General features: G+C 67.4%; 48 protein-coding genes, 2 tRNA genes and 3 rRNA genes (2 of these 53 running past the window's edge). 20 read left to right on the top strand and 33 right to left on the bottom strand.

Features of this window, described 5'->3' with window-relative positions:
• The 4 genes in view from EGT29_RS08500 to EGT29_RS08485 are tightly spaced (at most 33 nt apart) and all read right to left on the bottom strand, a layout consistent with a single transcriptional unit that may run on beyond the window.
• Positions 1-375 carry the 5' portion of an alpha-hydroxy acid oxidase gene (locus tag EGT29_RS08500; protein ID WP_124688611.1) on the bottom strand. Its footprint begins 801 nt before the window's first position, so 375 of the gene's 1,176 nt are visible here — the first part of the coding sequence; it begins with the start codon at positions 373-375; its stop codon lies off the left edge, out of view.
• 10 nt (positions 376-385) lie between these two features.
• Positions 386-1,354: a tripartite tricarboxylate transporter substrate binding protein gene (locus tag EGT29_RS08495; RefSeq protein WP_124688610.1), complete on the bottom strand. Its 969-nt coding sequence runs from the start codon at positions 1,352-1,354 to the stop codon at positions 386-388.
• Positions 1,355-1,382: 28 nt separating this feature from the next.
• Positions 1,383-2,261 carry a TauD/TfdA family dioxygenase gene (locus tag EGT29_RS08490; RefSeq protein WP_124688609.1) on the bottom strand — a complete coding sequence of 293 codons (879 nt, stop codon included), beginning with the start codon at positions 2,259-2,261 and terminating at the stop codon, positions 1,383-1,385.
• Between the two features lie 33 nt (positions 2,262-2,294).
• Positions 2,295-3,422, bottom strand: coding sequence for an iron-containing alcohol dehydrogenase family protein (locus EGT29_RS08485; RefSeq protein ID WP_161567747.1), 1,128 nt, complete (start codon positions 3,420-3,422; stop codon positions 2,295-2,297).
• A gap of 175 nt (positions 3,423-3,597) precedes the next feature.
• On the opposite strand from EGT29_RS08485, the gene EGT29_RS08480 reads away from it, so the two are divergent.
• The 4 genes from EGT29_RS08480 to EGT29_RS08465 all read left to right on the top strand — a co-directional run bounded on the left by EGT29_RS08480 (position 3,598) and on the right by EGT29_RS08465 (position 8,382).
• Positions 3,598-4,509, top strand: coding sequence for a LysR family transcriptional regulator (locus tag EGT29_RS08480; RefSeq protein WP_124688607.1), 912 nt, complete (start codon positions 3,598-3,600; stop codon positions 4,507-4,509).
• Positions 4,510-4,651: 142 nt separating this feature from the next.
• Positions 4,652-5,617 carry a tripartite tricarboxylate transporter substrate binding protein gene (locus tag EGT29_RS08475; protein ID WP_124688606.1) on the top strand — a complete coding sequence of 322 codons (966 nt, stop codon included), beginning with the start codon at positions 4,652-4,654 and terminating at the stop codon, positions 5,615-5,617.
• A 23-nt stretch (positions 5,618-5,640) separates the two neighbouring features.
• On the top strand, positions 5,641-6,723 hold the full coding sequence (locus EGT29_RS08470; protein WP_124688605.1) for an NADH:flavin oxidoreductase/NADH oxidase: 1,083 nt from the start codon (positions 5,641-5,643) through the stop codon (positions 6,721-6,723).
• 90 nt (positions 6,724-6,813) lie between these two features.
• Complete coding sequence (locus EGT29_RS08465; protein ID WP_124692269.1) at positions 6,814-8,382, top strand: phospholipase D family protein; 1,569 nt, start codon at positions 6,814-6,816, stop codon at positions 8,380-8,382.
• 18 nt (positions 8,383-8,400) lie between these two features.
• Here the strand turns inward: EGT29_RS08465 and EGT29_RS08460 are convergent, their stop codons facing one another.
• On the bottom strand, positions 8,401-8,949 hold the full coding sequence (locus EGT29_RS08460) for a Dps family protein (RefSeq protein ID WP_124688604.1): 549 nt from the start codon (positions 8,947-8,949) through the stop codon (positions 8,401-8,403).
• 224 nt (positions 8,950-9,173) lie between these two features.
• Between EGT29_RS08460 and EGT29_RS08455 the strand changes: the two genes are divergently transcribed.
• The 3 genes from EGT29_RS08455 (at position 9,174) to EGT29_RS08445 (ending at position 14,447) form a co-directional block, all read left to right on the top strand.
• Positions 9,174-10,403, top strand: coding sequence for an MFS transporter (locus EGT29_RS08455; protein ID WP_124688603.1), 1,230 nt, complete (start codon positions 9,174-9,176; stop codon positions 10,401-10,403).
• Positions 10,404-10,559: 156 nt separating this feature from the next.
• Complete coding sequence (locus EGT29_RS08450) at positions 10,560-12,155, top strand: glucan biosynthesis protein (RefSeq protein WP_124688602.1); 1,596 nt, start codon at positions 10,560-10,562, stop codon at positions 12,153-12,155.
• A gap of 72 nt (positions 12,156-12,227) precedes the next feature.
• On the top strand, positions 12,228-14,447 hold the full coding sequence (locus tag EGT29_RS08445) for an FUSC family protein (protein WP_124688601.1): 2,220 nt from the start codon (positions 12,228-12,230) through the stop codon (positions 14,445-14,447).
• 15 nt (positions 14,448-14,462) lie between these two features.
• On the opposite strand, the gene cadR is transcribed toward EGT29_RS08445, so the two are convergent.
• Positions 14,463-14,915 (bottom strand): Cd(II)/Pb(II)-responsive transcriptional regulator, encoded by a 453-nt coding sequence (cadR, locus tag EGT29_RS08440; RefSeq protein WP_124688600.1) that lies wholly within the window; start codon positions 14,913-14,915, stop codon positions 14,463-14,465.
• Positions 14,916-15,026: 111 nt separating this feature from the next.
• Between cadR and EGT29_RS08435 the strand changes: the two genes are divergently transcribed.
• Entirely contained in the window at positions 15,027-17,291 is a 2,265-nt protein-coding gene (locus EGT29_RS08435) for a cation-translocating P-type ATPase (protein WP_124688599.1), read from the top strand.
• On the opposite strand, the gene yaaA is transcribed toward EGT29_RS08435, so the two are convergent.
• Positions 17,234-18,007, bottom strand: coding sequence for a peroxide stress protein YaaA (yaaA, locus tag EGT29_RS08430; protein ID WP_124688598.1), 774 nt, complete (start codon positions 18,005-18,007; stop codon positions 17,234-17,236). The two genes, EGT29_RS08435 and yaaA, sit on opposite strands and share 58 nt — an antisense overlap.
• A gap of 17 nt (positions 18,008-18,024) precedes the next feature.
• Here yaaA and EGT29_RS08425 point away from each other — a divergent pair, with 17 nt between their 5' ends.
• The 4 genes from EGT29_RS08425 to EGT29_RS08410 all read left to right on the top strand — a co-directional run bounded on the left by EGT29_RS08425 (position 18,025) and on the right by EGT29_RS08410 (position 21,208).
• Complete coding sequence (locus tag EGT29_RS08425) at positions 18,025-18,426, top strand: YchJ family protein (protein WP_124688597.1); 402 nt, start codon at positions 18,025-18,027, stop codon at positions 18,424-18,426.
• Positions 18,427-18,502: 76 nt separating this feature from the next.
• On the top strand, positions 18,503-19,372 hold the full coding sequence (locus tag EGT29_RS08420) for an alpha/beta hydrolase (RefSeq protein ID WP_124688596.1): 870 nt from the start codon (positions 18,503-18,505) through the stop codon (positions 19,370-19,372).
• A gap of 113 nt (positions 19,373-19,485) precedes the next feature.
• Positions 19,486-20,217 (top strand): enoyl-CoA hydratase/isomerase family protein, encoded by a 732-nt coding sequence (locus tag EGT29_RS08415; protein ID WP_124688595.1) that lies wholly within the window; start codon positions 19,486-19,488, stop codon positions 20,215-20,217.
• Between the two features lie 37 nt (positions 20,218-20,254).
• Positions 20,255-21,208 carry a nitronate monooxygenase family protein gene (locus EGT29_RS08410; RefSeq protein ID WP_124688594.1) on the top strand — a complete coding sequence of 318 codons (954 nt, stop codon included), beginning with the start codon at positions 20,255-20,257 and terminating at the stop codon, positions 21,206-21,208.
• A 1-nt stretch (position 21,209) separates the two neighbouring features.
• Here EGT29_RS08410 and EGT29_RS08405 read toward each other — a convergent pair whose 3' ends face one another.
• From EGT29_RS08405 to EGT29_RS08340, 14 genes are all read right to left on the bottom strand, one after another.
• Positions 21,210-22,325, bottom strand: a complete 1,116-nt coding sequence (locus EGT29_RS08405; protein ID WP_161567746.1) for a mandelate racemase/muconate lactonizing enzyme family protein — start codon at positions 22,323-22,325, stop codon at positions 21,210-21,212.
• Positions 22,326-22,327: 2 nt separating this feature from the next.
• Positions 22,328-23,293, bottom strand: coding sequence for a tripartite tricarboxylate transporter substrate binding protein (locus EGT29_RS08400; RefSeq protein WP_124688592.1), 966 nt, complete (start codon positions 23,291-23,293; stop codon positions 22,328-22,330).
• A gap of 77 nt (positions 23,294-23,370) precedes the next feature.
• The gene (locus tag EGT29_RS08395) at positions 23,371-24,570 is read right to left on the bottom strand and encodes a CaiB/BaiF CoA-transferase family protein (protein ID WP_124688591.1); all 1,200 of its coding nucleotides are present in this window, start codon (positions 24,568-24,570) and stop codon (positions 23,371-23,373) included.
• Positions 24,567-25,298, bottom strand: a complete 732-nt coding sequence (locus tag EGT29_RS08390) for an enoyl-CoA hydratase/isomerase family protein (protein WP_124688590.1) — start codon at positions 25,296-25,298, stop codon at positions 24,567-24,569. Before EGT29_RS08390 ends, EGT29_RS08395 begins: the two co-directional genes overlap by 4 nt.
• 182 nt (positions 25,299-25,480) lie before the next feature.
• Positions 25,481-25,957 (bottom strand): MarR family winged helix-turn-helix transcriptional regulator, encoded by a 477-nt coding sequence (locus EGT29_RS08385; protein WP_124688589.1) that lies wholly within the window; start codon positions 25,955-25,957, stop codon positions 25,481-25,483.
• A gap of 35 nt (positions 25,958-25,992) precedes the next feature.
• Complete coding sequence (locus tag EGT29_RS08380; protein ID WP_124688588.1) at positions 25,993-26,457, bottom strand: PaaI family thioesterase; 465 nt, start codon at positions 26,455-26,457, stop codon at positions 25,993-25,995.
• Complete coding sequence (locus EGT29_RS08375) at positions 26,450-27,388, bottom strand: hydroxymethylglutaryl-CoA lyase (protein ID WP_124688587.1); 939 nt, start codon at positions 27,386-27,388, stop codon at positions 26,450-26,452. Before EGT29_RS08375 ends, EGT29_RS08380 begins: the two co-directional genes overlap by 8 nt.
• Positions 27,389-27,392: 4 nt before the next feature.
• Positions 27,393-29,036 (bottom strand): AMP-binding protein, encoded by a 1,644-nt coding sequence (locus tag EGT29_RS08370; protein WP_124688586.1) that lies wholly within the window; start codon positions 29,034-29,036, stop codon positions 27,393-27,395.
• Positions 29,029-29,796 carry an enoyl-CoA hydratase/isomerase family protein gene (locus EGT29_RS08365; RefSeq protein WP_124688585.1) on the bottom strand — a complete coding sequence of 256 codons (768 nt, stop codon included), beginning with the start codon at positions 29,794-29,796 and terminating at the stop codon, positions 29,029-29,031. Before EGT29_RS08365 ends, EGT29_RS08370 begins: the two co-directional genes overlap by 8 nt.
• A 114-nt stretch (positions 29,797-29,910) precedes the next feature.
• Positions 29,911-30,579: an ABC transporter ATP-binding protein gene (locus EGT29_RS08360; protein WP_124688584.1), complete on the bottom strand. Its 669-nt coding sequence runs from the start codon at positions 30,577-30,579 to the stop codon at positions 29,911-29,913.
• Positions 30,576-31,331, bottom strand: coding sequence for an ABC transporter ATP-binding protein (locus EGT29_RS08355; RefSeq protein WP_124688583.1), 756 nt, complete (start codon positions 31,329-31,331; stop codon positions 30,576-30,578). Before EGT29_RS08355 ends, EGT29_RS08360 begins: the two co-directional genes overlap by 4 nt.
• A complete protein-coding gene (locus EGT29_RS08350; RefSeq protein WP_124688582.1) occupies positions 31,328-33,271 on the bottom strand; it encodes an ABC transporter permease in 1,944 nt (647 codons plus the stop codon). Before EGT29_RS08350 ends, EGT29_RS08355 begins: the two co-directional genes overlap by 4 nt.
• 3 nt (positions 33,272-33,274) lie before the next feature.
• The gene (locus EGT29_RS08345) at positions 33,275-34,486 is read right to left on the bottom strand and encodes an ABC transporter substrate-binding protein (RefSeq protein ID WP_124688581.1); all 1,212 of its coding nucleotides are present in this window, start codon (positions 34,484-34,486) and stop codon (positions 33,275-33,277) included.
• A 120-nt stretch (positions 34,487-34,606) separates the two neighbouring features.
• Positions 34,607-35,581, bottom strand: coding sequence for a hypothetical protein (locus tag EGT29_RS08340; RefSeq protein WP_124688580.1), 975 nt, complete (start codon positions 35,579-35,581; stop codon positions 34,607-34,609).
• Between the two features lie 562 nt (positions 35,582-36,143).
• On the opposite strand from EGT29_RS08340, the gene EGT29_RS08335 reads away from it, so the two are divergent.
• The 3 genes from EGT29_RS08335 (at position 36,144) to EGT29_RS08325 (ending at position 38,890) form a co-directional block, all read left to right on the top strand.
• Entirely contained in the window at positions 36,144-37,142 is a 999-nt protein-coding gene (locus EGT29_RS08335; RefSeq protein WP_124688579.1) for an ABC transporter substrate-binding protein, read from the top strand.
• A gap of 26 nt (positions 37,143-37,168) precedes the next feature.
• A complete protein-coding gene (locus EGT29_RS08330) occupies positions 37,169-38,203 on the top strand; it encodes an ABC transporter substrate-binding protein (RefSeq protein WP_124688578.1) in 1,035 nt (344 codons plus the stop codon).
• A 78-nt stretch (positions 38,204-38,281) separates the two neighbouring features.
• Positions 38,282-38,890, top strand: a complete 609-nt coding sequence (locus tag EGT29_RS08325; RefSeq protein ID WP_161567745.1) for a toxin-antitoxin system YwqK family antitoxin — start codon at positions 38,282-38,284, stop codon at positions 38,888-38,890.
• Positions 38,891-38,956: 66 nt separating this feature from the next.
• Here the strand turns inward: EGT29_RS08325 and rrf are convergent.
• The 12 genes from rrf to EGT29_RS08265 form a co-directional block, all read right to left on the bottom strand.
• A 5S ribosomal RNA gene (gene rrf, locus EGT29_RS08320) occupies positions 38,957-39,069 on the bottom strand.
• Between the two features lie 148 nt (positions 39,070-39,217).
• Positions 39,218-42,096, bottom strand: a 23S ribosomal RNA gene (locus tag EGT29_RS08315).
• 274 nt (positions 42,097-42,370) lie between these two features.
• Positions 42,371-42,446: transfer RNA gene (locus tag EGT29_RS08310), tRNA-Ala, on the bottom strand.
• 24 nt (positions 42,447-42,470) lie between these two features.
• Positions 42,471-42,547: transfer RNA gene (locus tag EGT29_RS08305), tRNA-Ile, on the bottom strand.
• A 128-nt stretch (positions 42,548-42,675) separates the two neighbouring features.
• A 16S ribosomal RNA gene (locus tag EGT29_RS08300) occupies positions 42,676-44,206 on the bottom strand.
• The 16S, 23S and 5S rRNA genes sit together here with 2 tRNA genes alongside, the layout of an rRNA operon.
• A gap of 609 nt (positions 44,207-44,815) precedes the next feature.
• Positions 44,816-45,718, bottom strand: coding sequence for a carboxylating nicotinate-nucleotide diphosphorylase (nadC, locus tag EGT29_RS08295; RefSeq protein WP_124688576.1), 903 nt, complete (start codon positions 45,716-45,718; stop codon positions 44,816-44,818).
• 149 nt (positions 45,719-45,867) lie between these two features.
• Positions 45,868-46,797, bottom strand: coding sequence for a hypothetical protein (locus EGT29_RS08290; RefSeq protein WP_124688575.1), 930 nt, complete (start codon positions 46,795-46,797; stop codon positions 45,868-45,870).
• A gap of 7 nt (positions 46,798-46,804) precedes the next feature.
• Positions 46,805-47,026: a hypothetical protein gene (locus tag EGT29_RS08285; RefSeq protein ID WP_087836870.1), complete on the bottom strand. Its 222-nt coding sequence runs from the start codon at positions 47,024-47,026 to the stop codon at positions 46,805-46,807.
• A gap of 81 nt (positions 47,027-47,107) precedes the next feature.
• Positions 47,108-48,622 carry a 3-hydroxyacyl-CoA dehydrogenase gene (locus EGT29_RS08280; protein ID WP_124688574.1) on the bottom strand — a complete coding sequence of 505 codons (1,515 nt, stop codon included), beginning with the start codon at positions 48,620-48,622 and terminating at the stop codon, positions 47,108-47,110.
• Positions 48,623-48,647: 25 nt separating this feature from the next.
• Positions 48,648-49,799 carry an acyl-CoA dehydrogenase family protein gene (locus EGT29_RS08275; protein ID WP_124688573.1) on the bottom strand — a complete coding sequence of 384 codons (1,152 nt, stop codon included), beginning with the start codon at positions 49,797-49,799 and terminating at the stop codon, positions 48,648-48,650.
• Positions 49,800-49,810: 11 nt separating this feature from the next.
• Complete coding sequence (locus EGT29_RS08270) at positions 49,811-50,452, bottom strand: TetR/AcrR family transcriptional regulator (RefSeq protein WP_124688572.1); 642 nt, start codon at positions 50,450-50,452, stop codon at positions 49,811-49,813.
• Positions 50,453-50,550: 98 nt separating this feature from the next.
• A complete protein-coding gene (locus tag EGT29_RS08265; protein WP_124688571.1) occupies positions 50,551-51,255 on the bottom strand; it encodes a riboflavin synthase subunit alpha in 705 nt (234 codons plus the stop codon).
• Between the two features lie 309 nt (positions 51,256-51,564).
• Here EGT29_RS08265 and kdpF point away from each other — a divergent pair, with 309 nt between their 5' ends.
• The 5 genes in view from kdpF to EGT29_RS08240 are tightly spaced (at most 27 nt apart) and all read left to right on the top strand, a layout consistent with a single transcriptional unit that may run on beyond the window.
• Positions 51,565-51,654: a K(+)-transporting ATPase subunit F gene (gene kdpF / locus EGT29_RS08260; protein ID WP_124688570.1), complete on the top strand. Its 90-nt coding sequence runs from the start codon at positions 51,565-51,567 to the stop codon at positions 51,652-51,654.
• Positions 51,654-53,363, top strand: a complete 1,710-nt coding sequence (kdpA, locus tag EGT29_RS08255) for a potassium-transporting ATPase subunit KdpA (protein WP_124688569.1) — start codon at positions 51,654-51,656, stop codon at positions 53,361-53,363. The genes kdpF and kdpA overlap by 1 nt, the downstream gene beginning before the upstream one ends.
• 20 nt (positions 53,364-53,383) lie before the next feature.
• Positions 53,384-55,510, top strand: coding sequence for a potassium-transporting ATPase subunit KdpB (kdpB, locus tag EGT29_RS08250; protein WP_124688568.1), 2,127 nt, complete (start codon positions 53,384-53,386; stop codon positions 55,508-55,510).
• A gap of 24 nt (positions 55,511-55,534) precedes the next feature.
• Entirely contained in the window at positions 55,535-56,137 is a 603-nt protein-coding gene (kdpC, locus tag EGT29_RS08245) for a potassium-transporting ATPase subunit KdpC (RefSeq protein ID WP_124688567.1), read from the top strand.
• A gap of 27 nt (positions 56,138-56,164) precedes the next feature.
• On the top strand, positions 56,165-57,108 hold the beginning of the coding sequence (locus EGT29_RS08240) for a sensor histidine kinase KdpD (RefSeq protein ID WP_124688566.1). 1,846 nt of this gene lie beyond the right edge of the window; the window shows 944 of its 2,790 coding nt (coding positions 1-944); its start codon is at positions 56,165-56,167; its stop codon lies off the right edge, out of view.

The raw sequence follows: 57,108 nt of genomic DNA, 5'->3' as shown, positions 1-57,108 counted from the left end.
CGGCGCGGCATCGGCGATCTGCTCGATCGAGGCGGTGGCCGAGGTCGACAGCGTATAGGGCACGCCCGCCCGGGCGGCGGCGCGGGCGATGGCGATGTCGCCGCCGCGGCGGCCGAACCCCACCGCGCCGGTGGGCGCGACGGCCAGCGGCAGGCTGGACGGGGCGCCCAGTACCCGCGCGCCGGGGTCCACCGCCGATACGTCGACCAACGCGCGCGGTGCCAGCCGTACCCGGCGGAAGGCCGCGCAATTATCGGCCAGCGTCTGTTCGTCTTCGGCGCCGCCGTCGAAGAAATCGAAAATGGCGCGGGGCAGGCGGCGCCGCGATGCGCGGCGCAGGTCTTCGATGCTGCAGGCACGTGACAGTCCGGTCATGGCCCCGCGCCTATTCCGCCGTGATGCCGGCGGCCTTGATCACCTCGGCCCAGCGCTTCTGGTCCTGGACCAGGAACTTGCCGAACGCCTCGGGCGTATCGCCGATGACCTCCGCCCCCAGTTCCTTCAGGCGCTTCCCCACGTCGGGCTGCCGCAGCGCCTCGACCATGGACTGGTTCAGCTTCTGCACCACCGGCTGCGGCGTGCCGGCCGGCGCCAGCAGTCCCACCCACGGCGCAGTGTCCTGGAAGTCGGGGAAGCCGACGTCGGCCATCGTGGGCACGCCGGGAAACTCGGCGCCGGCCTGCGGCGTCCCCACCGCCAGCACTTTCAGGCGCTTCTCCTGGACGTTGGCGGCCACGCCTATGATGGGATAGAACATGAACGAGACGCGCCCCGCCATGACCTCGGTCAACGCCGGACCGTTGCCGCGAAACGGCACGTGGATCATGCGCGCCTTGGCCATGGTCGACAGCATCGCGCCCGCCAGGTGGGCCGACCCGCCGTTGCCCGCGGAACCATAGCTGATGGTGTCCGGCCTGGCGCGCGCCTGCTCGATCAACTGCTTCATGGACTGGATGGGCGACTGATAGGCGGTGACCGCGACCATGGGCAGCGATGCCCCGTTGGAAATCGGCGTGAAGTCCTTCAGCGGGTCGTAACCGGCCTTGGCGCCCAGCAGCAGCCAGTTGACGTTGTGCGACAGCGAGGCGAACAGCACGGTGTATCCGTCCGCCCCGGCCGCCGCCACCTCGCGCGTGGCGATCAGCGAATTGGCGCCCGCCTTGTTCTCCACCACCACGGGGTGCCCCAGCGAACGCGTCATTTCCTGCGCCAGCACCCGGGCGATCACGTCGGTGGGGCCGCCGGCCGCGAAGCCGACGATCATGCGTATGGGCCGGTCCGGATAGGCGCCGGCGGCCGATCCCGCGGCGGCGGCCAGCGTGGCGGCCAGCAACAGTGTCGATGTCTTTTTCATTGGGGTCTCCTCCTCGTGGTCTCCAGCGTCATGCCGCCGCAGCGAAATACCGGTCGGCCATGACCTGGCAGCGTTTGATCAGGCGGGACTCGTCCGGGCCATAGTCGGCCACGGCATTGTGGATGGTCCCCATGTTGTCCCACATCAATACGTCCTTCACCGCCCAGCGATGGCGATAGCGGAAGGCCGGCTGCAACTGATGGGCGAACAGGAAGGCCAGGATCTCGTCGCTTTCGTGCTCGGGCAGCTCGTTGATGCGCACCGCGTACCCGGGGTTGGCATACAGCACCTTGCGCCCGGTGATGGGATGGGTCAGGAAGACGGGATGCGAGACCGGAGGCTTGGCGCGGCGCTGCGCCTCGGTCAGCGGCGGACGCTGGCTGCCTTTTTCCCGCCGCATCATTTCCCAGAACTTGTTGAAGTCGTGCAGCACGGTCATGCCGTCCAGCCGCTGCCGCAGGCCCTCGGGCAACGCGTCGTAGGCGGCGTGCATGTTGCTGAATTCGGTGCAGCCCAGCGGTTCGCCGTCGCGCACGGGTATGCGGATGCCGTACAGGATGTTGGCGAAGGCGATCATCCTGCTGTAGGACATGTCGGTGTGCCAGTCCTGCCCGGCATCGGCCAGCCCCACGGGCTTGCCGTCCTCCACCATGTTGGACAGGATCATGACCTCGGGCATGCCCGGCTCCTGGTAGCTGTTGGCCACGTTGACCTCCAGCGTGCCGAAGCGCGCGGCGAAGGACCGCAAGTGCGCGGGGGTAAGGTCCTGCCCGGGAAAACTCAACACGCCATGACGTCCCAGCAACTGCTCGACCTGCCGGAACTGCGCGTCGTCCAGCGGACGGGACAGGTCCAGGTTCTCGATCCGCGCGCCCAGGCTCTGGCCGCTTTCCACCACCTTGATCATTCCTTTCTCCATGAGTGCGATCAACCCGTGCCGCTACCAGGCGGCCTGCAGCAACTGCCTCAATTCATCCTGGCCGGTCACCCGGCGCGGATTCAGTGCCAGCCCCCTTTCGCCCAGCGCGTGCCTTGCTACGCCGGGCAGCGCCTCGGCCGCCACGCCCAGGTCGCGCAGCCGCGACGGCGCGCCCACGGCTTGGCGCAAGGCTCGCAGGCTGCCCGCCACCGCTTCGGGCCGGGTCTCGCGCCCCGCGCTCAGCGCAGCCGCCGCCATGGCCAGTTCGGCGTTCGCGGCCGGCAGGTTGTAGTCCGCCACATGGGGCAGCATCACCGCGTTGGCCGCGCCGTGGGCAACGCCGCAGCGGCTGCCCAGCACATGGCACAGCGCGTGGTGCAGGCAGCTGCCCGCCGAGGCCAGCACCATGCCCCCCAGATTGGCGGCCACCAGCAGCTCGCCGCGCGCTCCGGCGTCGCGAGGCCGCCTGGCCACGGCCGGCAGCGCCGCCGCGAAGCGCGCCAGGCCTTCCAGCGCCAGCGCCGTCGCGTAGGGCGACCGCTGGCGGGAATACAGGCCCTCCAGGCAATGCGCGAGACCGTTCAGGCCGGAGTCGAGCACGATCCGCGCCGGTACTTCCGCATTCAGGGCCGGGTCCAGCAGCACCACGCGGCAGGCGCAGCGCTCGTCCCGGAACAAGAGCTTGCCGGGGCCATGCGCGATGCCGAACGACGGCGTCATCTCCGCCCCCGAGGCGGTCAGCGGCACGGCCAGGATGGGCAGCTTCGCGCGCCGCAGCGCGGGCACCCGCACCGTATCCGGAGGCGTGAAGCGCGTGGCGTGCCGCGCCAGCTCTCCCCCTTCGGCCGCCAGCAGCGCGGCTGCCTTGGCCGTGTCGATGACGCTGCCGCCGCCGAAGGCGACCAGGCAGTCAGCCTCGTGTTTCGCGATGTCGTGCGCCACGCGTTCGACGGTGTCGACCGAGGAATGCGGCGGCACGTCGACGCTTTGCGCGGCGCGGTCGCCCAGCGCATCCACCAGCCGGCCGTATTGCGGCATGGTTCGCGACCGGCGGCTGGCCAGCAGCAGCGGACGGCGCGCGCCCAAGCTCGCCAGCTCCGGCCCGGCCTCGTCCACCGCGCCCGGCCGGAACACCACGCGCGTCAGCAAGGAATGCGACTGGAAAGCTGCGGGAAACGCAAAGGGGCCTGGTGTCATGCTCGTGAACGATGGGCATCGGCGATGCGGTCGCAGTGTATCGACGCGACCCAGGTCGCGATAGAATCCAACCGGGAAATCATCGTTTCCAGAACGAAAACAGACTCATGCCCAATCGGGAGGCACGTTGGACAAGCTGCGCTGCATCGAGGTGTTCATCGAGGTCGCCCAGGGCCTGAGCTTTTCCGGCGCCGCCCAGCGGCTGGGCATGGCCAAGGGCAACGTCACCAAGCACATCGCCTGGCTCGAACGGGAACTGGGCGTGCAACTGCTCCAGCGCACCACCAAGAGCGTGAGCCTGACCGAGTCCGGCCTGGCGCTGCTGGAGAATGGCCGCGACCTGCTCGAGCACATGGAAGGCGTGGAGACCGCCGTGCGCCGCTCGGTCAAGGAACCCAAGGGCATGCTGCGCGTGGGTACGCCGCCTTCGTTCGGCGCCTTCCACCTGGTCCCGGTGATCACCGCGTTCTCGGCCGCGCACCCCGACATCCGCGTGGTGATGTACCTGGACGACGGCCGCACCGACCTGGTCGGCGAAGGGCTGGACATGTCGGTGCGCATCGCCTCGTCGCTCAAGGACACGAGCCAGGTCTCGCACCGGCTGGCCCGGGTGCCGCAGGTGCTGGTGGCCGCGCCCGCCTACCTGGCCCGGCGCGGCCGCCCGGCGTCGGTCGAGGATCTCGCGCGCCACGACTGCATGGTGCACGCGCTGAAGTCTCCCACCAACGTCTGGTCCTTCCAGGGCCCCGGCGGCAAGGTGACGGTCAGGGTGGGCGGCACCATACGCGCCAACTTCGGCGAGCCCCTGCGGCATGCCGCGCTGCTGGGCCACGGCATCTCCATGCACCCGACCTACATGGTGTCCGAGGACCTGCGCCAGGGCCGGCTCGAAGCCGTGCTGGCGGACTACCGGCCGACCGAACTGGAGATCCACGCGGTCTTTCCCAGCCGCCGCAACCTGCCGCTGCGCGTGCGCACCTTCCTGGATTTCCTGAAGGGCTGGTTCAGCCAGCCGCGCTGGGAAGACGTCGCCTCATAGTTACCAAAACGGAAACACTGTTTTCTCCCGACGCCGCTGGTCCGCGCGCCGGGGCGCTGCCTATACTGCCGCCTCGCGCCCCCCACCACCGCGCCCGCCACGAGGCGCGCCGCGCTCCGCCGCGGCCCAGAGGAGACCCACCATGCCGAAGTTGCCGCAAACACTGCTGGGCGGCCTGCTGCTGGCCGCGGCCCTGCCCGCCGCCGGCGCCTACCCAGAACGCGCCGTGCGCATCATCGTGCCGTTCGCGGCCGGGGCGACGCTGGACCTGATGACTCGCGCGGTGGCCGAGGAACTGGCCCACCAACTCGGCCAGCCCGTGGTGGTGGAAAACCGCGCCGGCGCCAGCGGCATCATCGGCGCCGACGCGGTGGCCAAGGCACCGGCCGACGGCTACACCCTGATGATGGCGCCGTTCAGCGTGCTGGCCGTCAATGCCAGCCTGCACAAGAACCTGCCCTACGACAACCTGCGCGACCTCGCGCCCGTGGCCCTGGTCGCGGTGGCGCCGCACGTGCTGCTGGCCAGCGCCCAACTGCCCTACCGGACGCTGGCCGAGCTGCTGGCGGCCGCCAAGGCCCGACCCGGGCAGATCGCCTATGCCTCGGCCGGCGCGGGCAGCTCCGCGCACCTGGCGACCGAGGTCCTGCTGTACAAGGCGGGCGTGAAAATGGCGCACGTGCCCTACAAGGGAACAGCGCCGGCGTACAACGACCTGATACCCGGCCGCGTGGCCGTGATGATAGACGGCGTGGGCGCGGCCCTGCCGCGCATCCAGTCCGGCCAGGTGCGCGCGCTGGGCGTGACCAGCCCCGAGCCGGTGGACGTGCTGCCCGGCGTGCCCACCCTGGCCCGGGCCGGCGTACCGGGCTACGACGTCACGCCGTGGTACGGCATGGTGGCGCCGCGCGGCACGCCGGAGGCGGTCGTCGCCACGCTCAATGGCGCCGTCAACCGCGCCCTGGCCACCGAGGGCCTGCGCCGCCGGTTCGCCGAAATGGGCCTGCAGCCCCGCGGCGGCAAATCCGCCGACTTCGGCGCCTACATGGCAAGCGAAACCGCCAAGTGGCGCGAGGTGGTACAAGAAGCGCACGTCAGCATCGAATGAAGGGCCGCATCAGCACACCCGCCATGAGTCATCGCCTGTTCTCCCCGCTGCCGCTGCGCGGCGTCACCCTGCCCAACCGCATCGGCGTCGCGCCCATGTGCCAGTATTCATGCGTGGACGGCCTGGCCAGCGCATGGCACATGGTGCACCTGGGCAGCCGTGCGGTGGGAGGCGCCGGCCTGGTGCTGCTGGAGGCGGCCGCGGTCACGGCCGACGGACGCATCAGCCCGGGCGACCTCGGCATCTGGAATGAAGCCCAGGCGCAGGCGCTGGCTCCCATCGCGCGCTTCATCGCCGAGCAGGGCGCGGTGCCGGGCATCCAGCTTGCGCACGCGGGCCGCAAGGGCTCGACCAGCCGCCCGTGGGAAGGCAAGGCCGGCATCCCGACGGAACGCGGCGGCTGGCCGGTCATGGCGCCCAGCGCCCTGCCCTTCGCCGACGGCTATCCGCTGCCGCGCGAGATGTCCGAGGCCGACATCGCCGGCGTCGTGGACGCGTTCGCCCACGCCGCGCGCCGCGCCGCCGCGATCGGCATGCGGGTGATCGAACTGCACATGGGCCACGGCTACCTCATGCACCAGTTCCTGTCGCCCCTGGCCAATCTGCGCCGCGACGCCTGCGGCGGCGACTTCGAAGGCCGCATCCGCGTGCCCTTGCGCGTCGCCGCCGCGGTCCGCGACAGCCTGCCGTCCGAGCTGCCCTTGTTCGTGCGGCTGTCCGCCACCGACTGGCTGGACGGCGGCTGGGACCTGCCCCAGTCCATCGCTCTCTCGCAGCGGCTCAAGGCGCTGGGCGTGGACCTGGTCGATTGCTCCAGCGGCTCCATCCGGCCCGGCTCGCAGGGCAGCGGCGAACCCGGCTTCCAGGTCCCCCTGGCTGCCGCGATACGGCGGGACGCGGGCATCGCCACGGCGGCGGTGGGCGGCATCACCGAGGCCCGTCAGGCCGAGGCCATCCTGCAACGCGGCGACGCCGACCTGATCCTGCTGGCACGCGCGCTGCTGCGCGATCCTTATTGGCCGCTGCGCGCCGCCACCGAACTCGAGGCCGCCGCGCCGGACTGGCCGGTGCAGTACCAGCGCGCAGTAACCCGCATGCGCGGCTAGCGCGCCCGCGCCGCCGGCGCGATTTGAGTTGCGCCCCGTCTTGCCCAACAATGCGGCATGGACAGACGGATCTCGAACCCCGGCGGCGGCATGCCGCGCACCACGCTCGGACTCGGCACGCGGGCCGCGAAGCTGGCGGCCTCGTCGCTGGCCGTGGCCTGGCTGGCCGGCTGCTCGCTGCCGCCGCTGGCCGACCGCTCCGTGTCGTCGGCCCTGGACCCGGACGCCTCGCGCCAGACCGCGCTGGGCCGGGTGATCGCGCCGCAGGCCGACGCTCATCCGGGCAGGACCGGCTTCCACCCGCTGGCCGACGCCCGCGACGCCTTCGCCGCGCGCATGCTGCTGGCCCATGCGGCCGAACGCACGCTGGACATCCAGTACTACATCTGGCGCGGCGACATGACCGGCACCATGATGCTGGAGGCGCTGCACGCCGCGGCCGACCGTGGTGTACGGGTGCGGCTGCTGCTGGACGACAACGGCATCGCCGGCCTGGACGAGACCCTGGCCGCGCTGGACGCCCACCCCAACATCGAGGTCCGGCTGTTCAACCCGTTCGCCATCCGGCGTCCCAAGATGGTGGGCTACCTGTTCGAGTTCTCGCGCCTGAACCGGCGCATGCACAACAAGTCGTTCACGGCCGACAATCAGGCGACCATCGTGGGCGGCCGCAACATCGGCGACGAATATTTCGGGGCCACCGACGGCGTGCTGTTCGCCGATCTCGACGTGCTGGCCGTGGGCGGTATCGTGAACGACGTCTCGGCCGACTTCGATCGTTACTGGGCCAGCGTCTCGGCCTACCCGGTCGACCAATTGCTGCCGGCCGTCCCGGCCGCCAGGCTGGACGAATTGGCCGCCGACTCCGCCTCGATCGAAGCCAATCCGTCCGCGGCCGCCTATGTCGGGGCCATGCGCGAGCAGCCCTTCGTGCGCGACCTGCTGGCGGGCACGCTGCCGCTGACCTGGGCCCCCGCGCGCATGGTCAGCGACGATCCGGCCAAGGCGCAAGGCCAGGCCGGGCCCGAAGGGCTGCTGGCCCACCAACTGGCCGCCATCATCGGCACGCCGGAAAAGGAACTGGGCCTGGTGTCGCCCTACTTCGTGCCAGGCGCACAGGGAACCGCCGCATTCGCGGCCATGGCGCGGCAGGGCGTGAAGCTGCGGGTACTGACCAATGCCCTCGAAGCCACCGACGTCCCCGTCGTGCATTCGGGCTATGCCCGGCGGCGTAAGGATCTGCTGGAAGCAGGCGTGCGCCTGTACGAAATGCGCAGCGCCTCGCACCACAGCGGCAAGCCCGAAGGCAAGCCGCTGTTCGGCAGCTCGGGCTCCAGCCTGCACGCCAAGACCTTCGGCGTGGACCGCACCCGGGCCTTCATCGGATCCTTCAATTTCGATCCGCGCTCGGCCAACCTGAACACGGAGCTGGGCTTCGTCATCGACAGCCCCGAACTGGCCCGCGGCATCTCGGAAGCGTTCGACACCACCGTCCCCGACAGCGCCTACGAGGTCCGCCTGGCTCCCGGGGGCAACCTGTACTGGCTGGAGCGCCGGGACGGCCGCACCATCCGGCACGACACCGAACCCGGCACCAGCCTGCTCAAGCGGCTGGCGATCCGGCTGATGTCGTGGCTGCCCATCGAGCCCCTGCTGTGACGCGGACCGGCTCCGCCGTCAATGCCCGGTGCCGTCGGAATTGCGGCTGGCCTCGAACAGGAACCACGTGCGCCGCTCGGTCTCGTCTATCCAGTTCTCGATCAGGCTGGCGGTGGCGATGTCGCGATGGGTGTCGCAGATGTCGTGCGCCTCGCGCAGGTGGCTGGCCAGGGTCTTGTTGTCCTCGCGCAGTTCGGCCAGCATGTCCAGCGGCTGGACGTAGTCCGCGTCGTTGTCCAGGATGCGCTGCAGCCTGGCGATATGGCCGATGGACTTGATGGTGGGTCCGCCTATCTTGCGCACGCGCTCGGCGATGACGTCGGTCATGGCGAAGATCTCGACTCCCTGCTCGTCCAGCAGCACGTGGTAGTCGCGGAAATGCGGACCGCTCATGTGCCAGTGGAAATTCTTGGTCTTCAGGTACAAGGCGAAAACGTCGGCCAGGATCCCGTTGAGCACGCCGCTGAGTTCCCGTGTCGCTTCCGCGCCCAGGTCGGTGGGGGTGGCCAGCGGGGCCGCGCGGCGCTTCTTCAACTTGCCTTGACGTTCGGTGTCCATTCGCTTCATGGCATGCTCCAAAGGAGAGGTGAGGCGGGCGGCGCGCAGGCGCAGGCTTGCGGTGGCCGTACCCGCCGTCCGATTATGGAAGGCGTGGACCGCCAGATCAACCGACGGTCAATCTAATGGTAAACCCGTAGCCCATCCATGAATGGGTGTAGACTAGTGCGCTCTCGTATTCCGGCCCGCGGCGAGGACTCCACCGCCGGCCGCCTCTTCCCGAGCCCTGCCGCTTGAACTCCGATTCCCCTTCGCTTCCGGCCTCGACGCGCCCGCTCTGGAAAGCCCGCGCGCTGGTGACGATCTCGCTCATGACCGGCGTCATGGGCAGCAGCGTCCCCACGCCGCTCTATCCCCTCTACCAGGCGCAACTGCACCTGCCCTCGTTCACCACCACGGCCATCTTCTTCGCCTATGTGGTCGGCGTGCTGAGCGCGCTGCTCGTCGGCGGCCGCCTGGCGGACCGGGTCGCGGACCGCCGCCGGCTGCTGCTGCCCGCGCTGGCCATGGTGGCCACCGGCGCGATCCTGCTGGCCCTCGCCCACAACCTGGGCATGATGCTGGCGGGCCGCCTGCTGGCGGGGCTGGGCACCGGCACGCTGACCGGCGCGGCCAACGCCGCGCTGCTCGACCTCGAGCCGCCGCAGCACAAGCAGCGCGCCGCGCTGTTCGGCACGGCGGCCTTCACGCTGGGCTCCATCCTGGGGCCGATCCTGAGCGGCGTGGCGTTGCAGGCCGGGTTCTATCCCACCGTCCTGCCCTTCCTGATCATCATCTTGATCGTCCTCGCCGTCGGCCAGGGATTGTGGCGCCTGCCGCTGCGCCGTGCCGCCACACCCGCCCCGGCCCCGCATTCGCCGCAGGCCGTGCATGCGTCCGCCCGCGCACTGCCGGCCCGGCGCGTCACCCAGCTGATGCTGCTCTGCTGCATCACGCTGTCCATCGTCTGGGGCGTCGGTTCGTCGCTGATGGCGATGGGGCCATCGCTGGGCGAAAAACTGCTGGGCATCCACGACTACGCGCTCAGCGGCTACGCCAGCTCGCTGCTGGCGGCCTGCGCCGGCACGGCGCAGTTCCTCAGCCAGCGTACGTCCAGCACGTCCGCCTTCCGCTACGGCAACGTGGTCTTCGCCAGCGGCCTGGCCTGTGCCATCGCCTCGCTGCTGGCCACCCAGGCCTGGCTGATGGGCGTGGCGGTGCTGATCACCGGCCTGGGGTTCGGCGCGGCATTCATCGGCGCCGCCGGCATCGTCAACCAGATCGCGCCGCCCCAGCGGCGCGGCCTGATGGTCTCGCTGTTCTACATCGCGGGCTACATCGGCAACGCGTGGCCCATGCTGCTGGGCTTCATCACCGATCACGCCGGCCCCATGACCGCGGCGATGACGCTGCTTCTTACCGCCATCGCCGCGTCGGCGGGTTTCGTCGTCCTGTCCCGCCGGCTGCTGCCCATCCGCTCCTGACGGATACCCGGTCCGCCCTCTCCAAGTTACCCACCCCCGGTGTGGACAACTTTGGGGACAGCCTTGGGACTACACAAAAAAACCTTTTTTCACCAACGACTTACCCGGCGTGATGAAAAAATGGGCACGCCGATGAAACCGGATGGTTCTCCCTCCATGACCGACCGACGTACCTTTCTCGCCACCACGAGCGCCCTGGCCCTGGCCGCGCTGGGCTACGCGCCGGCCGGCGCGGCGGCGCCGCTCAAGCTGGGCGCGCGCACGCCCTTCTCGTTCGACCGCCTGGTGCGCGAAGCGCGCGAGGCCGCCACGCGCCCGTTCCAGGCCACCCCCATGCCGAACTGGCCCATCCTGGAACGCCTGGACTACGCCGCCGTGGGAGAAATCCGCTTCAAGCCGGACCATGCCCTGTTCGCCGATGGTCCCGGCCGATTCCCGGTCACCTTCTTCCATCTGGGCCGCTTCTCGCCCACGCCGGTACGCATGTACGTCCTGGACGGCAACGGCGGCCAGGCGCGCGAGATCCTGTACGACGAAAGCTATTTCGACATGCCGGCCGACAGCCCCGCCCACGCGCTGCCGCCCGGCATCGGCTTCGCCGGCTTCCGCTTCCAGGAAAGTCGCGTGGCCGAACCGCCCGCGCCGGACTGGCGCACGAACGACTGGGTGGCCTTCCTGAGCGCCTCGTACTTCCGCGCGATCGGAGAACTCTATCAATACGGCCTGTCGGCACGCGGCATCGCGATCGACATCGCCGTGCCCGACCACGCCGAGGAATTCCCCGCCTTCACGCACATCTACTTCGTGCCGCCGGCGGCCGGCAGCGACACCGTCACGGTCTACGCCCGGCTGGACGGCCCCGGCATCACGGGTGCCTTCCGCTTCGACATGACGCGCGGCAAGGCCGTGCTGATGGACATCGAGGCAGCCCTGTTCCTGCGCCGGGACATCGAACGCCTGGGGATCGCCCCGCTGACCTCCATGTACTGGTTCTCGGAAGCCGCCAAGCCCGCCGCCGTCGACTGGCGGCCCGAAGTGCACGATTCGGACGGACTGGCGATGTGGACGCGCGGCGGCGAGTACATCTGGCGGCCCCTGAACAATCCGCCGCGCATCATGGCCTCGGCGTTCGGCGACGACAACCCGCGCGGCTTCGGCCTGCTCCAGCGGGACCGGAACTTCGACCACTACCTGGACGGCGTCCACTACGAACGCCGCCCGTCGCTGTGGGTCGAACCGCTGGGCGACTGGGGCCCGGGCGCCGTCCACCTGGTGGAGATACCCACCGACGACGAGATCCACGACAACATCGTCGCGATGTGGGTGCCCGCCGCCCCGGCAACGAAGGGCAGCGAGCACCGGTTGAAGTACCGCCTGCACTGGACCGACCGCGAGCCCTATCCGCCGGCCGCGGCCCGCTGCGTGGCCACCCGCCTGGGCAACGGCGGGCAGCCGGGCCAGCCGCGGCCCCAGGGGGTGCGCAAGTTCATGGTGGAATTCCTGGGCGGCCCGCTGGCCGGCCTGCCCTACGGCGTCACGCCGGAAGCCGTGCTGTGGGCCTCGCGCGGCAGCTTCTCCTATGTGTATGTCGAGGCGGTGCCCGACGACGTCCCCGGCCACTGGCGCGCGCAGTTCGACCTGACCGTGGACGGCGCCGATCCCGTGGAGATGCGCCTGTACCTGAAGAGCGGCGAGAAGACGCTGTCGGAGACGTGGCTGTACCAATACCATCCGCCGGGCGGCGGCGCCTGACCGCGCCGGGGGCCTCCCCCGGCCGCCGGGTTTTCCAATAGACTCGCAGAACACCGCCCGGAATCCGCTTCGATGGATTACTCCACCAAGAACATCAAGAAATTCATCTACAGCCAGTACTTCTACATGGGCATCCGGCAGGCGCTGGGCGTGCTCATGCCGGCGCTGGTGCTGCTGGGGCTGTTCCATCAAGCGGCCCTGGGCCTGGCGGCCACGTTCGGCGCCATGTGCGTGGCCATCGTCGACCAGCCCGGCCCCTTCCGGCACCGGCGCAACGAGATGCTGGGCTGCGCCCTGCTGGGCACGCTGGCGGCCGCCATCACCGCGCTCGCCTCGCCGTATCCGCTGGCGCTGTGGGTGGCCGTCATCGTGCAGTGCTTCGGGTTCTCGCTGCTGGCGGTATACGGCCGCAAGGGCGGGCTGATCGGTTTCGGCTGCCTGCTGCTGATGACGCTGACCATGCACGACGTCCTGGACGCGCGCGCCGCGGCCCTGCACACCGCCGCGGTCCTGGTCGGCGGCCTGTGGTACACGGCGTTCAGCCTGGCGGTCAACCGCCTGCTCTGGTATCGGCAGGCGCAGCAGGCGATCGCCGTCTGCATCTTCGCCTCGGCCGAATACCTGGAAGCCAAGGCGCGCTTCTACGATCCGGACATCGACATCGAGGACAACTACCGGCAACTGATCGCCCGCCAGGCGGCCGTGGCCGAACAGCAGGAAGCCGCGCGCGACGTGGTGCTGCGCGAGTTGCCGCGCCGTTCCGACCGCAAGCGCGACCAGTACCGCACCATGCTGTTCAACCTGTTCATCGACATCGTCGACCTGCACGAGACCATGGTCGCGGTCCATACCGACTACCTGCTGCTGCGCCGGATGTTCAAGGACTCCGACCTGCTGGTCTTCTTCCGCGACCTGCTGCACAAGCTCTCGCAGGATACCGAGGCCGTGGGGCTGGCCGTGACCCAGGGCATGCCCAGCAAGAGCAAATTCACCGTCAAGGCCGAGGTGCGCGCCATCGAATACGAAATCGAACTGCTCAAGCAGCGCGGCTTCCCCGAGGCCGAGCCGGAAGCCTACGCCGCGCTGATCTCGACCTTCCGCCGCGCCCGCAACGCCGCCTACATCGTCGACCGGCTGCACCGCCATACCGACGTCGCCCACCTGGACGAACCCAGTTCGCTCCAGGTCGACGCCTCGCTGCAGCGCTTCCTGTCCCGCCAGGACTTCAAGCTGGGCCGCCTGAGCAGCAACCTCAGATGGAGCTCGCCGTATTTCCGGCACGCACTGCGGGTCACCCTGGCGGCGGCGATAGGCATGACCATTTCCAGCGAGTGGCTGATGCCCCACCACGCCATCCACGGCTACTGGGTGGTGCTGACCATACTCGTCATCATGAAACCGGGCTTCGCCCTGTCCAAGCAGCGCAACCTGCAGCGCCTGGCCGGAACGCTGATCGGCTGCGCGCTGGTCCTGGCCCTGCTGTTCTTCGTGCACAACAAGTTCGTGCTGCTGGCGGCGATGTTCGTGGCGGTCGTCATGGCCAACAGCCTGGTGCTGCTGTACTACGTCGGCAGTTCGGCCTTCAATACCGCCTTCGTGCTGCTGAGCTTCCACTTCCTGGCGCCGGGCTCGCTCATGGTGGTGGGCGAACGGGCCATCGACACGCTGGTCGGCTCGGCCATCGCGCTGGCCTGCAGCTACGTCTTTCCCTATTGGGAATACCGGATGCTGCGGCCGCTGCTGCGGCGCGCGGTCGAGGCCAACCGCCATTACCTGACGGCCAGCCTGGGACTGGTCGGCACCTCGCTCGACAACGTCGAGATGCACCAGGAAAACGTCGACTACCGGCTGGCGCGCAAGAACGTGCACATCGCCTTCGGCAACTTCACCAACTCGTTCTACCGGATGATGCTCGAGCCCAAGTCCAAGCAGCGTTCGCCGGCGCAGTTGAACAGCCTGGTCATCCAGTTGCACGACATGGCCGCGCAGGTGGGCGCGGCGGCGCCGCTGATCGCCGCCCTGCCCGCGCTGCCGCCGCCCATGACCGAGACGGTCGAAACGGTGGACCGCCTGCTGCGCGACGCCAATGCCGGCAAGCCGGCCCAGCCGGACGAGGACGAGCGGCTCAGGCAGTTGATCCGGGACATGGACGGCGCCGTGGCGGCCGCCCAGGCGGGGACGGCGCCGGCCGACGCCGAGCGCGTGCTGGTCTTGCAGCAACTGGCCTACCAGGTCAAGCAGATGGCCAAGACCGCGCTGCTGATACGCGCCACGGTCCCCCAGGTGCATTAGCCTGGCTGGACCGCCTCAGCCGTGGGTCGGCCCCAGCAGCCCGTGCTTGTGCTCGGCGTCGCGGCGCGCCGGCTCCGGTCCCGCCGCCAACCCCTGCAGGATGCCGCAGTCGCGCGCGGCCCGTTCGTCGGAACATTGGCCGCGCAAGGCCTTCAGCGTCTTTTCCAAAGCCTTCAGTTCGGCGATGCGGGTGGCGACGTGGCCGATGTGTTCGTCCAGCAACGCGTTGATCTCGCCGCAGTTGTCCGCCGGATCGTCGCAGAACCGCAGCAGCCGCCGGATCTCGTCCAGCGTCATGTCCAGCGCGCGGCAGTTGCGCACCAGCAGCAGCCGCTCGACGTGCGGCTCGCCGTAGATGCGGTAGTTGGCGGCGGTGCGGGCCGGGGGCGGCAGCAGGCCCTCGCGCTCGTAGTAACGAATCGTTTCGACCGGCGTACCGGTGCGCGTGGACAGTTCGCCTATTTTCATAGCATTCCCCGCGGGGCTGTTTCCTCGTCCTAGGATACGCCTATGTCCCCGCTTGACTCTATACCCGCTACAGGGTTTCAAATGGATCCGTAACGCCTATGGAGCCGACGGATGTCCGATTCCTGCAAACACTGCCACTGCGACGGCCCCGAGGCCGCGCCTGAAACCACCCGCCCCCGCGACGCCTCGCCGGCCACGGACGAAGGACTGCGCACGTCCCTGTTCAAGATCGAACAGATGGACTGCCCGACCGAGGAACGGCTGCTGCGCAAGGCGCTCGAGTCCATGGACGGCGTGCGCACGCTGTCGTTCGACCTGATCGGCCGCACGCTGAAAGTCGGCCACGTGCTGGACGACACGCAGCCCATCATGGCGGCCATCGCCGGCCTGAACATGTCGCCAGTGCCGATCGATGCGTCCGCCGCGCCCGAAGACCAGCCGGCCGAGGCCGCGCCGCGCCAGCCGTGGGTCCGCATGGGCCTGGCCGGCGCCTTCGCGATCGGTTCGGAGGTGCTGGCCTACGCCACCGGCGCCGATACCTCGCTGCCTGTGGCGGTGCTGGCACTGGCGGCCATCCTGCTGGGCGGCCTCGGCACGCTGCGCAAGGGGTGGCTGGCGCTGCGCCATTTCACCCTCAACATCAACCTGCTGATGACCGTGGCGGTGATCGGCGCGGCCCTGATCGGGCAATGGCCCGAGGCCGCCATGGTGATCTGGCTGTTCGGCGTGGCCGAGATGATCGAGGCGCTCAGCCTGACGCGCGCCCGCAATGCCATACGCAGCCTGACGGCCCTGGCGCCCGAACGCGGCCTCGTCCGCCAGGGCGATGGCTCGTGGCAGGAACTGCCCGCGCGGCTGATCGGCGTGGACGCCGTGGTGCGCGTGCGGCCGGGCGAGCGCATCGTGCTGGACGGCATCGTGGTGGGCGGCGCGTCCAGCGTGGACCAGGCCCCCATCACCGGGGAAAGCATGCCGGTGGCCAAGCAGGAAGGCGACGCGCTGTATGCCGGCACCGTCAACCAGCAGGGCGTGCTCGAATACCGCGTCACGGCCACCGCGGGACACACCATGCTGGACCGCATCGCGCAGACCGTGCAGGACGCCCAGGGCAAGCGCGCGCCCACGCAGCGTTTCATCGACCGCTTCGCCCAGGTCTACACGCCCGCCGTGTTCGGGGTGGCGATCGTCGTCGCGCTGGCCGGACCGCTGGTCCTGGGCATGTCGTGGTTCGACTCGGTCTACCGCGCGCTGGTCCTGCTCGTCATCGCCTGCCCGTGCGCGCTGGTCATCTCGACGCCGGTCACCATCGTCAGCGGCCTGGCCTCGGCCGCGCGGCGCGGCATCCTGATCAAGGGCGGCCTGTACCTGGAACAGGGCCGCCGCCTGCGCCGCCTGGCCCTCGACAAGACGGGTACGCTCACCCACGGCAAGCCCACCCTGACCGACGTGGTCCCGCTGGGCGCTTCGCCCCTGCCCAGACCCCGCGCGCTGCAACTGGCCGCCAGCCTGGACGCGCTGTCGTCCCACCCGGTGGCGCATGCCATCGTGTCGGCCCACGACGGCGCCGCCCTGCCTGTCGAGGATTTCGCCTCGCTGGCCGGACGCGGCGTCACGGGCCGGATCGAGGGCAGAACCTATGCGCTGGGCAGCCTGCGCCTGGCGCGCGAGCTGGGCGCGGCGGACGACGCGCTGGAAACCGGGCTGGAGACGCTGGAGCGCCAGGGCAAGACGGCCGTCATCCTGTGCGAGGACAACGTGGCCGTGGCCATCCTGGCGGTGGCCGACACGATCCGGGATTCGAGCCGGACCGCCGTGGCCGATCTGCGCCGGCTGGGCGTGGAGCCGGTGATCCTGTCCGGCGACAACGCCGCCACGGTGCGCGCGGTGGCCGCCGAACTGGGTATCGAGGATGCGCGGGGCAACCTGCTGCCCGACGACAAGCTGGCCGCCGTGGAGGCGCTGGGCCAGACTGCGCCCGTGGGCATGGTGGGAGACGGCGTCAACGACGCCCCGGCGCTGGCCCGCGCCGACATCGGCTTCGCGATGGGCGCGGCGGGCACGGATACCGCGATCGAGACGGCCGACGTCGCGCTGATGCAGGACGACCTGCGCAAGCTGCCCGAGTTCATCCGGCTGTCGCAAGGGACCTCGCGGGTGCTGTGGCAGAACATCGTGTTCGCGCTGGCCATCAAGCTGGTGTTCTTCGTGCTGACCTTCGCCGGCGAGGCCACCCTGTGGATGGCGGTGTTCGCCGACGCCGGCGCCAGCCTGCTGGTGGTGTTCAACGGGCTGCGGCTGCTGCGCCAGCCGCGCCCCGATCAGGCCGCCTTGCGGCGGAACACCAGCCGGTCGGGGCTGGATGCCGAGGCGTCGTAGCCGTAGCCTTCGGCATCGAAGCCCTGCAGGCCCTCGGGCTTGGCGATGCGCTTCTCGATGGCGTGGCGGGCCATCAGGCCCCGCGCACGCTTGGCGTGGAAGCTGATCACCTTGTAGGCCCCGCCCTTCCAGTCCTCGAACACGCACTGGATCACGCGGGCCTTCAGCGCCTTGCGGTCGACCGCCTTGAAGTATTCCTCGGAAGCCAGGTTCACCACGACCGGATGCCTGTCGGCCTCCTGGCGCTGGTTCAGGTAGTCGGACAGCTCGCTGCCCCAGTATTCGTATAGGTTCTTGCCCTTGGGGGTCGCCAGCCGCGTTCCCATCTCCAGCCGGTACGGCTGCATCAGGTCCAGCGGCCGCAGGGCGCCGTACAGGCCGCTCAGGATGACCACGTGTTCCTGCGCCCAGTCCAGTTGCCGGCCCGTCAGGCTGCCGGCATCCAGCCCCTCGTAGACGTCGCCGTTGAAGGCCAGCACCGCCTGCTTGGCGTTTTCCGCCGTAAACTTCGGCGTCCACCTGGCGTAGCGGGCCACGTTCAGTTCGGCCAGCGCCGGGCTCAGGCTCATGAGGCCCGCGACGTCGTCGGCGGACTTGGTTTTCAGCACCGAGATGAGCTTCTTGGCGCGATCCACGAACAAGGGCTGGGTGGACGTCTCGACGTGCGCGGGCGTGTCGTAGTCCAGTTTCTTGGCGGGGGAAAGAAGAAACAGCATGGCGGATACCGGAGCAAATGAAGTCAGGCGTTAATGTAGACCAATTGTGTCCCTGCGGGCTGCCGCGCCCCTATGCGCAATGCTGCGGCCGGTGGCACCACGGGCCCGGCCACTTGCAGGCGCCCGACGCGCCGACGCTGATGCGGTCGCGCTACAGCGCCTACGTGCTGGGCCGGCACGACTATGTCCTGGCAACGTGGCATCCCTCCACCCGGCCGACCGCCCTGGAACCCGACCCGCCCGGCCTGAAGTGGCTGGGGCTGGAGGTGCGGGCCTCGGCGCAGTCCGACGCCGACCATGCCACGGTGGAATTCGTGGCCCGCAGCAGGCTGGCGGGGCGCGCGCAGCGGATGCACGAGAACAGCCGCTTCGTGCGCGAGAACGGCCGCTGGTACTACCTGGACGGGACCTTCCCCTGACGGAGTGGTTAAACTGGCGGGCGGCGCCCCAACGCGCCGCTTCCGGCCCACGCGGCCCCGACCCGACTGACACGCCATGCCCGTCCATCCCCTGCACGACCATCCGGCCTTCACGTCCGCATTCTGCGAACGCGAGTACAACAACCTCGCCCGCATCCCCGACCATCCCACCTATACCGCCCGCTGGGCCGCCGACGGCGCGCTGGCCCGGCGCACGCAAGGCGCGCAGCTGGGACTGCCCTACGGCGACGCGCCGGCCGAAACCCTGGACTACTTCCCGCCCCGCAAGCCGGGCGCGCCGCTGCTGGTCTTCATCCACGGCGGCTACTGGCGCGCGCTGAACAAGTCCGACTTTTCCTGGATCGCGCCCGCCTACGTGGCGCGCGGCGCCGCCGTGGCCATCGTGGACTACGGACTGGCGCCCGCCACGCCCATCGAGGAAATCGTGCGGCAGATGCTGCGCGCCCACGCCTGGCTGTACCGCCATGCCGCCGAACTGGGTTTCGATGCCCGCCGCATCGTGACCAGCGGACACTCCGCCGGCGGCCAGCTGACCGCGATGATGCTGGCCGCGCACTGGCAGGCCTGGTCCGCCGGCCTGCCGCCCGACCTGGTCAGCGGCGGACTGGCGCTAAGCGGTCTGTACGATCTCGAACCGGTCGCCAAGGCGCCGTTCCTTGCCAATCTCGAACTCACGCCGGCGCGCGTGGACGCGCTGTCGCCCGCCTATTTCGTGCCCGAGCGCCGCACACCGCTGATCGCCGCGGTCGGCGCATCGGAAACGGACGAATTCCGCCGCCAGAACCGGCTGATCGCCGCCTGCTGGCCGCGCAACGTCAAGCGCACGCTGGAAGTGCCCGACTGCCACCATCTGGACATCTGCGACCGGCTGGCCGACCCGGGACAGGCATTGTTCGCGGCGGCCTGCGAGCTGCTGGGCCTGTAGCCCCCCGGGGCGGTCTTGCGCCCCGTCCCGGCCAGAGTTGGCATCCCGCCATAAAGTTGACGAAATTAACTACATAGTTTACTTTCTCAACTATATTTCAAGGAAACGCCACCGTGGTCGAGGAAAACGAACTGCTGGCCGAACGACACGGCCATGTCCTGCTGCTGACGCTGAACCGCCATCCCAAGCGCAACGCGCTCGGCCTGGCTATGCTGCAAGGCCTGGTCGACGCCTTCAATGGCGCCGATGCCGATCCCGACACGCGATGCGTGGTCATCGCCGCCCGGGGCAGCTGTTTCTGCGCCGGCGCCGACCTGGAAGAAGCCCGCCGCCTGGCGCGCGAGCAACCGGAGTTGGCCAGCCGGCGCAGCGACCTGCTGGTCGACATCAATACCATCGTGGCGCGCCTGGGCACGCCCGTCATCGCCGCCGTCAACGGTCCGGCCATAGGCGCGGGCGCCGGCCTGGCGCTGGGCAGCGACCTGGTCCTGGCCGCGCCCGCCGCCCGCTTCGGCTATCCCGAGGTCAAGCACGGCATCTCGGCCGGCATGCTGATTCCCAACCTGATCCGGCAGGTGGGCCCCAAGGCGGCCTTCGAACTGGTGGCCACCGGCGACCCCATCGATGCCGAACGCGCCTACGCGCTGGGCATGATCAACCGCGTCGTGCCCGAGGCGGAACTGCTGCCCGCCGCGCTCGCGCTGGCCGAGCGCCTGGCCCAGTTCGCGCCGGCCGGCCTCGTGGCCTCCAAGCGCGCGTTCCAGCAGGCCTACGAGCTGACACTGGAAGACGCGGTGCGCGCCGCGCGCGACGTCAACGACCGGATCCGCGCCTCCGCCGGCTGAACGTCCCCACGAATCCTCCAACACGGTCCTCTTCATCATGCTTGCTACCCGACTGACCTCCCTCCTCGGCATCCGCCATCCCATCGTCCAGGGGGGCATGAGCTGGGCCTCGTCCAACGCGGAACTGGCCCTGGCCGTATCCGAGGCCGGCGGCCTGGGCGTGATCGCCGCCGGCCCCATGTATCCCGACGACCTGCGCGCCGCCATCGCCCGTGTGCGCGCCGGCACGCGCCAGCCCTTCGCGGTCAACGTGCCGCTGTACAACAAGCGCGCGGCGGAATTCCTGGACATCGTGCTGGAAACCGAAGTGCCGGTAATCATCGCCTCGCAGGGAGGGCCCAAGGCCCATATCGGCCGCTTCAAGGAAGCCGGCGTGACGTGGATACAGGTCACCGCCAACCCGCTGCACGCCCGCAAGGCCGAGGACGCGGGCGTGGACGCCGTGATCGCGGTGGGCGGCGAAGCCGGCGGCCATCCCGGCCCGGACGAGGTCGGCACGCTGGTGCTGGTGCGCGCGACGGTCAACGCCGTGACGGTACCGGTGATCGGTGCCGGCGGCATCGCCGACGGCGCGGGCATTGCGGCGATGCTGGCGCTGGGCGCGAGCGGCGCGCAGCTGGGCACGCGTTTCCTGCTGACCCCCGAATCGGGCCTGCACGCCGCCTACAAGGACCTGGTGCTGAACACGGGCATCGGCGACACCGCCATCGTCGGCCGTGGCCGTTCACCCATCCGCATGGTCAAGAACGCGTTCTCGGCCGAGTACGAAGCGGCCGCCAACCGCGGCGCCGACAATGCGGAACTGGACGCCCTGTTCGCCCGCAGCTCGCTGCGGCAAGCCGCCAAGGACGGCGATGTGGCGCTGGGCAAGGTGGAGGCCGGGCAAAGCGCCGGCCTGATCGACAAACTGGAGCCTGCCGGCGAACTGGTCGAACGGCTGGCGCGCGACGCGGAAGCGGCCCTGGCCGGCGCCGCCTCCTGCATCCGCTGATTCAGGCCTGCCCGATGCTGGCGGGCTGGTAGTCCACGCCCGACCCCAGGCCCTCGGGCACCGCCAGCTCGCCGGATTCGACCTCCAGGCCGACGAACGGATCGTCCAGCAGGTGATCGAACTCGGCCAGTTCGGCGCCGGCGTGGATGCTGCCGGCGACACTGGCCACGTGCACCCCCTGGGCCGCCAGCAGGCGCGGCCCGAAGATGGCGCCGAACCGGTAGCCCACGCCCGCCGCCTCGCACAGGCGCACCGCGATCAGCGTGTTGCGTATCCCGCCCAGGTAATGCACCTTGAGGTTGTAGGAATCGGCGGCGCCCATGCCGATCAGTCGCACCAGTCCCGGCAGCCCGGCGATGGCCTCGTCCGCTTCGATCGGCAGCGCGCCCGCGGCGTGCACCCGGCACAATCCTTCGATGTCCGCCGCCGGCACCGGCTGCTCCATCATCGCCACGCCCATCGGCCGCAGCGCCTCGCACACGCGGATCGCCTCGTCGGCCTGGTAGGCCTGGTTGGCATCCACGGTCAGCGTGACGGCCTCGCCCAGCCGCTCGCGCACGGTGCGCACGCGGGCGAGGTCGAGCTCCGACTCGCCGCTCAGCTTCAGCTTGAGATAGCGATAGCCCTGCCGCGCCAGCTTGGCGGCCTGTTCGGCCATGTCCTCGGGCGACTTGATCGAGACGATGCGCGAGGCCTCGACGGTATCGCGCACCTTGCCGCCCAGCAGCACGTGCAGGGGAATGCCCAGCATCCGGGCCTGCAGGTCGTAGACCGCGCAGACGAAGCCCGACAGCGCGCAGACCTCCGCCCCGGCCACCGCTTCCAGCCGGCGGTGCAGGGTTTCCAGCGCGAACGCGTCCTGCCCCTGTGCCTCGCGCCGGAGCGCTTCCAGGACGGGCTCGATGCGGGCCGTGTCGGGCTTGAAGATGGGCGTGCCCAGCACGTGCCCATACCCCACCTGGCCGTTGCGCGCGGTCAGCGCCACGATCCAGCCGTCCACGTGGGTGATGGTGCCGCGCGCGAAGCGCCAGCTGGGATCATCCTGGCGCTGCGAGCAGGCGATGATGTCCACGCGGTCTATCGTGGAGGCCGGGGTGCGAGGGGTGTTGGCGGTCATGGTCATTCGAGCTTGAGGTTGGCCGACTTGATGAGGTCCTTGGTGCGCTGGGCGTCGTCCACGACGAAACGCGTGGTTTCCTCGGGCGAGAGCGTGGCCAGCTCGGTGCCCTGGGCCTCCATCAGCTTGCGGTACTCCGCCTTCCTGGCGACCGCGTTCAGCGCGGCGTTGAGCTTGTTCACCACCGCCGCGGGCGTGCCCTTGGGCGCCGCCACCGTATACCACGACGCGGATTCCGCGCCGCCCAGGCCCGCCTCGGCGAAGGTGGGCACGTCGGGCAGCAGCGGCGAGCGGGTCTTGGACGCATAGGCCAGGGCCCGCAGCTTGCCGGCCTTCACGAAGGGCAGTTCGCCCGACAGGTTCATCACGCCCACCTGCAGGCGCCCGGCCACCAGATCGGTAATCGCGGGCGCCGCGCCGCCGTAGGGGATGTGCGCCATGTCGATCTTGGCCTGCTGCTTGATCAGTTCCCCGCCCAGGTGGGGCGAGGTGCCGGTGCCGGACGAACCGTAGTTCAGCTTGCCGGGATTACTGCGCGCGAGCTCGATCAGCTCCTTCGCGGTATTGGCCTTGACCGAGGGGTTCACCACCAGCAGGTTGGGCTGGTTGGCCGCCAGCGCGATGAAAGTGAAATCCTTGATGCCATCGTAGGGCGTGGGCTGGATCAGCGGCGTGACGATGTGGGCCGCCGCGGTGCCGAACAGCAGCGTATAGCCGTCCGCCTCCGCCCGCGCCACGTAGGCCGCGCCTATGGTCGCGCCCCCGCCCGCCTTGTTCTCGACCACCACCTGCTGCCCCAGCTCGGTGCCCAGCTCCTTGGCCAGGCTGCGCGCCACGAGGTCGGCCGGACCGCCCGCCGCATAGGGATTGACCAGCACGATGGGCTTGGCCGGATAGGACTGGGCCTGCGCCCCCGAGGCGGCCAGCACAAGCGCCGCCGCCAACAACGATTGCTTGAACAGCTTCATGTGAGTCTCCTGGTTTTAGGCCTCCTCCGGCCTCGTACCGCCGGAAGAGGCGAGATCCGGCTGTCGCCGGCACGGCCTTAGATGACCTTTCTTTCGCGCAGCGCCTGGATGTCCTCCTTGCCCAGGCCCAGCCTGTCCGCCAGCACCTGGTCGGTGTGCTCGCCCAGCAGCGGCGGCCGCCCCAGGCTGGGGTCGTCGAAGCCGTCGAACTTGAACGGCACCGGCAGCGCCTTGAACGAACCGAGCTGGGGATGCGCGAACTCGCGCACCATGCCGCGCGCCAGCACGTGCTCATTGCTCAGCACCTCGTCCACGCTCAGGATCGGGCCGGCCGGCACCTTGGCCTCGTCGCACAGCCGGCAGAATTCGTCGCGGTCCAAGCGCGCGACGGCGGCCGACAAGCCGGCCATCACCTCCTCGCGGCGGTTGACCCGGTCGATGTTGCGCACCAGGGTCGGATCCTCGGCCCACTCGTGCAGGCCGAGCAGATCGCACAGCGGCTTCCAGTGCTGGTCGCTGCCCGTGACCTGCACCCACTTGTCGTCGCGGCAGCGGAACGCCGCCGACGGCACGCGGCCCGGATGCTCGGTTCCCAGCCGGGGCGGCACCTCGCCCAGCGCGAAGAAGCGCGCCGCGGCCAGCGACAGCAGGCCGACCTGGCCGTCCAGCATGGAGAAGTCCACGTGGCAGCCCTTGCCCGTGGCCTGCCGCCCCATCAGGGACGACAGGATGGCGATCGCGACCCACAGGCCCGAGGTCAGGTCGGCCACCGGGAGCCCTGGCTTGACAGGGCCCCCGCCCCGCTCGCCCGTCAGGCTCATGATGCCGCCCATGGCCTGGAACACGGTGTCGTAGCCCTTGCGGGGCGCGTAGGGGCCGGTCATGCCGAAGCCCGTGCACGAAACGTAGACCAGCGCGGGGTTGTCCTGGGACAGGCGGGCGTAGTCGAGCCCGTAGCGCTGCAGCGTGCCGACCGGGAAATTCTCCAGCACCACGTCGGCCTGGGCGCTGAGCTTGCGGATGAGATCCTGCCCTTCGGCGCTGCGCAGGTTGACGGTAATGGACTGCTTGCTGCGGTTGAAGGCCATGTAATAGGCCGATTCGGTACCGCCCTCGCCCTCGACCTTGGGTTCGAAACCGCGCGTCTCGTCGCCGGTGCCGGGCTGTTCGACCTTGATCACCGTCGCGCCCAGCTCGGCCAGGATCATCGTGGCGAAGGGGCACGCCAGGACCCGCGACAGGTCCAGGATGGTGACGTTCTCCAGCGGACGCGTCATTTCGCCGCCTTGCGGAAGCCCCGCATGATGACGTTGGTGTCGCGTCCGGCGGCCAGACCTTCTTCCAGCGTCAGCTCGGCCACGCGGTGGAACAGCCGCTTGGTCGTCCCCATCGCGATGGGGCTCCAGCTCGCCAGCTTGGCGGCGACTTCCAGCGCGGCTTCCAGCACCCGGTCGTCGGGTTCGACCCGGTTGGCCAGGCCCAGCGCCAGCGCGCGCGGACCGTTGATGGGCTCGCCCATGGCCAGCAGCTCGAACGCATGCTTGCGGCCCAGCTGGCGGACCAGGTTGGACATCACCACGGCCGCGACGATGCCGTGCTTGAGTTCGGGATAGCCGAAGCGGACGTTCTCGGCCATGACGGTCAGGTCGCAGGCGATGGCCAGCCCGGCGCCCCCGCCCAGCGCATTGCCCCGCACCGCGGCCACGACGGGCTTGGACATGCGCGAGAAAGCCAGGTGCAGCCCGGTGGTCAGGTCGGCGCGCGCATTGACGGCCTGGGGATCCTCGGGCACCAGCGCGCTGAACTCCGACGTGTCTGCGCCGGCACAGAACGACTTGCCCGCCCCCGTCAGCACCACCGCATTGACCTCGGCATCCCGCTCGGCCTGCCACAGCGCATCCACCAGCGCCTGCGTCAGCGCGGTATTCAACGCATTGTGCTTCTCCGGCCGGTTCATCGTCAGGATACGGACGGCCCCTCGGGTCTCAATCAGGAGTTCAGACATGCTCATGCTCGTGGTTTCCAATATAGTTGATTTTATATACTACTTAATTGATAAATTCAACTATATGGACGGAAAACTCCCCCACAGCCCCGTTGCCACCCCCTGAGAAAATCGCCCCAGACCAGGGCACGGGGGATCCGGCTCCGCCGGTCCCCCGCCGCCCGCCCCCTGGGGGGCGCGCGTCAGCGCGTACGGGGGGGTTTGAGTTCTTCCAGCAACCCGATCGTATGCTCGGTCAGCTTGTCGATCGCCCGCTCGAGCACTTCCCGTTCTTCGTCGGTCAGCACGGACAGCATCTTCTCGTTGCGATCGACCGCCTTGGGAAACACCTTGCGGTACAGCGCCCGGCCCTGCGGGGTCAGGTCGAGCCGCACACCCCGTCCGTCCGATTCGTCGGCGCCCCGCTTGACCAGGCCGCGCTCGATCAGCTCGGCCACGCTGCGGCTGGCCTGGCTCTTGTCGATGTTGGCCTCGTGCGCCAGCGCATTGAGCGACAGCGGGGCGAACGCGCCCAGCAACCCGACGATGCGCCAGTCGCGCGAGCCCAGTTCGTACTGGCTCTCGTTCACCCGTGCGGCGATGCGGCTGGAGACGAAGGCCAGGCGGTTCAGGCGGTAGGAAAACAATTCCTTGAGATTCGCGGGAACGGGTCTTGTCATACGTCTTTCTCGATAGGTGAACGCAGGAATTTACCTCACTCGGGCCCGGCCGGGGACGACTTGGGCCGCCTCAGCTTGAAGCTGCTCATGGCCGTGGCGACCAGCGTACCCGCCTCGTCCCGCACTTCGCACTGGCAGAAGGCGATGGACCCGCCGGCATGCTTGACCTCGGCGCGGGCCGTCAGGTCGCCCCGGCCCGGCGCGATGAAATGGATGTTCAGGTCCACCGTGCCGGAGGTCTCCAGGCCGGATTCGATCGTGCGCGTGGCAATGGCCATGCTCGAATCCATCAGCGTGGCGATGGCCCCGCCATGGATGACCCCGCGCCGGTTCGCCAGCCGCGCGCTGGCGGTCATGACGAGCATCGAACGGCCCAGGTCGGCCTCGCGCACGGCAATGCCCAGCCACGCGGCGAATGGCGCCAGGGCCGAACCCGCCAGGGGGCCGGTGGGAATGACCGCCTCGGGCTCCAGCACCGCGCAGGACTCGGGACTATCCATGCGCGGCCACCCCCAGCAGGGGATTCAGCCCGCTCTGGGCGACGCGGCTGTGCAGCGTGCGGCCCAGGGCTTCCTCGCACATCGCCGCGGTTTCCATCAACCCCGCCAGGTCGATGCCGGTGGATACGCCCATGGATTCGAACAGGTTCACCAGGTCCTCGGTCGAGACGTTGCCGGTGTGTCCGCCGCCGTACTTGACCTTGGCCGGATGCCCGCCCACGCCGCCGAACGCGCAGTCGAAATAGCGGCAGCCCGCCTCCAGCGCCGCCACGTAGTTGACCAGGCCGGTGCCGCGCGTATCGTGGAAGTGCGCCACCGTCGCCACGTCCGGCAGTTCGGCGTGCACCGCTGACATCAACTGCTTGACCGTCCGCGGCGAAGCCATGCCGGTCGTGTCGCCCAGCGCCACGTGCATGACGCCCAATTGCGCGAAGCGCCTGACGTCCTCCAGCACGCTGTCCGCCGACACCCGGCCCTCGAAGGGACAGCCCCAGGCGACCGACACCGTGCCGATCATGCGGAAACGCCCCTGCGATGCCGCCACCATGTCGGCCACGTTCTGCCACTGGTCGGCGCGGCTGCGCCGCAGGTTCTTCATCGAATGCGATTCGCTGGCCGACACCAGCAGGCTGATCTCGTTGGCGCCGAAGCCGGCGTCCAGGTCGGCCACCGCGCGCTCCACGGCGCGCACGTTGGCGCAGGTGGCCTTGTACCAGACCCCGTCGCGGCGGGGCAGCGTGCGCAGCAGCTCGCTGGCATCGCCGAACTGGGGCACGACCTTGGGATTCGAATACGAGGTCGCCTCGACGCGCTGGAAGCCGATGCGGGCGAAGCGGTCGATCAAGGCCACCTTGGTGGCGGTCGGGATGAAGGTTTCCTCGTGCTGCAAGCCATCCCGGGCAAAGCATTCGCAAAGCGTAACGTCGCTCATCGGTCTAGCCTCCCTTCGCGCCATGGACGTTCGCCAGGCCGAACAGCTCGATGGCATGCGCCTTGAGCTTGTTCTTCTGGACCTTGGAACTACCCGTCATGCCGATATTGTCGAACGTATCCACGATCTCGAGGTAGCGCGGCACCTTGAAGTTCGCGCAGCGCGCCTTGCACCAGTCGATCAGTTCCTGGCGCTCGGCCTGCTTGCCTTCCTTGAGCAGCACGAAGGCCGCCGTCACCTCGCCCAGGCGCGCGTCGGGCACGCCGATCACCTGGGCCATCTGCACCGCGGGATGCGCGTGCAGCGTCTCCTCGACCTCGGCCGGCGCGACGTTCTCGCCGCCGACCCGATACATGTCCTTGAGCCGGCCGACCATGCGCAGCCGGCCCTCCGGCGACATCTCGCCCAGGTCGCCCGTGCGCAGCCAGCCTTCGGGCGTCAGCGCCTTGGCGGTCGCCTCGGGCATCTTGTAGTAGCCGCGCATCACGTGCCAGCCCCGCACCTGGATCTCGCCCTGGCCGCCCGGAGGCAGGACCTCGCCGCTGTCCTGGTCGACGATGCGCACCTCGGTGCCGGGATGTGGCAGTCCCCAGCCATGGGCGCGCAGTTCGAAGGGGTCATCCCGCGACGACATGATCACGTTGGGTGAAGCCTCGGATTGCCCGTACGCGTTGCAGACGTGGTCCACGCCCATCACGTCGCGGATCTGCTGCATGACCTCGGGTCCCGCCGCCGCCCAGCCGCCGCGCAGGTGCAGCTTCTTGGGATCGAAATCGGGATGGCCCATCATCATCAGGAAGATGGTGTCGTTGCCCGAGGTCAGCGTGCACTTTTCCTCGTCCATCACGCGCAGCGTCTCGGCCACGTCGAACTTGGGCAGCGTCAGCAGACAGCAGCCGGCCACCAGGCTGACCAGCACGGACAGCGTCGTGCCCGAGACGTGGAAGAACGGCCGGATGCTGAAATAGCGATCGTCGTGGCGCACGCCTATGCGCTGGCCGGCGGCCCACGCGTTGGTCAGCATGTTGGAGTGAGTCAGCATCACGCCCTTGGGGAACGACGTGGTGCCCGAGGTGAACTGCATCAGCAGCAGATCGTCGGGCGTGATTCCGGCGGCCACCGCCTCGATGGTATCGGGCGCCACCTGCTGGCCCCGGGCCAGGAAATCCGCGTAGCGCTCGGCGCCCGCCGGGCAGGGGCCGTCGCCCACCATGACGGCTCGGCGCAGCTCGGGCAGCGCCTGGCCGGGCAGGCCGGCATTCAGCGCCGGCTCGACCGCGGTCAGCAACTGGACGAAATCGATGCCCAGGAACGCGTCGGCGAACACCAGCAGCTTCACGTCCGCCTGCTTCAGGCAGAACTGCAGTTCGTCGGTCTTGAAGCGGGTATTGACCGGTACGGTCACCGCGCCCAGGGTCGCGCAGGCGAAGAAGGTCTGCAGCCAGGTGGCGCCATTGCCCAGCATGATCCCGACGTGGTCGCCCTTGCGCACGCCGCTGGCGTGCAGCGCGGCGGCGATGCGGCGGGTGCCGGCCAGCACCTCTTCCCAGGTCAGGCGGTCGGCCTGGCAGACGAAAGCCTCGCGCGAGCCGTACTCGCGGGCGGTGTGTTCCAGCGTGCGATAGAGCGTGGTGGGCCGATCAAGCATTTTTCTGCGCTCCCGCACCGAAGCCCGAGATCGCGCGCTTCCAGTCGCTGTGGCGCAGGTTCTCCTCGATGGCCAGCAGCTCCACGGCCATCGCGCCCTCGCGCGTGGTCTCCACGCCCTGGTCCACGCAGCGCTTGGTCAGCCTGACCGTCAGCGGCGCGGCGGCGGCGATGTGGCGGGCCATTTCCATGGCACGCGCCTCCAGTTCCGCCGGCTCGTACACGTGGTTCACCAGACCGATGGCCTTGGCTTCCTGCGCCTCCACGGTGCGGCCGGTGAACAGCAGCTCCTTGGCCATGCGCGTGCCCACCATGCGCGGCAGCCGCTGCGTGGCGCCTATGGTGCCCCAGCCGACCTCCGGGTAGCGGAACTTCGCCTCGGTGGAGGCCAGGATGAAGTCGCTGGCGCCGGCGATCTCGCAGCCCGAGCCGAAGGCCGCGCCATGCACCACGGCGATGACCGCCTGCGGCAGGCGCTCGAGGGCGGCGTAGGCGGTGAAGCCCTTGACGCGGCGCGCGGTCAGCTCGGCGGTGGACATGTCCTTGCGCTCCTTCAGGTCGGCGCCGGCGCAGAACACCGGCCCTTCTCCCCGGATCACGACCACGTGCACGGCCTCGTCGGCGGCAAGCGCCTCGGTCGCGGCGATCAGCTCGCCGCACATGGCCGTATTCAGCGCGTTGCGGCTCTCGGGCCGGTTCAGTGTCAGCGTGGCGACGTGGTTCTCGACCTCGACGCGGATGGTGGAATATGCACTGCTCATGCGAACCCCTGGATGTCTGGTGGCCTACGATAGTTGTTTTTATACACTACTTTGTTGACGATAACAACTATATGGACGAGCCACCCGGCCCGGACCCGTCGGTGCCCAGGGTCCCTACCCCGGCGCCCCGGGCGAAGCCAACCCCAGCACGCCGTCATCCATGTACAGGTTCCGGTCCGCCAGCGGGGCGGCCAGCGCCTCGTTCTGCTCGGACAGCAGGATCGCCAGCCCCTGCCCGCGCAGGACGCGTATCGCCTCCACCAGCCGCTGCACCACGATGGGGGCCACGCCCTCGGACGGCTCGTCCAGCAGGATCACCCGGGGCTGGGTCATCAGCGCCCGGCCGATCGCCAGCATCTGCTGCTCGCCGCCGCTCAGCGCGCCCCCCGGGCGATGCGCCAGCGGCTCGAGCTCCGGGAACAGGCGGCAGACCCGCTCCACGGTCCAGGGTTCGGCGCCCGGACGCGGCCGGCCCATGGCCACCTCCAGGTTCTGCCGCGCCGTGAGCTGGGTGAAGATGCGCCGGTCCTCCGGCACCCAGGCCAGGCCCGCATGCACCCGCCTGTCGGCACGCCAGCCGGCCATGGACTGGCCATCCAGCAACACCTCGCCGGAAGTCTCGACCAGGCCCGCCAGCGCGCGCATCAGCGTGCTTTTGCCGGCACCGTTGCGGCCGACCAGGGCGACGATTTCCCCCGCTCCGACGTCCAGATCCACGTCGAACAACGCCTGCGCCCGGCCATGGAAGGCGCACAACGCGCGTGTCTGCAACAACGCCGTCATGCCGGCTCCCCCGCCTCGGCCGTGCCCAGATAGGCCGCCCGCACCGCCGGATCCTCGGCGATCTGCCTGGGCGCCCCTTCGGCAATCACGCGGCCGCGCACCAGGACCAGGACCTTGTCGGCAAAGCCGAACACCACGTCCATGCTGTGTTCGGTGAACAACACCGCCAGCCCGCCGGCGGCCTCCTGCTTCACGATGGCCATCAGGCTGCGCCGGTCGGCCCGCGTCATGCCCGCGGTGGGCTCGTCCATCAGCAACACACGGGGCTTCAGGGCCAGCGCGCTGGCCAGCTCCACGCGCTTGAGTTCGGGATAGGGCAGTTCTCCGCACAGCCTGCCGGCCAGCGCCCCCAGATCGAAGCGTTCCAGCCAGGCCTGCAGCTCGGCCGGGTCCACGCCCGCTCCGCGGCCGCGCACATCGTGCCAGACGCCAGGGGCGCGGGCGGCCAGCGCCAGCGCGACATGCTGGCCCACGCTCAGCGACGCCGCCACCTGGGCGATCTGGAACGTCCGCCCCAGGCCCAGCCGGGCCCGCGCGGCCACGCCCAGGCGGGTCAGATCGCGTCCATCGAACACGATGCGGCCGGCATCGGGCTGGAGCTGGCCGTTGATGCACTGGAAGCAGGTGCTCTTGCCCGCGCCGTTGGGACCGATCAAGGCCAGCATCTGGCCGCCTTCCAGCGTGAATCCGACGTCATCCACCGCCCGCACGGCCCCGAACGACTTGGACAGACCCGCGACGACCAGCTTCATCGCGGCGCCCTCCCTTCGCTCGCCCGCCCCCACGTGGCCAGGCCTCCCAGCCGCCTGACGCCGGTCAGCCCTCCCGGCGCCAGCAGGATCACCGCCAGCATGGCCAACCCGACGGCGGCGCGCCAGTATTCGGTCGCGCGCGCCAGGAAATCCTGCCCCACCGTATAGGCCAGGGCGCCCAGCCAGGGGCCGGCCAGCGATTGCAGGCCGCCCAGCAGGACCATGACGAGCGCGTCGACCGACCGGGGAATGGCCAGCAGGTCGGGCGCGACCGAGCCCTTGGCGAACACCGTCAGGACACCTGCGGCGCCCGCCAGCGCCCCCGCCAGCATGAAAGCCGTCCAGCGCACCGCGAATACCGGCAGGCCCAGGCTCTCGGCGCGCAGCGGCGCATCGCGCACCATGCGCAGCGTCAGCCCGAAAGGCGCGTGCATCAGGTGCCGCAGCAGCAGGCCGCCGGCGCATGCCACGCCCAGGACGAACCAGTAAAACCCTTCGCGCGTGGCCAGCCACCCCTGGGGCCAGAAACCGAACAGGCCGTTGCTGCCTCCCGTCACGGCATCCCACTGGAAGGCGATGGACCAGGTGATCTGGGCGAAAGCCAGGGTCAGCATGGCCGCGTAGACCCCGGCCGCCCTGAGCACGACGAAACCGAACACCGCCGCGCCGGCCAGCGCCAGCAGCATGCCCGCCGCCAGGCACAGCAGGATGCTGGCGATGCCGCCTGGCCCCGAGTCGGCCAGCCCCGGCAGCACGGCCGCCACCAGCGGCGCGGCCAGCGCCCCGCCATAGGCCCCCAGGCCCAGGAAGGCCGCATGGCCGAACGAATGGACGCCGCCCGGCCCCATCAGGACATACAGGCTGGCGGCGAAAAGACCGGCGATCAGGACATCCACGGCCAGGACCAGCACATAAGCCATGTCGCCGGCCAGCCAGGGCAACAGCGCCAGCGCCGCCACGCCCGCGGCCAGCAACAGGCCGCCGCGGCGCGTGGGCGGCGGCAGCGGATTGAGCTCGGCGCGCGCCGCGCGCGGCGGCGCCACCGGCCGTCCGAACAGCCCCCAGGGCCGGAAGGCCAGCACGATGGCCATCAGCAGGAATTCGATCACCAGCGTCAGCTTGGGCAGCACCAGTTCCAGGCCGCCTATCGACACCGTCCCCAGCGCCACGCAGGCCGCCTTGACCACGCCTATCATCATCGCGGCCACGAAGGCGCCGACCACGCTGCCCATGCCGCCCACCACCGTCACCACGAAGGCCTCGGCCACGACCTGCAGATCGTAGGCCAGCGACGCCGGCTCGCGCGGCATCTGCAACGCCCCCGCCAGCCCCGCCAGGCCGGCGCCCAGCGCGAAAACCTGTGTGAACAGCCGCCGCTCGTCCACGCCCACGGCCAGCGCCATCTCGCGGTCCTCGGTGGCGGCGCGCAATTGCAGGCCCCAGCGCGTGGACGCCATGATCCATTGCACGCCGGCCAGCACCAGCAGGCCGATCGCCATCAGCACGAAGTCATACGACGGCAGGTTCAGCGTGCCGGGAGCCAGTACGCCCGTCAGCCCCGGCGCCTTGGGCCCGAGCCGGTCGTCGGCGCCCCAGGCGGCCAGCGTCGCATCGCGGATGATCAGCACCAGCGCGAAGGTGGCGACCAGTTGGAAGAGTTCGGGACTGCCGTAGAGCCGGCGCAGCACGCCGCGCTCGATCAGCGCGCCCACCACGGCCACCGCCAGCGCCGCGCCCGCCACCGCGCCCCAGAACCCCAGGGCGCCCCACAGCGGGATCAGTGCCTGGGCCAGGGTGACGCCCAGATACAGCCCCAGCATGGCCAGCGAGCCGTGCGCGAAATTGACCACGCGCGACACGCCGAAGATCAGCGTCAACCCCAGCGACAGCAGGAACAGGCTGCTGGCGCTGGCCAGCCCGTTCAGCAGTTGCGCCAGCACCGCTCAGCGCGCCGGCCGCAACTTCGCCACCTCGGCATCGGTGGGCTGGTACCTGGCGCCGTCGGCATAGCGGAAGTCCACCATGACGCCCGTACGCTGCGCCCCGGCGCCCTGCAGCGCGGTCCGCCCAACGAAGGCGCCCAGCGTCGACTGGTTGTCCTGCGCGCGGAACACGATGGGTCCCCACGGCGAGGACAGCGGCATGTTGCGGAATGCGTCGACGATCTTCTCGGGATTGGTGCCGCCGGCGCGCCGCAGCGCTTCGGCCGCGGCATGGATGGTCACGTAGCCCACCACCGAACCCTGGCGCGGCGGCTCGCCGTACTTCTTCCGATAGGCATCCAGGAAGCGCTGGTGCTCGGGCGTCTTGATCGCATACCAGGGATAGCCCGTCACGATCCAGCCCTCGGGCGCCTCGTCCTTCAGCGGCTCCAGGTACTCGGGTTCGCCCGACAGCAGGCTGACCACTTCACGGCCCTTGAACAGGCCGCGCGTGGCGCCTTCGCGCACGAACTTGGTCAGGTCGGTGGCGAACAGCACGTTGAAGATCGCGTCCGGCTTGCTGGCTTCCAGCGCCTGCACGACGGGTCCCGCGTCGAGCTTGCCGAGCGGCGTGGCCTGCTCGGTCACGAACTCGACACCGGGCTGCGCGGCCTGGAGCAGCGTCTTGAAGGTCTGCACCGCCGACTGCCCGTACTCGTAGTTCGGATAGACGATGGCCCAGCGCTTCTTGCCCAGCTTGGCCGCCTCGGGCACCAGCATCGACACCTGCATCCAGGTCGACGGCCGCAGGCGGAAGGTATAGCGGTTGCCGTTGGCCCAGGTGATCTTGTCGGTCAGCGGCTCGCTGGCCAGGAACGGCACCTTGCGCTGCCGGGCATAGTCGCCCAGCGCCAGGCCGATGTTGGACAGGAAGCCGCCGGCCAGCATCGCCACGCGTTCGCGCGAGACCAGTTCCTCGGCCGCGCGCACCGCGTCGCCCGGCACGCCGTTGTCGTCCCGGATCAACAGCTCCAGCGGGCGCCCGTTCACGCCGCCGGCGGCGTTGACTTCCTCCAGGGCCAGCAGCATGGCCTTGCGGTAGGGTTCGAGGAAGGCGGGCTGCGCCTTGTAGCTGTTGATCTCGCCGATGCGCAGCGGGTCGGCGGCGTGCGCGGGCGCGGCCAGCAGGATCGACAAACCGAGGAAACCGGAAGCAAGCGATGTGCGAAGCATGGACAGACTCGGACTAGGCCCCACGAAGAAGATGCCCGGCATGCGGGGCGGGCGAACGCCGGCACCCCTCCTTTGCGGAGGAGCGCCTATTGTAAGGGGGTAAGGAGTCGCTGGAAGAAATCAGGCGGCCGCGCTCAGGCCCAGCCGCTGCGCGTACTGCCGCAGCGCCTGCACCCTGGGTTCGGCGAAGAACACGGGCTCGGCCTCGTCCAGGCCGGGCGCGGCGCGGCGCTCGCCATCCATCGCCAACAGCGGCAGCACCAGGTCCTGCGAACGCGCCAACTCGTCCCGGCCGAGCAGGCCCGGATAGACTTTGTCGAGCTGGATGACATCCAGCAGGTCTTCGATGATCGCGATGCGATAGGCATCGCCCCCGCCCAGGCGGGCCCGCATGTAGCTGGGCTTGAGCGCCGTGCGCAGCACGGACAGCCCCGTCTTGCGCCACGCCGCCGCTTCCGCCCCGTCGAAGAAGGCCCCGGCGAACAGCAGCGCCTTGCCCGCCTTCGTGGGATAGGCCGCCGTCATCGACGCACCCAGCCGCTGGCGCAGGAAACGCACCTGCACGACCAGGTTGCGCCGCCCCACTTCGTTCAGCCCGCGCTTGTCCAGGTCCCACTTGACCCAGTTCACGATGCGCCGCGACAAGCTGTGCGGCCGCCAGCCCACGCCCTTGCCGGGCGTATTGGCCACGATCCAGTTGGTGACCAGTTTCTCGTGCCATTCGAAACGGCCTTCCGCGCCATCGGCCACCAGGTCGTCGAAGGCATGGAGGTTGTGCAGCCAGTTCTCGCCCCAGGGCCGCCAGTGCCAGCCACGATTGTCGGACAGCACCCGTTCCACACCGAAGAAATGGAAGGCCTGCGCACCCACCATGCTCGGCGGCCGCTGGCAGAAGGCCCAGTGGCTGGCCGGGTGGCGCAGCACGGGCGTCTCGACCGTGTTGAACCAGGCCAGATACTCATCCTTGCGGCCCAGGTGAGCGCCCAGCAGGGTCATGGGCTGGGCGTAGCGCAACCCCCACCAGAACCGGTGCAACCCTTGCGAGCGCGCGCTCCAGAAGCCGGACAACTTGGAAGAATCCGTGAGGTAGGACATGGCGGGACAGCTCAGTGACTAAATTGGATACCAGCGCGCCGGCGGCGCGCCATGGACAACACAGCCAGAATCGAAGCAAAGCCCGCACACGGAAAACGGCGTAATGCGTCGGCGCACGGAAAACGAACGCTAAAGTTCCCTGCGGCGCCGCCGTTAACGTTGGCGTACGAGCGTTATTGCATAACTGGGCGCACAATTCAATATGTAAAAAAATAAGACGCGTTCCGACCCGTGCCTTGCTTGCGAAATACGCAAAATTTTTATCTCCCGCTGACACCGCCTATTAGCTGCTTGTAAGCACTCGCCCCCAATGGCGGGCGAAAGTGCAACTTTTAGTGTGGCGCCCATCTCCCGCCCTTTTCTAGGGGAAATCCTGGCCACGGACTTCCCCGACGGCCTTTGCTCCCTTTCGCCCGCTTGCGCCAGCATGCCGGACCATTTGGTCCAGATTATGAAAATCCCCGAACGCAGGGAATGACCTGACTTGCCGCCGTGATCCGTGAAAGTTTAGTATTCGAAAACTATTTTTATATACAAAACATTCACAGAGGAGACAGCGAGCATGGACTTCCCCTTCTTACCCACCCGCCGCCGGCTGCTGGCCACGGCCGCGCTGCTGCCCACCGCGGCCTGGCTGCCCGCCCGGGCCGCCCAGACGGGCCTGACCGAATTCACCTTCACCATGGGCGTGAATACCGTACCGGGCACGGCCCTGATCGATGCCACCGCCCAGGACCTCGACCTGTGGCGCAAGCACGGCCTGAAGCCCGTCGTGCCGCCTCCGCTGGGCGGCGGCGATCGGCGGACCTGGAGCCCCGAGGAAGAAAACCATTCCGACGTGCGGCTATATGGCATGGGCGCGACCATCAACTACCTCAGCAAGGGGGTGGACTTCGTCATCGTCGCGGATCTCGGGACGCGTGCCGAATGGCACATGTGGTCCCTGGCCGACCGTCCCGTCGACGCCCGGCAGCTCAAGGGCAAGCGCTTCGCGGTCACGCAGTTGTCGGGCACGGACCGGCTGTACGTCGACCTGTTCCTGAAGTCGCTGGGCGTCAGCCAGGACGACGTCACCCTGGTCCCCACCGGCGGCGTACCGCAGAACTACCAGGCGCTGCGCAACGGCCAGGCCGACATCTGGGTAACCACCGAACACGCCGCCATCCTGATCGACCGCGAGCACCGCCTGCGCAGCGTCGCCAAGATCTCCGACTTCGTCGGCAAGGACTGGGATCCCTACGTCATCGTCGCCAAGCGGCGCACGTTGGCTGAACGGCCGGCGCTGGTGAAGGAAGCCGTCGCCACCGTCCTGGAAGCCGTCCGGCACATCGACCGGGCACCGCGCCAGGAAAACGTCACCCGCCTGATGCAGCGCTTCAAGGTCGACGAGGCCGTCGCCGGCAAGCTGCTGTCCACGGTGTCGCTGAATCCGGCCGGCAAGATCAAGTTGTCGACGATAGAAAAGATGCGCAACCACTACGTGGACACCGGCGTGATCAAACGCAATGCCCTGCCGCTGGACGCGATCTTCGATGCGTCGGTCGTCGGTACGGTTGCCTGACCTCCCCCCCACCCAGGAGACATCCCATGCAGCGTTTTCCGCTTTCCCCTTACGCCTCCACCCTGCAACCGGCACGCCGGCGCCTGCTCAAGACCATGGCCGTGCTTCCGGCCGCCGCCTGGCTACCCGGCTGTGGCGGCGACGGCGACCCCGCTCCGGCCGCCAGCGAGCCCACTGCCTTCACCTATGAGATAGGCGTGCGGACCGTTCCCGGCACCGCATTGATCAACGCGACGATCCAGGACCTGGGGCTTTGGGACAAGCACGGCATCAAGCCCGTCGACCCCGTCCCCATCGATGATCGCCGCGAATGGACGCCCGAGGCGGAAAACAACTGCGACGTCCGCCTGTATGGCATGGGCGCGACCATCAACTACTTGAGCAAAGGCGTCCAGTTCACCATCATCGGCGACCTCGGCACCCGGGCCGAATGGCATATGTGGACGCTGGCGGACAAGCCCATCGCGTTGACCGAACTCCGGGGCAAGCGCTTCGCCGTCACCCAGATGGCGGGCACCGACCGCTTCTATGTCGATCTCTTCCTGAAGTCGCTCGAGGTCAGCCCGGACGACATCGTCTATGTGCCCACCGGCGGCGTGGGCACCAACTACACGGCGCTCAGGGAAGACAAGGCCGACATCTGGGTCACGACCGAACATACGGGCATCCTGACCGACCGGGACAACCTGCTGCACAGCATGGCCAAGATCTCCGACTACGTGGGCACGGACTGGGACCCCTACGTGGTTCTGGCCAAGCGCAGCACGCTGAAAGAGAAACCCGGGCTCGTCCGGGAAGCCGCCACGGCCATCTTCGAGGCCGTCCAGCACATCGACAAGGCACCGCGCCAGGAAAACCTCGACCGCCTGATGAAGCTGTTCAAGGTGGACCAGGCCATGGCCGAAAGGCTGTTCGCCACCGTATCGCTGAATCCCTCGGGCAAGATCAAGCTGTCGACCATAGAGAAAATGCGCAACCACTATATCGAGAACGGCCTGATCACGCCCGAGTCAGCCCCGCTGTCGGCGATCTACGACGCGTCCATCCTCGGCACGCGGTAACACTGATTTACGGGGCGGCCGCGACAAGCCGCCGCCCTGGAAGGTATGGTTGAGGATCGCATCCAGAGGTCCTCGTCCATGAAGGTTTCACCGCGGCACCTGACGGCCTGCGCGGCAGCGCTTGCCATCGCGCTCCTTGCCACCACGTCCCACGCCGAACGCAACACCTCGCTGGCCGGCCAGACCGTGGTCCAGCCCGTGGACGACGGCCAACATACCAAGGAATACGCCCGCAACGGCCAGTTGATCTACGAATCCATCGAGCGCCAGCGAACTCGCGGCGGCAAGACGGTCACGGAAGCCATCGAACGGGAATGGAGCGAAAACGGCAAGCCTTTGCGCGACCAGACCTTCGTGGGGGGCAATGAAATCAAGGGAACGGCCTGGTACCTGAACGGCCAAGTCAAGGAAACCCGCGTGGATCAATCCGTGCGCGAACCCGGGGGACTGCCTGGCAAGTACGTGGAACGGTTTTCCGACCAGGGCAAGCTGCTATCTGCGGGGGTTTTCCAGGGACAGTTCCGCCCGGTGGGCACACACAAGGAATATGACGCAGCGGGCCAGCTCAAGCGGGAAGTGACGTATGACGCGCGCGGCGGCCGATTATCCGAACGCAGCTACGATGCGTCCGGCGCCGTCATACGAAGCGAACGTTTTCTACCCGACGGTTCCCGCATCCGCGATTAAGAAAAGGGGCGCGTAAAAGACAAAACCCCCGGCCGGAGTCCCGGTCGGGGGTTTTGGTTGTAGATAGCCTGACAATGACCTACTTTCACAGACGTCCGTCCACTATCATCGGCGCAAAGGCGTTTCACTGTCCTGTTCGGGATGGGAAGGAGTGGGACCACCTTGCTATGGTCGTCAGGCTTTAACTTGTTGGCGGGGTGTTGATCGCGCGCAGGGTTGCTGCGTCGCAGGCTCGAACAACCTGCCCAATTGGAAGAAGCACAACAGTGTTGGTAGCGAGGCTACCTGGTGTGTGACTGCGGCACACGCTACAACCGCCAGGGTTATAGGATCAAGCCGCACGGGCAATTAGTATCGGTTAGCTCAACGCATTACTGCGCTTCCACACCCGACCTATCAACGTCCTGGTCTCGAACGGCCCTTCAGGGGGGTCAAGCCCCCGGGAGATCTTATCTTCAGACGAGTTTCCCGCTTAGATGCCTTCAGCGGTTATCTCTTCCGTACATAGCTACCCGGCAATGCCATTGGCATGACAACCGGTACACCAGCGGTACGTCCATTCCGGTCCTCTCGTACTAGGAACAGGCTCCGTCAAATCTCCAGCGCCCACGGCAGATAGGGACCAAACTGTCTCACGACGTTTTAAACCCAGCTCACGTACCTCTTTAAATGGCGAACAGCCATACCCTTGGGACCGGCTACAGCCCCAGGATGAGATGAGCCGACATCGAGGTGCCAAACACCGCCGTCGATATGAACTCTTGGGCGGTATCAGCCTGTTATCCCCAGAGTACCTTTTATCCGTTGAGCGATGGCCCTTCCATACAGAACCACCGGATCACTATGTCCTGCTTTCGCACCTGTTCGACTTGTCAGTCTCACAGTTAAGCACGCTTATGCCATTGCACTATCAGCACGATTTCCGACCGTACCTAGCGTACCTTCGAACTCCTCCGTTACCCTTTAGGAGGAGACCGCCCCAGTCAAACTGCCCACCATGCACTGTCCCCGACCCGGATAACGGGCCAAGGTTAGAACCGCAAACAAATCAGGGTGGTATTTCAAGGTTGGCTCCACCGAATCTAGCGACTCGGTTTCAACGCCTCCCACCTATCCTACACAGACCGGTTCACAGTCCAATGCAAAGCTACAGTAAAGGTTCATGGGGTCTTTCCGTCTAGCCGCGGGTAGATTGCATCATCACAAACATTTCAACTTCGCTGAGTCTCAGGAGGAGACAGTGTGGCCATCGTTACGCCATTCGTGCAGGTCGGAACTTACCCGACAAGGAATTTCGCTACCTTAGGACCGTTATAGTTACGGCCGCCGTTTACCGGGGCTTCGATCAAGAGCTTGCACCCCATCACTTAACCTTCCGGCACCGGGCAGGCGTCACACCCTATACGTCCACTTTCGTGTTTGCAGAGTGCTGTGTTTTTATTAAACAGTCGCAGCCACCGATTCTCTGCGACCCTTTCACGCTCAGCGCGCAGGCGCTTCACGCTACCAGGGCATACCTTCTCCCGAAGTTACGGTATCAATTTGCCGAGTTCCTTCTCCTGAGTTCTCTCAAGCGCCTTAGAATATTCATCCCGTCCACCTGTGTCGGTTTGCGGTACGGTCTCGTTTAACTGAAGCTTAGAGGCTTTTCCTGGGACCACTTCCAATCACTTCGCGAACAAGTTCGCTCGTGCCACACCCTTGAATTACGCACCCGGATTTGCCTAAGTGCCTTCTTCGATGCAGCAACGGGGACTTCCAACACCCCGATGACATTCCGCGATCCGTCCCCCCATCGCATTAAACGACGGTGCTGGAATATTAACCAGCTTCCCATCAGCTACGCATCTCTGCCTCGCCTTAGGGGCCGACTCACCCTACGCCGATGAACGTTGCGTAGGAAACCTTGGACTTACGGCGAGAGGGCCTTTCACCCTCTTTATCGCTACTCATGTCAGCATTCGCACTTCTGATACCTCCAGCAGCCTTTACAAGCCACCTTCGCAGGCTTACAGAACGCTCCCCTACCACGCACAGTAAACTGTGCATCCGCAGCTTCGGTATATCGCTTAGCCCCGTTACATCTTCCGCGCAGGACGACTCGATCAGTGAGCTATTACGCTTTCTTTAAAGGATGGCTGCTTCTAAGCCAACTTCCTGACTGTCTATGCCTTCCCACTTCGTTTCCCACTTAGCGATATTTGGGGACCTTAGCTGGCGGTCTGGGTTGTTTCCCTCTTGAGTCCGGACGTTAGCACCCGGTGCTCTGTCTCCCAAGCTGTACTTCCAGGTATTCGGAGTTTGCAATGGTTTGGTAAGTCGCCATGACCCCCTAGCCATAACAGTGCTCTACCCCCTGGAGTAATACTTGAGGCACTACCTAAATAGTTTTCGGGGAGAACCAGCTATTTCCAGACTTGTTTAGCCTTTCACCCCTATCCACAGCTCATCCCCTAGTTTTTCAACACTAGTGGGTTCGGTCCTCCAGCACGTGTTACCGTGCCTTCAACCTGGCCATGGATAGATCGTCTGGTTTCGGGTCTACACCCAGCGACTGAACGCCCTATTCGGACTCGCTTTCGCTACGCCTCCCCTATTCGGTTAAGCTTGCCACTGAATGTAAGTCGCTGACCCATTATACAAAAGGTACGCCGTCACCCCACAAGGAGGCTCCGACTGTTTGTATGCATGCGGTTTCAGGATCTATTTCACTCCCCTTCCGGGGTTCTTTTCGCCTTTCCCTCACGGTACTGGTTCACTATCGGTCGATCACGAGTATTTAGCCTTGGAGGATGGTCCCCCCATCTTCAGACAGGATTACACGTGTCCCGCCCTACTTATCGTACGCCTAGTCCCACCTCAGTGATTTCGAATACAGGGCTATCACCTGCTATGGCCGGAGTTTCCAATCCGTTCTTCTATCACCGAAGCTAACTCGTACAGGCTGATCCGATTTCGCTCGCCGCTACTTTCGGAATCTCGGTTGATTTCTTTTCCTCGAGTTACTGAGATGTTTCAGTTCACCCGGTTCGCCTCGTTAACCTATGTATTCAGTTAACGATACCGCCGAAGCGGTGGGTTTCCCCATTCGGAAATCTGCGGATCAAAGCTTGTTTGCCAGCTCCCCGCAGCTTATCGCAGGCTACTACGTCCTTCATCGCCTGTGATCGCCAAGGCATCCACCACATGCACTTAGTCGCTTGATCCTATAACCGTAGCGGCTATAGGCTGGTTTACTCTAGCGTTTGTGCCGTTCCAGAACATGAGCATTCTGGAACTGATATATGCAATCACAACCCGTTGTCCGACAATAACTCCACTGGCTCTTAACCAGCGTGTCGAACAACATTACTGTTGTTGCTTCTTCCAAATTGTTAAAGAACAGCCAAATCGTACTACACCGAGCCAAAGCCCAGCTTTAAGCGCAGCACGCTGCGCTTAAACCTAAGTTCTGGTGATCCGAGGAATTCCCACCGAAAATGGTGGAGGTTGACGGGATCGAACCGACGACCCCCTGCTTGCAAAGCAGGTGCTCTCCCAGCTGAGCTAAACCCCCACAGAAACTTCCGCTTCTGCTAACTGGTGGGTCTGGTTGGATTCGAACCAACGACCCCCGCCTTATCAAGACGGTGCTCTAACCGACTGAGCTACAGACCCATATTCTTCGGATCTGCATCCCAGGCCAAGGAACGTCAAGCATCAACACGCTTGCCCCTTTTCCTCACCGATCCAGCTTAATGAACAACCGATAAGAGTGGACACTTGATCAAGCACTTTACGCGCTGAAAGGAGGTGATCCAGCCGCACCTTCCGATACGGCTACCTTGTTACGACTTCACCCCAGTCATGAACCCTACCGTGGTAAGCGCCCTCCTTACGGTTAGGCTACCTACTTCTGGTAGAACCCACTCCCATGGTGTGACGGGCGGTGTGTACAAGACCCGGGAACGTATTCACCGCGACATGCTGATCCGCGATTACTAGCGATTCCGACTTCATGCAGTCGAGTTGCAGACTGCAATCCGGACTACGATCGGGTTTCTGGGATTGGCTCCCCCTCGCGGGTTGGCTGCCCTCTGTCCCGACCATTGTATGACGTGTGAAGCCCTACCCATAAGGGCCATGAGGACCTGACGTCATCCCCACCTTCCTCCGGTTTGTCACCGGCAGTCTCATTAGAGTGCCCTTTCGTAGCAACTAATGACAAGGGTTGCGCTCGTTGCGGGACTTAACCCAACATCTCACGACACGAGCTGACGACGGCCATGCAGCACCTGTGTTCCGGTTCTCTTTCGAGCACTCCTAAATCTCTTCAGGATTCCAGACATGTCAAGGGTAGGTAAGGTTTTTCGCGTTGCATCGAATTAATCCACATCATCCACCGCTTGTGCGGGTCCCCGTCAATTCCTTTGAGTTTTAATCTTGCGACCGTACTCCCCAGGCGGTCAACTTCACGCGTTAGCTGCGCTACCAAGCTCCGAAGAACCCAACAGCTAGTTGACATCGTTTAGGGCGTGGACTACCAGGGTATCTAATCCTGTTTGCTCCCCACGCTTTCGTGCATGAGCGTCAGTGTTATCCCAGGGGGCTGCCTTCGCCATCGGTGTTCCTCCACATATCTACGCATTTCACTGCTACACGTGGAATTCCACCCCCCTCTGACACACTCTAGTTCGGGAGTTAAAAATGCAGTTCCAAGGTTGAGCCCTGGGATTTCACATCTTTCTTTCCGAACCGCCTGCGCACGCTTTACGCCCAGTAATTCCGATTAACGCTTGCACCCTACGTATTACCGCGGCTGCTGGCACGTAGTTAGCCGGTGCTTATTCTGCAGGTACCGTCAGTTACGCCAGGTATTATCCGGCGCCGTTTCTTTCCTGCCAAAAGTGCTTTACAACCCGAAGGCCTTCTTCGCACACGCGGCATGGCTGGATCAGGGTTGCCCCCATTGTCCAAAATTCCCCACTGCTGCCTCCCGTAGGAGTCTGGGCCGTGTCTCAGTCCCAGTGTGGCTGGTCGTCCTCTCAAACCAGCTACGGATCGTTGCCTTGGTAGGCCTTTACCCCACCAACTAGCTAATCCGACATCGGCCGCTCCAATAGTGAGAGGTCTTGCGATCCCCCCCTTTCCCCCGTAGGGCGTATGCGGTATTAGCTACGCTTTCGCGTAGTTATCCCCCGCTACTGGGCACGTTCCGATGCATTACTCACCCGTTCGCCACTCGCCGCCAGACCGAAGTCCGCGCTGCCGTTCGACTTGCATGTGTAAGGCATGCCGCTAGCGTTCAATCTGAGCCAGGATCAAACTCTTCAGTTTAATCTCTAGATTTGTTCGTACTATGGGTCGAAACCCATGGCACGATCGCTTGCGTACTCAAAGAAATTGCAGATAAATGATTTACCTACAAACTTCTTTATATGAGCACTTGATTTCTTTTGCGTCGATCGACTGAACCGGTTACCCGACCCAACCGTCTCGCACCCAACCAAGTGCCCACACTTATCGGCTGTTTATTTGTTAAAGAGCGGTACTGCCTTTACTGCTTCGCTTCCTTGCCGTTCGCTGCGCTGTTTTGCTAGCGCTGCGTCATCAGCAGAGAAACGAGATTATGAAGAAGTTTTTTACGTCTGTCAAATCGTCGTTAGCGCTGCTAATTTCGATTCGTCAGACCCTTGCTGCGCTACCACCCTGCCGCAAGGCCCCTTCTTTTGGTCGGCTGCTTCGCTGCGCCCGCTTATGCGTAACCGCTGCTGAAACTGCCTTCCTCACTCTTCGCCTCCCCCGCTGCGCCGCGCTTTTTAGTCGCTGCGTTGCGTTGTTTGCGTCGAGAAAGAGACTATAGCACGGTTTTTCTGGCGTGTGCAACTCGCCACCAGGAAAAGAGAAGAAAGCCGCCCCTGTGGCTCCCTTCCCTATATATAGCAACTATGCCGGCGTGTGATCGAGCCCGATGTCCAGCACGCCCACGCTGTGCGTCAGCCAACCGATGGAGATCAGGTCCACGCCGGTACGGGCCACGGCCGGAGCGGTCTGGGGCGTGATGCGCCCCGAGGCCTCGGTCACCGCGCGGCCGTCCACGCGGCGCACCGCCTCGGTCATCGTCTCGACGCTCATGTTGTCCAGCAGGATGGCGTCCACCCTCAGCTCCAGCGCCTCGTCCAGTTGCTCCAGCGTATCGACCTCCAGCTCTATCTTCACCAGGTGCCCCACGCCGGCACGCGCGCGCCGAACCGCTTCGGCGACGCTGCCGGCGATCGCCACGTGGTTGTCCTTGATCAGCACCGCGTCGTCCAGGCCGAAGCGGTGGTTGGAGCCGCCGCCCACCCGGACCGCGTATTTCTGCACGATGCGCATCCCCGGCATGGTCTTGCGGGTGCATACCACGCGCGACCGCGCATCGCCGATGGCATCGACCACGGAGGCCGTCGCCGACGCGATGCCGCTCATATGGCACAGGAAATTGAGCGCGGTGCGTTCGGCCGTCAGCATGGCGCGCGAATTGCCCTCCACCACCGCGATGACGTCTCCCGGCCGGATGCGGCTGCCGTCGGGCTTGCGCACATCGACGCGGATGTCCGGATCGATCAGGCCGAACGCCACGCGCGCCACGTCCATGCCGGCGACCACGCCGGGCTGGCGCGCCACCATGGCGGTGCGGCCGCGATGGCCTGCGGGCACGATGGCGTTGGTGGTCACGTCGCCCGCGCGGCCCAGGTCTTCCAACAGGGTGGCGCGAACCAGGGGCTCGATCATGACCGAGGGCAGCGGCGCGATGTCCCAGGCCTCCTGGGCACCCCCGGCATGGGCGCTGAGATTATTTATGCTCATTATGAGTATTTTCCGTTGAAAAAAATCGCGGCTCTAGCCGTCCTCTTTATGCTAAGTATGAGCATAAGGGCTGTCAATACGTGGAAACCTGAAAAATACGTTCCCGTGGCTTCGGGCCTGTTCTCGCCAAAAGGAGGCTCGCACAGGCCCTAGTTGCCGCGAACCAGCGGGAGCTTGCTGCCGCTCAGGGCGCGCTCCAGCATCACGTCGCCGCGGAAGCGGAAGAGCTTGGCCGGGCGCCCCGGCGTCTCGGTGGACAGCGCGCCGGTTTCCTCGACCAGTTGCTGCTGTTCGATGAAGCGGCGGAAGTTCTGCTTGTGCAGCGACCGCCCGGCCAGCGCCTCGACCGCCTGCTGCAATTGCAGCAAGGTGAAGGCCGGCGGCATCAGCTCGAACACCACGGGGCGGTATTTGATCTTGGCCCGCAGGCGCGCGATGCCCGTGGCCAGGATGCGGCGGTGGTCGTGCCGCATGGGCTGGCCCAGGTGCGGCAGCCCGGTGCGGCCGGCGCGGCGGATGGCTTCGTGCACCAATCCCGCCTCGAACAGGAGTTCGTAGCGCTGCAGGACCAGTTCCTCGTTCCAGGTACGGCCGTCCAGGCCGAAGCAGACCTCGGCCCGCTGCTGCCGGGTCCGGCGCTGGGCGGTATCGGCGCCCGCGCGGCACCATTCGCGCAGCGCGCCGTCGATCAATTCCCCCAGTTCGGCCGACGGCGCGCGCCGGTCTTCCCATGGGAAATAGCGATACCAGCCATGCCAGGCGGCATCGGCGCCGGAAACCGGCCCTTGCCGCGTCAGGGCCAGGTAGCTGATGGAAATGACGCGCTGCTCGGTGTTCTGTTCAGTGCGGTCGCGGTCGGCGAAGGTATATAGCTGCTCGACGTAGCCCAGCGGGTGGTGCGTCTGCTCTTCCACCCAGGCGCGCAGCCCGGCCTGCAGCGAGCGGTGGCCGGACTCGAAGGGGCCGGACGGCAGCATGCGTCCATCGTGCGTGGTCAGGACCAGCGGCTCGGCGTCGGTGGCGGCGACCAGCACCGCGACCAGCTCGGCCGCCAGGGGATGTTTGCTGGCGACAGTCAAAGGTGTCTCATTTCCTGCGCAAGTCGCTCCAGTCGGCGGTGGTAATGGCCAGCACGGCCGCCACCCAGGTCACCATCATCGCCAGCCAGCCGGTATAGCTGGGGTAGCCCCTGGACAGCACGTAGGCGCTGCAGCCGATCGCCACCAGCACCAGCCACGGCGCGCGGCGGCGGGCATAGCTGCTGCGCGTGTCCTCGGGCTGCCGGCGGGGGTCCATGAAGAGTCCCATTACATCCTCCATCAAACAGCGCCGCATTTTAGAAGATATGGCGCCGTCCCCGCCGATCTCTTTCGTGACCTCGCCTCGGCCCTAGCGGTCGAGCAGCGACATCCCCAGTTGGGCCCGGCGTTGCAGCCACAGGCTGGGCCGGTAACGCATGTCTCCGGTCACGCGCACGATGTTGCGCAGGATCTCGACGATACGGGCGGCGCCCAGCGCGTCGCCCATGGCCAGCGGCCCCTTGGGATAGCCCAGGCCCAGCGTGACGGCGCGGTCGATGTCCTCGGGCGTGGCGATACCCTGCTGGGCGATCTCGCAGGCGATGTTGACGATGGTGGCGACGATGCGCTGGGCAACGAAACCCGGCGAATCCTGGACCAGCGTCACCGGCGCGCCGTCGGAGGAAAAGCGGGCCAGGGCGGCGTCCCGCCACGCCTGCCCGGTCAGCGGCGTGGCCATGAGCGTGCGGCGGCGCCCTTCCGGCAGGCCGTGCAGGACGTCCACGGCCACCGTGCGGCGGGCATCCAGGCCCTGGTCGCAGGCCGCCGTGGTGGCATCCTCGCCCAGTGGCGTGACCACGATCAGGGCATCATCGCCGGGGCGGTCGCCCTGCTGCACCCGCGCGCCCAGGCGCTCCAGCAGTTCGACCACCACCGCCCAGCCCTCGGGGCGCGCCGGCGACACCCAGACCTCGGGCATAGGCGCGACCGAAGGCGGCGGCGCCTCGGGCGCGACCTGCTTCTTGCCGTCGGCATAGGCGTAGAAGCCCTGGCCCGTCTTGCGGCCCAGGAGTCCGCCTGCCAGGCGCACGGTGGTCAGCGGCGAAGGGCGGAAACGCGGCTCGTCGAAGAACTGGCGGTAGATGGACTCCATGACAGGATGCGAGACGTCCAGGCCGGTCAGGTCCATCAGTTCGAACGGCCCCATGCGGAATCCGGCCTGGCCGGTCATGATGGCATCGACCTGGGCGCAATCGGCCACGCCTTCCTGCAGTACCCGCAGCCCTTCGGTGTTCAGGCCCCGGCCGGCGTGGTTGACGATGAAGCCGGGCATGTCCTTGGCGCGCACGGGCGTATGGCCCATGCGGCGGGCCAGTTCGGCCAGCGCGTCGCCCACCTCCGGGTCGCTGCGCAGGCCGTCGATGACCTCCACCACCTTCATCAGCGGAACGGGGTTGAAGAAATGGTAGCCCGCCACGCGCGCGGGCAGCCGGCACGCCGCGGCGATCGCGGTGATGGACAGGGACGAGGTGTTCGAGGCCAGGATGCAGGCCTCGCCGACGATATCTTCCAGTTGCCGGAACAGCCCCTGCTTGGCGTCCAGCCGTTCGACGATGGCCTCGACCACGAGATCGCAGTCGCGCAATTGCGCCAGGTCCTCGCACAGGGTGAGCGCCTGGAACGCCGCCTCGGCCCGGGGCGCTTCCAGCTTGCCCTTCTGCACCAGCTTGTCCCAGGTGTCGCGCAGGCTGTCGCGCGCCGACGCGAGCGCCGCCTGGGCGGTGTCGTACAGGTAGACGCGCAGCCCGGCCTGGGCCGCGATCTGCGCGATGCCCCTGCCCATGGCGCCCGCGCCGACTATCCCCACGCTATTGATCCGTGCCATTTGTCCCTGCCTCCCTTGGCGGCCCTCAGGCCGTGTATGCCTTGATGGTTTCGCGCGCGATGACGAGTTGCTGTATTTGCGAGGTTCCCTCGTACAGGCGGAACAGGCGGACGTCGCGATAGAAGCGTTCGACCGCGTATTCGGCAATGTAGCCCGATCCGCCGTGGATCTGCACGGCGCGGTCGGCCACCCGCCCGACCATTTCGGTGGAGAACAGCTTGCAGCAGGAGGCTTCCAGCGTCGTCGTTTCGCCCCGGTCGCGCTTGCGGGCCGCGTCCAGCACCATGGTGCGGGCGGCGTAGGCTTCGGTCTGGCTGTCGGCGATCATGGCCTGGATCAACTGGAAGTCGGCGATGGCCTGGCCGAACTGCTGGCGTTCGGTGGCGTAGCGCACGGATTCGGCGATCAGCCGTTCGGCCATGCCGACGCAGACGGCAGAGATGTGCAGGCGGCCCTTGTCCAGCACGCGCATGGCGGTGCGAAAGCCGTTGCCCTCTTCCCCGCCCAGCAAGGCGCTGGCGGGCACGCGGCAATCGTCGAACACGATGTCGCAGGTCAGCGAGCCGGCCTGGCCCATCTTGCGGTCCGGTTTGCCCAGCGTGATGCCGGGCGTGCCGGCCTCGACCAGGAAGCACGAGATCGCGCCCGACCCGCGCCCTTCGCCCGTGCGGGCCATGACGGTGTACAGGCCGGCGATGGGGGCGTTGGTGATGAAACGCTTGGTGCCGTTCAGGACGTAATGGTCGCCGTCGCGGCGCGCCGAGGTCCGCAGCGACAAGGCGTCCGACCCCGCGTCCGGTTCGGTCAGCGCGAACGAGCCGATCAGTTCGCCGCTGGCCAGGCGCGGCAGGTAGTGGTTGCGCTGCTCGGTGGTCCCCGCCAGCACGATGGCCTGCGAGCCGATGCCGATGTTGGTGCCGGCCAGGGAACGGAAGGCGGGCGACGTGCGGCCCAGCTCCATCGCGATCAGCACTTCTTCTTCCATGTTCAGGCCCAGCCCGCCGTACTCCGGCGCGATGGACAGGCCGAACAGGCCCAGTGCCTGCATTTCCTCGCGCACCTGTGGAGGAATCACGCCGGTCTCGGCCACTTCGGCCTCGAGCGGAACCAGGCGCTCGACCACGAACGTGCGCGTGGCCTCGATCAGCAACTTCAAGGTATCGGCATCCAACGACATGACAGTCCCCATTAGGAAGTGGCGGCCGGCCTGACACACAGGCCGGCGGATAGAAGTTCGAAATAGTCGAGCGCGATCTGTTCGGCCGTGCTGCCATGGCCGGGCTTGAACCAGCGCGCCATCCAGTTGAGCAGGGACAGCACGGCGCGCCCCGAAGTCACGATCTGCCCCGGCCGGAATACCCCTTCGCGCGCGCCCTGCTCCAGGATCCGGCGCAGCAGGCGTTCGTAGGCGTCGCGCAGCCGCGAGGCGTCGTCGCGGTAGCTGGGGCTCATGCCGCTGAAGCCCACCAGCATGGCGACGAAGCTCCAGTAATTGCGTTCCAGGTAGGCCGCGTGCGCCGTCATGAAGACGCGCAGCTTGTCCAGCGGGTCCGGCTGGGCGTTCACCGCCGGCACGACGGCATCGGTCAGGCCTTGCAGCGCCTGCAGGATGATGGCGTCGTAGATGTCCTGCTTGGTGGCGAAGTAGTGATAGATGGCCGGCTTGGAAACACCGATGGCGGCGGCCAGTTCGCCGATGGAGCTGCTTTCGTAGCCGCTTTGCGCGAACAGCTTCGAGGCTTCCAGCAGGATGCGCTCGCGCGCGTCGGCCACCACGGGCGGGCGGCCCTGGCGGCGCCTGGGAGCGGGGCGGGAAGCAGAGGTAGGCATGAGCGATCGCATTTACTTACCGAACGGTAGGTAAATAATACCAGCCACGAAAAGGACCGCAACCCTGGCAAACCCGGGGGCGCGGTCCTGGCGGCTGATTACTTCAGCGATTTGGGCGCGGGGAACAGGTCCTCGAGCTCGATCCCGCGCTCTTTGAGCACAGCTTCCAGCAGGGGCTGGAGCTTGCCCAGGCTTTCCTGCACGGTCTCGCGCACGGTATCGACCACCACCTGCGTGCCGCGCTCGATCTCGATGTTGAGCCGGTCGCCCACCTGCTTTTCCTCGAACGTGGTCATGCGCCGCGTTTCGGGAATCAGCCAGACCTCGAACCAGCCCTCGGTCCGGTTGACCTCGGCCACGGTCAGGCTGGCGCCGTTGATGGCGATGTAGCCCTTGGCGAACACGTATTTGCGGAAGGCCTCGGGAATGGTGAAGCGCATGACGCGGTTCGTGTCCGAACTGCGGATGCCGGCGATGGTGGTGGTGAAGTCGACGTGGCCGGACAGCGGATGGCCGCCGATCTCGGCGCCGTCCTTGGCCGCGCGTTCGACGTTGATGCGCGACCCCACGCCGTATTCGGACAGCGTGGTGATGTTCAGGCTCTGCAGCATGACGTCGAACGAGGCGGCGGTCGGGCTGGCGATGTCGGTGACCGTCAGGCAGACGCCGTCCACCGAGACGCTGGCGCCTATGGCCAGGTCCTGGCAGAAGCCCGGCGGGAACTCGAGCGTGAAGGTGCGCAGGCCCTCGCGGTCGTTCATGGCGGCGATCTGGGCGGTGCCCTGGATGATTCCGGTAAACACGATATTCCTCGGCGCGTGGGGATGGCGATCCCCGCATTGGTCATGGGCGATAGCTTAACGCGACGCCGCCCGCGGCGATTTTTACGCCATTTTTATACCCGCCCGCCCAAGCTATACCCCGTTTTTACGCCCGTCTCCTTACGCTGGCAGGCGTCGGGCATGGGGACGAAAAGGCCGTCCCCGCCCATCGAGGAGTCCGCATCGGCGGGAAAAAATGGATCTCATCTACCTGTTGGGCCTGGTCGTCATCGCGCGCGCGACCATCGGGCTGATTCAGTTCTGCGCGGCGCTGTCGCAAGGAGAAACGCCATGACCTGGCTGCACCTGGCCGGCGCCGTGGCGGCCGCGGCCCTGTTCGTCTATCTGCTCGTCGCCCTGTTCCAGGCGGAGAAATTCTGATGGATACCAAGCTGCTCCTGCTGCTGGCGCTTTATCTCGCGGTCCTCCTGGCGATCGCGCCCGTCCTGGGCCGCTACATCCGCCTCGCCATGGATGGCAACCCGTCGCGGTGGACCGCCTGGGGCCGCCCCGCCGAGCGCCTCATCTACCGGCTTGCCGGCATCGATCCGGCCGTGGAAAGCGGCTGGAAGGCCTATGCCGTGGCCGCCGTGGCCTTCAACCTGGTCGGACTGGTCGCCCTGTATGCGCTGCAACGCGTGCAGGGATGGCTGCCGCTGAACCCCGCCGCGCTAGGAGCGGTGGCGCCGGACTCGGCCCTGAACACGGCGGTGAGCTTCGTCACCAATACGAACTGGCAAGGCTACGCTGGCGAGACGACCATGAGCTATCTGACCCAGATGCTGGGCCTGGGCGTGCAGAACTTCGTGTCCGCGGCCACCGGCATCGCCGTGCTGTTCGCGCTGATGCGCGGACTGGCGCGGCACAGCGCGGGCACCGTCGGCAACTTCTGGGCCGACCTGGTGCGCTCGACGCTGTACGTGCTACTGCCCTTGTCGCTGCTGCTCGCGCTGTTCCTGGTCAGCCAGGGCGTGATCCAGAACTTCGACGCCTACCAGACCGTGCATACGCTGGAGGGCGCGTCGCAGACCCTGCCCATGGGACCGGTGGCCTCGCAGGAAGCCATCAAGCTGCTGGGCACGAACGGCGGCGGCTTCTTCAACGCGAATTCCGCGCACCCCTTCGAAAACCCCACGGCGGCCAGCAACTTCCTGGAGATGCTGGCGATCTTCCTGATCCCCGCCGCGCTGTGCATGGCCTTCGGGGAACTGGTGGGCAGCCGCGCCCAGGGGGCGGCGATTCTGGCCGCGATGACGGTGCTGTTCGTGCTGTTCGCGCTCGCCACCGGCTACTTCGAACAACACGCCAACCCCATGCTGGCGCAGCCGGGCATCGATGCCGCGCCCTCCGCGCTATCGGCCGGCGGGAACATGGAAGGCAAGGAAAGCCGGTTCGGCATCGCCGCCAGCGCCCTGTTCGCGGTGGTCACCACGGCGGCCTCCTGCGGCGCGGTCAACACGATGCACGATTCGTTGACGGCGATGGGCGGTTTCTCGCCCCTGCTGCTGATGCAGCTGGGCGAAGTGGTGTTCGGCGGCGTCGGTTCCGGCCTGTACGGCATGCTGGTCTTCGCCATCACCGGCGTATTCATCGCCGGCCTGATGATCGGCCGCACGCCCGAATACCTGGGCAAGAAGATCGAAAGCTACGACATGAAAATGGTGGCCATCGTACTGCTGGCCACGCCGCTGCTGGTGCTGCTGGGCACGGCGGCGGCCGTGTCGCTGCCCGGCGGGCAGGCGGGGATATTCAATCCGGGCGCCCACGGTTTCTCGGAAGTGCTGTACGCGCTGTCCTCGGCCGCCAACAACAACGGCAGCGCCTTCGCCGGCCTGTCCGCCAACACGCCCTTCTACAACGTGCTGCTGGCGCTGGCGATGTGGTGCGGCCGCTTCGGGATCATCGTGCCGGTCCTGGCCCTGGCCGGATCGCTGGCCGCCAAGCGGCGCATCCCCGCGGGCCCGGGCACCATGCCCACCACCGGGCCGCTGTTCGTCGCGCTGCTGATCGGCGCCGTGCTGATGGTGGGCGCGCTGACCTACATCCCCGCGCTGGCCCTGGGGCCGGTGGCGGAACACCTGCAACCCTGAACGCCTGGACGGGCATCATCATGTCTACGCATCTGGAACCTTCCCTTCCCCACCCCGCCGCCGCGGCACCTGCCCCGCGCGCCCGGTCGGGCATCCCGCTCGGCGCGGCCCTGAAAGAAAGCCTGCTCAAGCTGCGGCCCTCGACCCAGGTCCGCAATCCGGTGATGTTCACCGTGTACGCGGGCAGCATGCTGACCACCCTGCTGTGGATCGCGGGCCTGTTCGGCCACGCCGATGCCGACACCGGCTTCATGTTCGCCGTCTCCGCCTGGCTGTGGTTCACCGTGCTGTTCGCCAACTTCGCCGAGGCGCTGGCCGAAGGGCGCGGCAAGCAGCAGGCGGCCGCGCTGCGCGGACTGCGCACCACCGTGATCGCCCGGGTCGTTGCCGGCGTGCCGGCCGGCACACCGGCAACGGCCGAGGCCTACCGCGGCCACGTCGCGGAACGTCCGTCGGGCAGCCTGCGCAAGGGCGACGTCGTGCTGGTCGAGGCGGGCGGCACCATACCGGGCGACGGCGAGATCATCGCCGGCATCGCCTCGGTGGACGAAAGCGCCATCACCGGCGAATCGGCGCCGGTCATCCGCGAGGCCGGCGGCGACTTCTCGTCGGTGACGGGCGGCACGCGCGTGCTGTCTGACTGGATCATCGTGCAGGTCGCGGCCAACCCCGGCGAAAGCTTCCTGGACCGCATGATCGCGATGGTGGAAAGCGCGCGGCGCCAGAAGACCCCGAACGAGATCGCCCTGAACATCCTGCTGGTGGGCCTGACGCTGGTCTTCCTGCTGGTCGTCGCGACCCTGCTTCCCTTCTCGTTCTTCGCCATTTCCGCCGCCGGCCAGGGAACGGCCATCGCCATCACCGCGCTGGTCGCGCTGCTGGTCTGCCTGATCCCGACCACCATCGGCGGCCTGCTCTCGGCGATAGGCGTGGCCGGCATGAGCCGCATGATGCGCGCCAACGTGATCGCCACCTCGGGCCGGGCCGTGGAAGCGGCCGGCGACGTGGACGTGCTGCTGCTGGACAAGACCGGCACCATCACCTTCGGCAATCGCCAGGCCAGCGCCTTCCACCCGGCGCCCGGCGTGGCGGCCGACGTCCTGGCGCGCGCCGCCTGCCTGGCCTCGCAGGCCGACGAGACGCCCGAAGGCCGCAGCATCGCCGCGCTGGCGGCCCGCCAGTTGGGCCAGGCGCCCGAGGCGGCCGCCGGCGCGGTCTTCGTTCCCTTCTCGGCTCATACCCGCATGAGCGGCGTGGACCTGGCGGACCGCCGCGTACGCAAGGGCGCGGTCGACGCGATACAGGCCTGGCTGGCCGGACAGGGCGCCGCGCTGCCCGAGGCCGTCGCGCGCGCGGCCGACGATGCGGGCCGGCGCGGCAGCACGCCGCTGGTGGTGTGCGACGGCCGGGCGGCGCTGGGCGTGGTCGAACTCAAGGACATCGTCAAGCCCGGCATGCGGGAACGGTTCGGAGAACTGCGCCGCATGGGCATCAAGACCGTGATGATCACCGGCGACAACAAGCTCACGGCGGCGGCCATCGCCGCCGAGGCCGGCGTGGACGACTTCCTGGCCCAGGCCACGCCCGAAGCCAAGCTGGCGCTGATCCGCCGCTACCAGGCCGACGGCCGGCTGGTGGCCATGACCGGGGACGGCACCAACGACGCCCCCGCGCTGGCGCAGGCCGACGTCGCGGTGGCGATGAATTCCGGCACCCAGGCCGCCAAGGAAGCCGGCAACATGGTCGACCTGGACTCGGATCCGACCAAGCTGATCGAAGTGGTCGAGACCGGCAAGCAGATGCTGATGACGCGCGGCGCGCTGACCACCTTCAGCATCGCCAACGACGTGGCCAAGTATTTCGCGATCATTCCCGCTGCCTTCGCCGGCGTCTACCCGCAACTGGCCGCGCTGAACGTCATGCGCCTGGCCTCGCCGTCGTCGGCCATCCTGTCGGCCGTGATCTTCAACGCGCTGATCATCATCGTGCTGATCCCGCTGGCCTTGAAGGGCGTGCGCTACCGGCCGCTGGGCGCGGCCGCGCTGCTGCGCCGCAATCTGCTGGTGTATGGACTGGGCGGCCTGCTGGTGCCCTTCGCCGGCATCAAGCTGATCGACATGATCCTGGCCGCGGCCGGACTCGCCTGACCCTCCCGATTCCCGGAGACTTTCATGACCCCTGCTTCCTCTCCCGCCCGGCAACGCGTGCTGCGCCCCGCCCTGGCCGTGTTCGCGGCGCTCTCCGTCGTTACCGGCCTGCTCTATCCGCTGGCCACCACCGCCCTGGCCCGGCTGGCTTTCGCGCACCAGGCGGACGGATCGCTCGTCCAGTCGGAGGGAACGACGGTCGGCTCGGCGCTGATCGGCCAGTCGTTCACCGCGCCCCGCTATTTCTGGGGCCGTCCCTCGGCCACCGCCGACCGCCCGTACAACGCGCAAGCTTCCGGCGGTTCCAACCTCGGGCCGAGCAATCCCGACCTGGCGCGCCTGGCCGGCGAGCGCGCCCTGGCGCTGCGGCGGGCCGACCCGGGCAACGCGGCGCCGATCCCGGTGGACCTGGTTGCCGCTTCGGGCAGCGGCCTGGATCCCCACATCAGCGTGGCGGGCGCCCGCTACCAGGCGCCGAGGGTGGCACGCGAGCGCGGGCTGTCCTCGGACGAGGTGGAAAAACTGATCGCCGCGCATACGCAGCGGCCGTTCATCGGCATACTGGGCGAACCCGTGGTAAACGTACTCCAGCTCAACCTTGCGCTGGACCGGCAGCCCCGCTCCTGATCCGCCGTCCGCGCCCAGACCCCACACATGGCATCCGCCGCCCCCGGCCGTCCCGACCCCGATACCCTGCTCAGGAACCTCGATGCCGCCGGGCGGCCGGCCGCGCGCGGCCGGCTGCGCATCTATTTCGGCGCCTCGGCCGGCGTCGGCAAGACCTACGCCATGCTGGAGGCCGCGCGCCACCGGATGGAGCAAGGCGCGGACGTGGTGGCCGGCGTCGTCGAGACGCATGGGCGCAAGGAAACGATGGCCCTGCTGGCCGGCATCCCTGCCCTGCCCCTGGCCGAGATCCGCTACCGCGAACGGGTGTTGAAGGAATTCGACCTGGACGGCGCGCTGGCGCGGCGGCCCGCCCTGGTGCTGGTGGACGAACTGGCTCACTCGAACGTCCCTGGGTCTCGCCACGACAAGCGATGGCAGGACGTGCACGAACTGCTCGCGGCCGGCATCGACGTCTGGACCACGCTGAACGTGCAGCACCTGGACAGCTTGAACGAAGCGGTGGGAGGCATCACCGGCGTGCGGATACGGGAGACCGTGCCCGACGCCGTGTTCGACGGCGCCGCCGAAATCATCCTGGTCGACACCTCGGCCGACGAGCTGCTGCGCCGCCTGCGCCAGGGCAAGGTATACCTGCCCGAGCAGGCCCGGCACGCCGCCGGCCATTTCTTCCGCAAGGGCAACCTGATCGCGCTGCGCGAACTGGCCCTGCGGCGCACCGCGGAACACGTGGACGACGACGTCCAGGCCTACCGGCTGGACCGGGCCATCACGGATATCTGGCGCACCCGGGAAGCCGTCCTTGCCTGTATCGCCGCCGACGATGCCGGCCACGTGGTGCGCAACGCGCATCGCCTCGCCCAGCAACTCGATTGCGAACTGCACGTGGTCACCATCGAGAGCCTGCGCGTCCAGCCCCAGCCGGCTTCGCGGCACGACACCCTGCGGCGCGTGCTGGCGCACGCCGAGTC

The sequence above is a fragment of the Pigmentiphaga sp. H8 genome (genome assembly GCF_003854895.1).
Lineage (GTDB): Bacteria > Pseudomonadota > Gammaproteobacteria > Burkholderiales > Burkholderiaceae_B > Pigmentiphaga.
Note: the sequence above shows the minus strand (reverse complement) of the source record. Positions and strands in the feature narration are given on the sequence as shown.

Excerpts from the sequence above, each read along its gene's own strand:
- EGT29_RS08375 (WP_124688587.1), bottom strand. The coding sequence starts at position 27,388 with ATGAGCGACGTTACGCTTTGCGAATGCTTTGCCCGGGATGGCTTGCAG.
- kdpC (WP_124688567.1), top strand. The coding sequence starts at position 55,535 with ATGACCCCTGCTTCCTCTCCCGCCCGGCAACGCGTGCTGCGCCCCGCC.
- EGT29_RS08400 (WP_124688592.1), bottom strand. The coding sequence starts at position 23,293 with ATGAAGCTGTTCAAGCAATCGTTGTTGGCGGCGGCGCTTGTGCTGGCC.
- EGT29_RS08355 (WP_124688583.1), bottom strand. The coding sequence starts at position 31,331 with ATGAAGCTGGTCGTCGCGGGTCTGTCCAAGTCGTTCGGGGCCGTGCGG.
- EGT29_RS08335 (WP_124688579.1), top strand. The coding sequence starts at position 36,144 with ATGGACTTCCCCTTCTTACCCACCCGCCGCCGGCTGCTGGCCACGGCC.
- cadR (WP_124688600.1), bottom strand. The coding sequence starts at position 14,915 with ATGAAAATAGGCGAACTGTCCACGCGCACCGGTACGCCGGTCGAAACG.
- EGT29_RS08405 (WP_161567746.1), bottom strand. The coding sequence starts at position 22,325 with ATGACCGCCAACACCCCTCGCACCCCGGCCTCCACGATAGACCGCGTG.
- EGT29_RS08385 (WP_124688589.1), bottom strand. The coding sequence starts at position 25,957 with ATGACAAGACCCGTTCCCGCGAATCTCAAGGAATTGTTTTCCTACCGC.
- EGT29_RS08270 (WP_124688572.1), bottom strand. The coding sequence starts at position 50,452 with ATGCCTACCTCTGCTTCCCGCCCCGCTCCCAGGCGCCGCCAGGGCCGC.
- EGT29_RS08325 (WP_161567745.1), top strand. The coding sequence starts at position 38,282 with ATGAAGGTTTCACCGCGGCACCTGACGGCCTGCGCGGCAGCGCTTGCC.
- EGT29_RS08475 (WP_124688606.1), top strand. The coding sequence starts at position 4,652 with ATGCCGAAGTTGCCGCAAACACTGCTGGGCGGCCTGCTGCTGGCCGCG.
- EGT29_RS08410 (WP_124688594.1), top strand. The coding sequence starts at position 20,255 with ATGCTTGCTACCCGACTGACCTCCCTCCTCGGCATCCGCCATCCCATC.
- EGT29_RS08345 (WP_124688581.1), bottom strand. The coding sequence starts at position 34,486 with ATGCTTCGCACATCGCTTGCTTCCGGTTTCCTCGGTTTGTCGATCCTG.
- EGT29_RS08340 (WP_124688580.1), bottom strand. The coding sequence starts at position 35,581 with ATGTCCTACCTCACGGATTCTTCCAAGTTGTCCGGCTTCTGGAGCGCG.
- EGT29_RS08360 (WP_124688584.1), bottom strand. The coding sequence starts at position 30,579 with ATGACGGCGTTGTTGCAGACACGCGCGTTGTGCGCCTTCCATGGCCGG.
- kdpF (WP_124688570.1), top strand. The coding sequence starts at position 51,565 with ATGACCTGGCTGCACCTGGCCGGCGCCGTGGCGGCCGCGGCCCTGTTC.
- EGT29_RS08425 (WP_124688597.1), top strand. The coding sequence starts at position 18,025 with ATGAAGTCAGGCGTTAATGTAGACCAATTGTGTCCCTGCGGGCTGCCG.
- nadC (WP_124688576.1), bottom strand. The coding sequence starts at position 45,718 with ATGAGCATAAATAATCTCAGCGCCCATGCCGGGGGTGCCCAGGAGGCC.
- EGT29_RS08365 (WP_124688585.1), bottom strand. The coding sequence starts at position 29,796 with ATGAGCAGTGCATATTCCACCATCCGCGTCGAGGTCGAGAACCACGTC.
- EGT29_RS08490 (WP_124688609.1), bottom strand. The coding sequence starts at position 2,261 with ATGATCAAGGTGGTGGAAAGCGGCCAGAGCCTGGGCGCGCGGATCGAG.
- EGT29_RS08445 (WP_124688601.1), top strand. The coding sequence starts at position 12,228 with ATGGATTACTCCACCAAGAACATCAAGAAATTCATCTACAGCCAGTAC.
- EGT29_RS08330 (WP_124688578.1), top strand. The coding sequence starts at position 37,169 with ATGCAGCGTTTTCCGCTTTCCCCTTACGCCTCCACCCTGCAACCGGCA.
- EGT29_RS08370 (WP_124688586.1), bottom strand. The coding sequence starts at position 29,036 with ATGCTTGATCGGCCCACCACGCTCTATCGCACGCTGGAACACACCGCC.
- yaaA (WP_124688598.1), bottom strand. The coding sequence starts at position 18,007 with ATGCTGTTTCTTCTTTCCCCCGCCAAGAAACTGGACTACGACACGCCC.
- EGT29_RS08380 (WP_124688588.1), bottom strand. The coding sequence starts at position 26,457 with ATGGATAGTCCCGAGTCCTGCGCGGTGCTGGAGCCCGAGGCGGTCATT.
- kdpA (WP_124688569.1), top strand. The coding sequence starts at position 51,654 with ATGGATACCAAGCTGCTCCTGCTGCTGGCGCTTTATCTCGCGGTCCTC.
- EGT29_RS08395 (WP_124688591.1), bottom strand. The coding sequence starts at position 24,570 with ATGACGCGTCCGCTGGAGAACGTCACCATCCTGGACCTGTCGCGGGTC.
- kdpB (WP_124688568.1), top strand. The coding sequence starts at position 53,384 with ATGTCTACGCATCTGGAACCTTCCCTTCCCCACCCCGCCGCCGCGGCA.
- EGT29_RS08470 (WP_124688605.1), top strand. The coding sequence starts at position 5,641 with ATGAGTCATCGCCTGTTCTCCCCGCTGCCGCTGCGCGGCGTCACCCTG.
- EGT29_RS08390 (WP_124688590.1), bottom strand. The coding sequence starts at position 25,298 with ATGTCTGAACTCCTGATTGAGACCCGAGGGGCCGTCCGTATCCTGACG.
- EGT29_RS08465 (WP_124692269.1), top strand. The coding sequence starts at position 6,814 with ATGCCGCGCACCACGCTCGGACTCGGCACGCGGGCCGCGAAGCTGGCG.
- EGT29_RS08460 (WP_124688604.1), bottom strand. The coding sequence starts at position 8,949 with ATGAAGCGAATGGACACCGAACGTCAAGGCAAGTTGAAGAAGCGCCGC.
- EGT29_RS08275 (WP_124688573.1), bottom strand. The coding sequence starts at position 49,799 with ATGTCGTTGGATGCCGATACCTTGAAGTTGCTGATCGAGGCCACGCGC.
- EGT29_RS08435 (WP_124688599.1), top strand. The coding sequence starts at position 15,027 with ATGTCCGATTCCTGCAAACACTGCCACTGCGACGGCCCCGAGGCCGCG.
- EGT29_RS08285 (WP_087836870.1), bottom strand. The coding sequence starts at position 47,026 with ATGGGACTCTTCATGGACCCCCGCCGGCAGCCCGAGGACACGCGCAGC.
- EGT29_RS08495 (WP_124688610.1), bottom strand. The coding sequence starts at position 1,354 with ATGAAAAAGACATCGACACTGTTGCTGGCCGCCACGCTGGCCGCCGCC.
- EGT29_RS08280 (WP_124688574.1), bottom strand. The coding sequence starts at position 48,622 with ATGGCACGGATCAATAGCGTGGGGATAGTCGGCGCGGGCGCCATGGGC.
- EGT29_RS08450 (WP_124688602.1), top strand. The coding sequence starts at position 10,560 with ATGACCGACCGACGTACCTTTCTCGCCACCACGAGCGCCCTGGCCCTG.
- EGT29_RS08420 (WP_124688596.1), top strand. The coding sequence starts at position 18,503 with ATGCCCGTCCATCCCCTGCACGACCATCCGGCCTTCACGTCCGCATTC.